The 57,671-nt window shown below is 71.9% G+C and carries 52 protein-coding genes and 1 riboswitch (2 of these 53 running past the window's edge); of the genes, 37 read left to right on the forward strand and 15 right to left on the reverse strand.

Annotated features, from left to right (window positions below; genetic code table 11):
• A protein-coding gene (locus tag J8M51_RS20105; protein WP_267299360.1) for an extensin crosses the window boundary here: on the reverse strand, window positions 1-458 show its 5' portion. 109 nt of this gene lie to the left of the window's left edge; 458 of the gene's 567 nt are visible here — the first part of the coding sequence; its start codon is at window positions 456-458; the stop codon falls past the left edge of the window.
• A gap of 712 nt (window positions 459-1,170) precedes the next feature.
• On the opposite strand from J8M51_RS20105, the gene J8M51_RS20110 reads away from it, so the two are divergent.
• Window positions 1,171-1,362: a hypothetical protein gene (locus J8M51_RS20110; protein WP_267299361.1), complete on the forward strand. Its 192-nt coding sequence runs from the start codon at window positions 1,171-1,173 to the stop codon at window positions 1,360-1,362.
• A gap of 111 nt (window positions 1,363-1,473) precedes the next feature.
• Window positions 1,474-1,755 (forward strand): hypothetical protein, encoded by a 282-nt coding sequence (locus J8M51_RS20115; RefSeq protein ID WP_267299362.1) that lies wholly within the window; start codon window positions 1,474-1,476, stop codon window positions 1,753-1,755.
• 1,782 nt (window positions 1,756-3,537) lie between these two features.
• Here J8M51_RS20115 and J8M51_RS20120 read toward each other — a convergent pair.
• The 4 genes from J8M51_RS20120 to J8M51_RS20135 all read right to left on the reverse strand — a co-directional run bounded on the left by J8M51_RS20120 (window position 3,538) and on the right by J8M51_RS20135 (window position 6,323).
• Window positions 3,538-3,696 carry a DUF6760 family protein gene (locus tag J8M51_RS20120; protein ID WP_086753604.1) on the reverse strand — a complete coding sequence of 53 codons (159 nt, stop codon included), beginning with the start codon at window positions 3,694-3,696 and terminating at the stop codon, window positions 3,538-3,540.
• Window positions 3,693-4,220 (reverse strand): hypothetical protein, encoded by a 528-nt coding sequence (locus tag J8M51_RS20125; RefSeq protein ID WP_086753606.1) that lies wholly within the window; start codon window positions 4,218-4,220, stop codon window positions 3,693-3,695. Before J8M51_RS20125 ends, J8M51_RS20120 begins: the two co-directional genes overlap by 4 nt.
• Window positions 4,220-4,663, reverse strand: a complete 444-nt coding sequence (locus J8M51_RS20130; protein WP_216591806.1) for a phage tail protein — start codon at window positions 4,661-4,663, stop codon at window positions 4,220-4,222. Before J8M51_RS20130 ends, J8M51_RS20125 begins: the two co-directional genes overlap by 1 nt.
• Window positions 4,664-4,745: 82 nt before the next feature.
• Complete coding sequence (locus J8M51_RS20135) at window positions 4,746-6,323, reverse strand: phage tail sheath subtilisin-like domain-containing protein (protein ID WP_216591828.1); 1,578 nt, start codon at window positions 6,321-6,323, stop codon at window positions 4,746-4,748.
• A gap of 195 nt (window positions 6,324-6,518) precedes the next feature.
• Between J8M51_RS20135 and J8M51_RS20140 the strand changes: the two genes are divergently transcribed.
• The 3 genes from J8M51_RS20140 (at window position 6,519) to J8M51_RS20150 (ending at window position 10,925) form a co-directional block, all read left to right on the forward strand.
• The gene (locus J8M51_RS20140) at window positions 6,519-7,979 is read left to right on the forward strand and encodes a hydrolase (RefSeq protein ID WP_267299363.1); all 1,461 of its coding nucleotides are present in this window, start codon (window positions 6,519-6,521) and stop codon (window positions 7,977-7,979) included.
• 96 nt (window positions 7,980-8,075) lie between these two features.
• Window positions 8,076-9,509, forward strand: a complete 1,434-nt coding sequence (locus J8M51_RS20145; RefSeq protein ID WP_267299364.1) for an RICIN domain-containing protein — start codon at window positions 8,076-8,078, stop codon at window positions 9,507-9,509.
• 3 nt (window positions 9,510-9,512) lie between these two features.
• A complete protein-coding gene (locus J8M51_RS20150) occupies window positions 9,513-10,925 on the forward strand; it encodes a ricin-type beta-trefoil lectin domain protein (RefSeq protein WP_086761857.1) in 1,413 nt (470 codons plus the stop codon).
• A 63-nt stretch (window positions 10,926-10,988) separates the two neighbouring features.
• Here the strand turns inward: J8M51_RS20150 and J8M51_RS20155 are convergent, their stop codons facing one another.
• The 3 genes from J8M51_RS20155 to J8M51_RS20165 all read right to left on the reverse strand — a co-directional run bounded on the left by J8M51_RS20155 (window position 10,989) and on the right by J8M51_RS20165 (window position 14,500).
• Window positions 10,989-13,037, reverse strand: a complete 2,049-nt coding sequence (locus J8M51_RS20155) for an ATP-binding protein (RefSeq protein ID WP_267299365.1) — start codon at window positions 13,035-13,037, stop codon at window positions 10,989-10,991.
• Entirely contained in the window at window positions 13,034-13,690 is a 657-nt protein-coding gene (locus tag J8M51_RS20160) for a DUF4255 domain-containing protein (RefSeq protein WP_086755207.1), read from the reverse strand. Before J8M51_RS20160 ends, J8M51_RS20155 begins: the two co-directional genes overlap by 4 nt.
• 132 nt (window positions 13,691-13,822) lie before the next feature.
• Window positions 13,823-14,500 carry a helix-turn-helix transcriptional regulator gene (locus J8M51_RS20165; RefSeq protein WP_086755206.1) on the reverse strand — a complete coding sequence of 226 codons (678 nt, stop codon included), beginning with the start codon at window positions 14,498-14,500 and terminating at the stop codon, window positions 13,823-13,825.
• 347 nt (window positions 14,501-14,847) lie between these two features.
• Here J8M51_RS20165 and J8M51_RS20170 point away from each other — a divergent pair, with 347 nt between their 5' ends.
• The 3 genes from J8M51_RS20170 to J8M51_RS20180 all read left to right on the forward strand — a co-directional run bounded on the left by J8M51_RS20170 (window position 14,848) and on the right by J8M51_RS20180 (window position 19,387).
• Complete coding sequence (locus tag J8M51_RS20170; RefSeq protein WP_086755205.1) at window positions 14,848-17,991, forward strand: helix-turn-helix transcriptional regulator; 3,144 nt, start codon at window positions 14,848-14,850, stop codon at window positions 17,989-17,991.
• Between the two features lie 187 nt (window positions 17,992-18,178).
• A complete protein-coding gene (locus J8M51_RS20175; protein WP_086755204.1) occupies window positions 18,179-18,619 on the forward strand; it encodes a DoxX family protein in 441 nt (146 codons plus the stop codon).
• A 105-nt stretch (window positions 18,620-18,724) separates the two neighbouring features.
• Window positions 18,725-19,387: a hypothetical protein gene (locus J8M51_RS20180; RefSeq protein ID WP_086755203.1), complete on the forward strand. Its 663-nt coding sequence runs from the start codon at window positions 18,725-18,727 to the stop codon at window positions 19,385-19,387.
• On the opposite strand, the gene J8M51_RS20185 is transcribed toward J8M51_RS20180, so the two are convergent.
• The 4 genes from J8M51_RS20185 to gcvT all read right to left on the reverse strand — a co-directional run bounded on the left by J8M51_RS20185 (window position 19,374) and on the right by gcvT (window position 23,775).
• The gene (locus J8M51_RS20185) at window positions 19,374-20,741 is read right to left on the reverse strand and encodes an L-serine ammonia-lyase (protein WP_086755202.1); all 1,368 of its coding nucleotides are present in this window, start codon (window positions 20,739-20,741) and stop codon (window positions 19,374-19,376) included. The two genes, J8M51_RS20180 and J8M51_RS20185, sit on opposite strands and share 14 nt — an antisense overlap.
• Window positions 20,742-20,852: 111 nt before the next feature.
• Window positions 20,853-22,115, reverse strand: coding sequence for a serine hydroxymethyltransferase (gene glyA / locus J8M51_RS20190; protein ID WP_267299366.1), 1,263 nt, complete (start codon window positions 22,113-22,115; stop codon window positions 20,853-20,855).
• A gap of 38 nt (window positions 22,116-22,153) precedes the next feature.
• A complete protein-coding gene (gene gcvH, locus J8M51_RS20195; protein WP_086753220.1) occupies window positions 22,154-22,531 on the reverse strand; it encodes a glycine cleavage system protein GcvH in 378 nt (125 codons plus the stop codon).
• 122 nt (window positions 22,532-22,653) lie between these two features.
• Entirely contained in the window at window positions 22,654-23,775 is a 1,122-nt protein-coding gene (gene gcvT, locus J8M51_RS20200) for a glycine cleavage system aminomethyltransferase GcvT (protein WP_086753218.1), read from the reverse strand.
• Window positions 23,776-23,961: 186 nt separating this feature from the next.
• A riboswitch (glycine riboswitch) is annotated at window positions 23,962-24,060 on the reverse strand.
• Between the two features lie 197 nt (window positions 24,061-24,257).
• On the opposite strand from gcvT, the gene J8M51_RS20205 reads away from it, so the two are divergent.
• From J8M51_RS20205 to J8M51_RS20260, 12 genes are all read left to right on the forward strand, one after another.
• The gene (locus J8M51_RS20205; RefSeq protein WP_267299367.1) at window positions 24,258-24,929 is read left to right on the forward strand and encodes an ATP-binding protein; all 672 of its coding nucleotides are present in this window, start codon (window positions 24,258-24,260) and stop codon (window positions 24,927-24,929) included.
• Window positions 24,930-25,003: 74 nt separating this feature from the next.
• Complete coding sequence (locus tag J8M51_RS20210; protein ID WP_267299368.1) at window positions 25,004-25,780, forward strand: enhanced serine sensitivity protein SseB; 777 nt, start codon at window positions 25,004-25,006, stop codon at window positions 25,778-25,780.
• Window positions 25,781-25,988: 208 nt separating this feature from the next.
• The gene (locus J8M51_RS20215) at window positions 25,989-26,741 is read left to right on the forward strand and encodes an enhanced serine sensitivity protein SseB C-terminal domain-containing protein (RefSeq protein WP_086751155.1); all 753 of its coding nucleotides are present in this window, start codon (window positions 25,989-25,991) and stop codon (window positions 26,739-26,741) included.
• Between the two features lie 336 nt (window positions 26,742-27,077).
• Complete coding sequence (locus tag J8M51_RS20220) at window positions 27,078-28,076, forward strand: ABC transporter permease (protein WP_086751100.1); 999 nt, start codon at window positions 27,078-27,080, stop codon at window positions 28,074-28,076.
• A 57-nt stretch (window positions 28,077-28,133) separates the two neighbouring features.
• A complete protein-coding gene (locus J8M51_RS20225; protein WP_236067605.1) occupies window positions 28,134-29,888 on the forward strand; it encodes an ABC transporter substrate-binding protein in 1,755 nt (584 codons plus the stop codon).
• 70 nt (window positions 29,889-29,958) lie between these two features.
• On the forward strand, window positions 29,959-30,966 hold the full coding sequence (locus tag J8M51_RS20230) for an ABC transporter permease (protein ID WP_086751103.1): 1,008 nt from the start codon (window positions 29,959-29,961) through the stop codon (window positions 30,964-30,966).
• A complete protein-coding gene (locus J8M51_RS20235; protein ID WP_086751105.1) occupies window positions 30,963-32,057 on the forward strand; it encodes an ABC transporter ATP-binding protein in 1,095 nt (364 codons plus the stop codon). Before J8M51_RS20230 ends, J8M51_RS20235 begins: the two co-directional genes overlap by 4 nt.
• Entirely contained in the window at window positions 32,054-33,298 is a 1,245-nt protein-coding gene (locus J8M51_RS20240) for an ABC transporter ATP-binding protein (RefSeq protein WP_398856522.1), read from the forward strand. Before J8M51_RS20235 ends, J8M51_RS20240 begins: the two co-directional genes overlap by 4 nt.
• A gap of 63 nt (window positions 33,299-33,361) precedes the next feature.
• Window positions 33,362-34,000 carry a trimeric intracellular cation channel family protein gene (locus J8M51_RS20245; protein WP_398856524.1) on the forward strand — a complete coding sequence of 213 codons (639 nt, stop codon included), beginning with the start codon at window positions 33,362-33,364 and terminating at the stop codon, window positions 33,998-34,000.
• Between the two features lie 46 nt (window positions 34,001-34,046).
• A complete protein-coding gene (locus J8M51_RS20250; protein WP_086751109.1) occupies window positions 34,047-34,901 on the forward strand; it encodes a thioesterase family protein in 855 nt (284 codons plus the stop codon).
• A gap of 253 nt (window positions 34,902-35,154) precedes the next feature.
• A complete protein-coding gene (locus tag J8M51_RS20255) occupies window positions 35,155-35,292 on the forward strand; it encodes a hypothetical protein (protein WP_179202822.1) in 138 nt (45 codons plus the stop codon).
• Window positions 35,293-35,598: 306 nt separating this feature from the next.
• Window positions 35,599-36,015: a hypothetical protein gene (locus J8M51_RS20260; protein WP_179202823.1), complete on the forward strand. Its 417-nt coding sequence runs from the start codon at window positions 35,599-35,601 to the stop codon at window positions 36,013-36,015.
• Window positions 36,016-36,084: 69 nt separating this feature from the next.
• On the opposite strand, the gene J8M51_RS20265 is transcribed toward J8M51_RS20260, so the two are convergent.
• A complete protein-coding gene (locus J8M51_RS20265; protein ID WP_086751111.1) occupies window positions 36,085-36,711 on the reverse strand; it encodes a TetR family transcriptional regulator in 627 nt (208 codons plus the stop codon).
• A 102-nt stretch (window positions 36,712-36,813) separates the two neighbouring features.
• Between J8M51_RS20265 and J8M51_RS20270 the strand changes: the two genes are divergently transcribed.
• From J8M51_RS20270 to J8M51_RS20280, 3 genes are all read left to right on the forward strand, one after another.
• Window positions 36,814-36,978 carry a hypothetical protein gene (locus J8M51_RS20270; RefSeq protein WP_086751113.1) on the forward strand — a complete coding sequence of 55 codons (165 nt, stop codon included), beginning with the start codon at window positions 36,814-36,816 and terminating at the stop codon, window positions 36,976-36,978.
• 35 nt (window positions 36,979-37,013) lie between these two features.
• Window positions 37,014-37,304, forward strand: coding sequence for a DUF4190 domain-containing protein (locus J8M51_RS20275; protein WP_086751115.1), 291 nt, complete (start codon window positions 37,014-37,016; stop codon window positions 37,302-37,304).
• Between the two features lie 75 nt (window positions 37,305-37,379).
• The gene (locus J8M51_RS20280; RefSeq protein WP_086751117.1) at window positions 37,380-38,549 is read left to right on the forward strand and encodes a cysteine desulfurase family protein; all 1,170 of its coding nucleotides are present in this window, start codon (window positions 37,380-37,382) and stop codon (window positions 38,547-38,549) included.
• A gap of 35 nt (window positions 38,550-38,584) precedes the next feature.
• On the opposite strand, the gene J8M51_RS20285 is transcribed toward J8M51_RS20280, so the two are convergent.
• The gene (locus J8M51_RS20285; RefSeq protein WP_086751119.1) at window positions 38,585-40,096 is read right to left on the reverse strand and encodes a multicopper oxidase family protein; all 1,512 of its coding nucleotides are present in this window, start codon (window positions 40,094-40,096) and stop codon (window positions 38,585-38,587) included.
• 293 nt (window positions 40,097-40,389) lie between these two features.
• A complete protein-coding gene (locus J8M51_RS20290) occupies window positions 40,390-41,115 on the reverse strand; it encodes an N-acetylmuramoyl-L-alanine amidase (protein WP_086751121.1) in 726 nt (241 codons plus the stop codon).
• A gap of 60 nt (window positions 41,116-41,175) precedes the next feature.
• Here J8M51_RS20290 and mnmA point away from each other — a divergent pair, with 60 nt between their 5' ends.
• The 14 genes from mnmA to J8M51_RS20360 form a co-directional block, all read left to right on the forward strand.
• Window positions 41,176-42,306 carry a tRNA 2-thiouridine(34) synthase MnmA gene (mnmA, locus tag J8M51_RS20295; RefSeq protein ID WP_086751122.1) on the forward strand — a complete coding sequence of 377 codons (1,131 nt, stop codon included), beginning with the start codon at window positions 41,176-41,178 and terminating at the stop codon, window positions 42,304-42,306.
• 147 nt (window positions 42,307-42,453) lie between these two features.
• Complete coding sequence (locus J8M51_RS20300; RefSeq protein ID WP_256963983.1) at window positions 42,454-43,320, forward strand: class I SAM-dependent methyltransferase; 867 nt, start codon at window positions 42,454-42,456, stop codon at window positions 43,318-43,320.
• A gap of 9 nt (window positions 43,321-43,329) precedes the next feature.
• On the forward strand, window positions 43,330-43,869 hold the full coding sequence (locus J8M51_RS20305) for an LOG family protein (RefSeq protein ID WP_086751126.1): 540 nt from the start codon (window positions 43,330-43,332) through the stop codon (window positions 43,867-43,869).
• Between the two features lie 47 nt (window positions 43,870-43,916).
• Window positions 43,917-44,606, forward strand: a complete 690-nt coding sequence (locus tag J8M51_RS20310; protein WP_086751128.1) for an SDR family oxidoreductase — start codon at window positions 43,917-43,919, stop codon at window positions 44,604-44,606.
• 182 nt (window positions 44,607-44,788) lie between these two features.
• Window positions 44,789-45,814, forward strand: coding sequence for a methionine synthase (locus J8M51_RS20315; RefSeq protein WP_086751130.1), 1,026 nt, complete (start codon window positions 44,789-44,791; stop codon window positions 45,812-45,814).
• Between the two features lie 15 nt (window positions 45,815-45,829).
• Complete coding sequence (gene ligA / locus J8M51_RS20320; RefSeq protein ID WP_398856530.1) at window positions 45,830-48,067, forward strand: NAD-dependent DNA ligase LigA; 2,238 nt, start codon at window positions 45,830-45,832, stop codon at window positions 48,065-48,067.
• 228 nt (window positions 48,068-48,295) lie between these two features.
• Complete coding sequence (locus tag J8M51_RS20325; protein WP_086751132.1) at window positions 48,296-50,680, forward strand: putative bifunctional diguanylate cyclase/phosphodiesterase; 2,385 nt, start codon at window positions 48,296-48,298, stop codon at window positions 50,678-50,680.
• Window positions 50,681-50,992: 312 nt separating this feature from the next.
• A complete protein-coding gene (gene gatC / locus J8M51_RS20330; protein ID WP_005480000.1) occupies window positions 50,993-51,289 on the forward strand; it encodes an Asp-tRNA(Asn)/Glu-tRNA(Gln) amidotransferase subunit GatC in 297 nt (98 codons plus the stop codon).
• A gap of 7 nt (window positions 51,290-51,296) precedes the next feature.
• A complete protein-coding gene (gene gatA / locus J8M51_RS20335) occupies window positions 51,297-52,793 on the forward strand; it encodes an Asp-tRNA(Asn)/Glu-tRNA(Gln) amidotransferase subunit GatA (RefSeq protein ID WP_086751134.1) in 1,497 nt (498 codons plus the stop codon).
• Window positions 52,790-53,032: a hypothetical protein gene (locus J8M51_RS20340; protein WP_086751135.1), complete on the forward strand. Its 243-nt coding sequence runs from the start codon at window positions 52,790-52,792 to the stop codon at window positions 53,030-53,032. Before gatA ends, J8M51_RS20340 begins: the two co-directional genes overlap by 4 nt.
• A 16-nt stretch (window positions 53,033-53,048) precedes the next feature.
• On the forward strand, window positions 53,049-54,563 hold the full coding sequence (gene gatB / locus J8M51_RS20345; RefSeq protein WP_086751137.1) for an Asp-tRNA(Asn)/Glu-tRNA(Gln) amidotransferase subunit GatB: 1,515 nt from the start codon (window positions 53,049-53,051) through the stop codon (window positions 54,561-54,563).
• A gap of 224 nt (window positions 54,564-54,787) precedes the next feature.
• Complete coding sequence (locus J8M51_RS20350; RefSeq protein WP_086751139.1) at window positions 54,788-57,025, forward strand: MMPL family transporter; 2,238 nt, start codon at window positions 54,788-54,790, stop codon at window positions 57,023-57,025.
• Window positions 57,003-57,578, forward strand: a complete 576-nt coding sequence (locus J8M51_RS20355) for a GNAT family N-acetyltransferase (RefSeq protein WP_086751141.1) — start codon at window positions 57,003-57,005, stop codon at window positions 57,576-57,578. The genes J8M51_RS20350 and J8M51_RS20355 overlap by 23 nt, the downstream gene beginning before the upstream one ends.
• A 35-nt stretch (window positions 57,579-57,613) precedes the next feature.
• Window positions 57,614-57,671, forward strand: partial view of a hypothetical protein gene (locus J8M51_RS20360; RefSeq protein WP_086751143.1) — the start only. 581 nt of this gene lie beyond the right edge of the window; 58 of the gene's 639 nt are visible here — the first part of the coding sequence; its start codon is at window positions 57,614-57,616; the stop codon falls past the right edge of the window.

Genomic DNA, 57,671 nt, shown 5'->3' on the forward strand with positions numbered 1-57,671 from the left:
TGGAAGTCGGTGAGGGCGCGGGGGTCGAGCTGGGCGCCGGGGGCGGCGTTCTCGTCCACGGCCGAGTAGGCGGGCGGGGCGGCGGCCGAGGCGGTGCGCTGCGGTGTGGCGGCCGGGGCGACCGCGGTGGCGGTGACGGGGGTGACGGCGGTCGTCGTGGTGGCGGGGGTGGGGCGGAGCGGGTTCTCCGGGGCTCGCTGGACGGGCACGGGCGCGGGCGAGGGGGCCGGTGCGGGTGCCGGTGCGGGAGTCCGGGGGGCGGTGAGTGCTCTGGCGGGGAGTGGGCTGAGGCGCTGGGGTGCCTGCGGGGGTGTCGTGGGGGCGACGGCGGGCGGGAGCGCGGTGCGCGACGGGGCGGTGGGCCGCCGGTCCGTCGTGAGGCGCTGTACCGCGGAGCCGGTGCCCGCTGATGCGGGACGGCGCAGGGGTACGGCGGCGGGGGCGGTCCGGCGTTGCACGGCCGGGGGCGCGGTGGGGGTGGGCAGGGCCGAGGTGAGGGCGCGTGTGGGGGTGAGGGGGCGGGCGGGGAGAGGGGATCGCGGAAGGGGGCGGGGGGTTGGGGTGGTGGTGGGCGGCTGCGGGTCCGTTGTGGCTGGTCGCGCAGTTCCCCGCGCCCCTTCCTGGGGCTGGGCGGGAGCCTTGGGGGTCGGCGGGGTGGGGGTGCGGGGTGCCGTGGCCGCTCGCTGTACGGGGCTTGTGCCGCCGCCGGGGGCCTTGGGCCCGGAGAGGGGCTTCGTGTCCTGGGGCGGGGTGGCGAGGGGGGCGCCGAGCAGGGGGCGTTGGCGGGGGGCGGGAGCAGGGGTGGAAGTGGGGGTGGAGGTGGTGACGGTGCGTTGGATCAGGTGGCCCGGCGGGGTGGTGGGTGTGGCGGGGCGGGCCTGGGATGCCGGGACGGGGCCGGGGGTGGGGGCGCCGAGGCCCATGCGCCTTGGCCGGGCGGGGGTGCTCCGCTGGACCGGGGCGCTGGCGGGGGAGGGGGTCGCTCCCCGGGCGCCGCTCGGGCCGGCTGCCGTGCCAGTCTTGCCAACCGTCTCGCCGCCGGGGCTGGTTGGCGTCGGCGACGCGCCGGCCGGGGCTCCGGCGGGCGGGGTCGTCGCACGGCTGGGGGTGGTTGCCGCCCGTTGGACGTCGACGGGGCCACCGGGAGGGATGGTCGGGGTGCGGCGGGGGGTGCTTGCCTTCGCGGCGGAGGCGGAGGCGGAGGCGGAGGCAGAGGCAGAGGCGGTGGTGGGTGTGGTGATCGGGGGGTCGCTCGGTGTGGCGCCGGGGGTGATCGGGGCGCGCTGGATGTCCGCCACCGGGGCGCCGGGGGCGGGCGTCCGTGTGGCGGGGGTGGCGGGGGTGGTGGGCGTGCGGCCGTGACCGGTCGTCGTAACGGGCGACCGGTCCGCCGTGTCACCAGGGCTCACGGGGGCACTGGGGCCGCCTGCGGTGCTACGAGGGCGGACCGGGGCGTCGGCGGAGCCGGTGGTCGTGGTCCTGGCGTCGGCCGCAGTACCGGTGGACCCCGTGACCGCCCGCTGGACGGCGACCTCGGCGGACCCGGAGGCGACCGGCGTACGGGCGGGACCGTGGCCCGTGTCGCCGGGGCCGACTGCCCCGCCGCTGGGGCGGGTTGCCGAACCGGTGAGGTTCCCGCCGGAGCCGACCGCGCTGCCAGGGGAGGCGCTCGCCGCACTCGTCGGACCGGCGGGGCTGGCGGTCGTGCCGCCGGAGGGGGCCGCGCCCCCGCCCGGGTTCGCTGTCGGGCTGTGAGGACCGCTCGCCCTCGCGCCGGAGCCGGCCGCCGAGGGGCCGGGGCCCGTCGCAGGGCCGCCCAGGGCGGTCGCCCTTCCGCCGGGGCCCGTGGTCGTCCCGGTGGGACCCGCTGCCGTACGGCCGGAACTCGGCGCCGCACCGGCGGAGTTGGTCGCCGCCCGCTGGACCGTGGGCCCTGCGGGGCGGGGGTCGGCCGACGGGTTGCCGGACGCACGCTGTGCGGTGTCACCACCGACGGGCGCCGTCGCCCCGCGCGGGCCGGCGGCCGGAGCGACCGGACGCGTACCCGAACCGTCCGAACCCGACGCACCGCGCACGGACGAGGCCCGCCCCGCCGGGGCGGCACCGCCCTGTGCCGTGGCACCACCGGAAGCCCCGCGCCCCGCCCCCGCGTCGCCCGCCACCGAACGCTGCACCGAGGGACCACCCGGCCCCGTACGGCGCGACAGGGCACCACCGGAAGCCGAGGGAGCCGACGAGCCCTGGCCCGGTGAAGTGAGGTTCGACGAGGGGCCGCCGGGTGCCGTGGACGCGGACGGGGTACCGCCCGGTGTCGTACGGCTGGACGGGTCGCCGCCGGAAGTCACGCGCCCCGGTGTCGTGTCGCCCCGCACCGACCGCTGCGACGCGGGGCCGCCGGGTGCCGCAGGCCCTGATGCGGTGCCGCCCGGTGCCGTACGGCCGGACGGGTCGCCGCCGGAAGCCACAGGACCCGATGCCGGCTCGCCCAGCACCGAACGCTGCACCGCCGCACCGCCCGTGGTTGCCTGCCGCGACGGGGTTCCACCGGAAGGTGCGGCCCCGCACGAGGGACCCTTCGACGCCGTACGCCCGCCACCCGGCGCCGCAATCCCGGACGGCGAACCGCCCGAAGACGAACTGGCCGCAGGCGAATCACCCGAAGGCGAGCCGCCCGCAGCCGACCCGCCCACAGGCGAACCGCCCACAGCCGAACCACCCACAGGCGAACCGCCCACAGCCGAACCACCCACAGGCGAATCACCAGTCGCCACGTGCCCGGACAAAGAGCCGCCCGACAACGTGGCCCCGGTCGAGGCACCCTCCGAAGCCACGCTCCCGGCGACCTCCGAGGTCCCCGTGACCTGGGCGGCCCCCGCGACCCGCGCGGCCCCCGTACCCCCGGCGGCCCCCGTGCTCCGGGGCCGCGAAGCCGGCAGCGTCCGGCGCTGGACGGCGGGTGACGCGGTGGGTGCCTTGGTCAGAGGGGTCGGGCGGTGGGGGGAGCGGGGTGGCACGGGAGTCACCCGGGGACCGGTCGGACGGGACGGCGTGACCTGGTGGGGCGCGCGCTGAACCGGCCGGGCGTCGCCGGGGACGTCGGCGCGCGGCTCCGGCTCGTCGCTCGCCACCGGCAGCGTGCGCGACGGCAGTTCGAGTCCGGCGACGGGCACCGCCGATGTGGTGAGGACGTCCCTGACCAGCCCGCCCGGCGCTCCGGGCAGGACGGCGTGGGACAGCGTCCCGGCGAAGGACGGGTTCTGCCAGGTGGTCAACCGCCCGCTGAACCCGGCGTCCGCGACAGCGGCCCGCCCGTCGGTGGCCCGCTGGATCGGGGCGAGCCCCTCCCACCCACGGACCTCGGCGGACGAAGCCGGACCCGTCGCAGGCGAACTGCCGCCCGAGCCCGCACCCGAACCGGCGGACGCACCCGAACCCGATCCGGCCCCGGCATCCGACCCGGCGGACGCCCCGGCACCCCCGTCCCGACGTCCCGTCGACCCGGACGCGCCGCGGAAGCGATCCAAGAACCCCACGTGTTCAGCCCTCCGACCCGCCCCGTGTCACGAGGGACGCGATCTGTTCGGTGTAGCGGCGGCGGTCGTGGTGTTCGAGGTCGAGGATCTCCTCGAAGCCCCAGTGGAAGTGGAAGGCGACGTACGCGATCTCCTCGTGCAGCCGGTCGGTCGCGTACGTCACGATTCCCCCAGGCGGCTCCCGCCGAGTTCGACCTCGAAGGGCTCGGAGCAGTGCGGGCACTCCACGGCCGCGCGGGTGTGGCCCTCCGCGTTGACCTGCCGGTAGAAGTCCTGGAGGAAGGCGAGGTCGGACGCGAACATGTTCTCCACGATCCCGTCGTGGACCATCGGCAGATTGCCCAGCCGGGTGATGACCCGGCCGAGCAGCACGACCGACAGATACGCCGGGTTCTCCTGCACACGGACGTCCCGGAGCGGGATCAGCTCGTCCCGGGCGGTGGCGAGACGCATCACGCCCTCCCGGTGGAGGTTGCCCGCCTCGTCGACGTAACCGCGCGGCAGTTCGAACGGGAACTCCGTCCGCAGCCGCTGCGCCACCGGCGCGACGGCCGGAGCCGGTGCCGCGGCCGGTGCCTGCGCGGCGGCGGGAGGCGCGGCGGTGGTGGGGAAGGCGGACACGGCCGCGGCCGCCTCCTCCTGCCCCGCACCCATGCCCGCGCCCGCCCTGGCAGCCGTGCGCCGCATTACTCGATGACCAGTTCTTCGAAGACGATGGTCACGGTCTCGGTGAGCGCGGACGCCTCGCCGGCCTTGAGGGTGCTCGCGTCGATCTTGCTGCACCAGGCGTTGCGCATGTTGTACCGCTTCACGGGGGTGTTCTGGTAATCCATCATGATGATCGACGCGTTCTTCCGCGCCGAGCCCATCTGACCGTTGATCGAGTCGTTGATCCAGGTGTTGAACGCGGCCGACTGGGTCATACCGCGGACCACCGTGCACTGCCCGTTCTTCTGCACACCCGGCAGAAGGTTGACCTCGGGCCGGCCCTGGGCCGAGTTCTGCTGGTACGTGATGACGTCCTGTTCGAGGGTGAGGCCGCTGACCTCCGCGAGGTACTCGACCATCACCCCGTCGATCTGCAGGCCGAAATTGTGTGAAGTAAGGGCGTCACCCGGCGCGAGACTCATCTGTTCTTCGTCCTTCTAAGGGGGCAGGGGCAAGGGGCTTGAGCGGGGAGGGGAGGGCGGAGGGGCGCGGGCCGGTGACGGCCTACTCCTCCAGCTCCCCGCTGCCGCTGGAGAACTGGGCCAGCCGGAAGATCACGAACTCGGCGGGCTTGACCGGGGCGATACCGATCTCGCAGATGACCCGGCCGAGGTCGACCGACTCCGGCGGGTTGGTCTCCTCGTCGCACTTGACGTAGTACGCGTCCTCGGGCCGCTGGCCGAACAGGGCGCCCTGGCGCCACTCGTTGACCAGGAACGCGGAGACGTTGCGCCGGATCCGGGCCCACAGCGCGTGGTCGTTCGGCTCGAACACCACCCACTGGGTGCCGATCAGGATCGACTCCTCCAGGTAGTTGAAGTACCGGCGGATGTTCAGGTAGCGCCAGGCCGGGTCGGAGGACATGGTGCGGGCGCCCCAGACGCGGATGCCGCGGCCCGGGAAGGCACGGATGCAGTTCACGCCGATGGGGTTGAGCAGGTCCTGCTCGCCCCGGGTGATCTGGAGTTCGAGGTCCACCGCGCCGCGTACGACCTCGTTGGCGGGTGCCTTGTGCACCCCGCGCTCGAAGTCGTTGCGGGCCCAGACACCGGCGACATGGCCGCTCGGCGGGATGACGCGGGACTGGCCGCTGGCCGGGTCGAAGACCTTGATCCACGGGTAGTAGAGGGCCGCGTACTTGGAGTCGTAGCCCGCGGTCTCCTGGCGCCAGACGCGGATCTGCCGGGCGTTGAGGCCGGGCGGCGGGTCGATGACGGCGACACGGTCGCCCATCAGCTCGCAGTGCGCGATCAGGCCGAGCTGGACGGCCTTCACGGCCTCCAGGTCGATCGCGCCGCGCTGGTAGGCGGCCATCAGGTCGGGCACCGCGACCATGGAGATCTCGTCCACGGCCTCCAGGCCGCCGAAGCCGGTGCGGTCGGCGGAGTCGCCGAGGTACTGGGCCGGGCCGGGGTGGGAGTCGTCCGCGGCCACGGGGGCGACGGGAGCCGGGGCGGCGGGGGCGGCCAGGGCCACGGTCTGGTTCTCGGGGCGCGCGAGCTGCGCGGCCGGGGCCGTCTCCTGGACCGTGATGAGCTTGGAGCGCTCCTTGACCTGGGTGACGACGTAGTTGCGGCCGCCCTTCTTGGCCGTCACGTCGAACGTCTCGACGGCCTTGTCGCCGTCCTTGACGATCAGCTTGAAGCGCTCGGCCGGACCCTCGCCCTCGGGGTCGGCGACCTCGACGCTGAGCGAACCGCCCGCGACGGCGGTCACGCTGAACGTGCCCAGCTGCTTCGGCTCGCCCGGCGGGAGCGCGGCCGGCGCGGCGGACCCCGTCACGGCGGCCGGACCGCCGTTCGTGGCGACGCCCTGGTCGGTGCCGCCCACCCGGACGACGTACGCGGCGCTGCCGCCGTTGTTGAAGAACCCGTACACCGAGTGCGCGAGGTAGTAGCCGTCGGTGAACTCGCCGAAGGCGGCGACGTACTGGGACCAGTTGGTCACCAGCGTCGGCTCGTTCAGCGGACCGGTCGGGGCCAGACCGACGAAGGCGGCGACGGAGGTGCCCACACCCTCGATGGGACGCGAGCCGCTGGCCACCTCCTCGACGTAGACGCCCGGCGACAGGTAGGACGGCATGCTCTGCTCTCCTTGGGGTACGAGACAGGTCGCCTCTCACCCTCACGCGCGAAGCGCGTCCCGGGAAACGTCCTCGGGTGCCAGATCGGGGGCATGACCCTTGCCCCGAGGGGCAGTCCGGCGCGGCGTCAGGGCACCGCGACCCTGCACCTTCTCCTCGTGACCGGGGCTTCGCCCGCCCGGTAGCGTCCCGGCGTGAGCCTTTGGACTTCCCTCGAACCCGCCTCCACGACCGTGGACCCGGGCGGCACCGCGACCGTACGGCTGCGGCTGCGCAACACCGGTGACGTGGTCGACGAGTACCGCTTCGAGCCGGTCGGCGACATCGCGCCCTGGACCACCGTGGAGCCGCCCACGCTCCGGCTGTACCCCGGGACGACCGGCTCGGTGGAGCTGACGTTCGCGCCGCCCCGGACGCCCGACGCGACGGCGGGGCCGAACGCCTACGCGTTGCGGATCATCCCCACGGAACACCCGGAGGCGACGACCGTCCCCGAGGGGAATCTGACGATCACGCCGTTCACGGAGGTGCGGGCGGAGCTGGTCCCGCCGACCGTGAAGGGGCGGCTGCGCGGACGGCCCAAGCTCGCGGTGGACAACCTGGGCAACACCAAGGTCACCGCGTCGGTCAGCGGGAGCGACAACGGCGACCAGCTGAGTTACGACATCCACCCCAGCAACGTGCAGATCGAGCCCGGCCGTGCCGCGTTCGTGAAGGCCACGCTGAAGCCGCGGCAGATCATCTGGTTCGGGTCCAAGGAGGAGCGGCCGTACACCTTCGCGGTGAAGCGGTCCGGGGTGACGCCGCTGGACGTCGAGGGCACCTATGTCCAGCGGAGCTTCCTGCCGGGCTGGCTCGCCACCTGCCTCGGGATCTTCCTGGCGCTGGGCATCACGTTCCTGACGATGTGGCTGGCGTTCCGGCCCACCGTGACCAGCGCCGCGGGCGAGTTCCAGGAGACCTCCGTCAGCACCCTGCCGCCGCCCACCCCTTCGGCACCGGCGGCCCCGACCCCGTCGCCGCCCACCCCCTCCGAGGCCGCGCCCTCCTCCGAGCCCCCGAAGGCCGTGGAGACGGAGAGCGCGGGCGGTGGCGGTGGCGACGACGGCGGCGGTGGCGGCTCCGGCGGTGGCTCCGAGGAGAAGAAGAAGGCCGCGCCCACGGCCGCGACCGCCGTACGGCAGCTGGCCGCGGCGGATCCGAACGGCCGGCACATCTGCTACCGCGCCTTCGTGACGGGCAAGGGCTGGACGGCCCCGGAGTGCGACGGCGACACGGCGGGCACGGTGGGCCAGAGCCGCTCGCTGAAGGCCCTCAACATCGCGGTGTCCGGTGTCAACGGCACGGCCGGCGTCGCGTTCGTCCACGACCCCGACTCGACCAACGGCCAGGGCACGTACGGCGGGAAGCCCTGGACGGGCGCGAAGGACGGCTTCGACAACTACATCGGCAGCTCCAAGGCGGGCGCCCCGGACATGCTGGGCTTCACCATCAACGTCGACGAAGGCGGCAGGGCCGTCTGCCAGTCGGTGCACCAGAAGGACCGGGGCTGGCAGAACCTGGCCTGCGACAAACCCGGCGAGGGAGAGCACTACATCTTCGGCGGCACCCTGGACAACGGCATCTGGCTCGAAGCCGTCAAGTTCACCGTCTGACAAGGCCGTTGGGGCGCGTGGTCGATGGCCGCCGGGGCAGCAGGACCTGCCCCGGCGGCTCCTGACCGCACGGTGACCGCCGCGTAGCGTCCCTCTGTGAGCCTTTGGACTTCCCTCGAACCCGCGTCGACCACGGTGGACCCCGGGGGTACCGCGACCGTACGGCTGCGGCTGCGCAACACCGGTGACGTGGTCGACGAGTACCGCTTCGAGCCGGTCGGCGACCTCGCGCCCTGGACGAACGTGGAGCCGCAGACGCTCCGGCTGTACCCGGGGACGACGGGGACGGTGGAGCTGACGTTCGCGCCACCGCGCACCCCGGACGCGACGGCGGGCCCGAACCCGTACGCCGTCCGTATCGTCCCGACCGAGCACCCGGAGGCCGTGACCGTCCCCGAGGGGAATCTGACGATCACGCCGTTCACCGAGGTGCGGGCGGAACTCGTCCCGCCGACCGTGAAGGGGCGGCTGCGGGGACGGCCGAGACTCGCCATCGACAACCTCGGCAACACCAAGGTCACCGCGTCGGTCAGCGGCAGCGACAACGGCGACCAGCTGTCGTACGACATCCACCCCGGCAGTGTGCAGATCGAACCGGGGCGCGCGGCGTTCGTGAAGGCCACGCTGAAGCCGCGGCAGATCATCTGGTTCGGGTCGAAGCAGGAGCGGCCGTACGCGTTCGCGGTGAAGCGGTCGGGGGTGACGCCGCTGGACGTCGAGGGCCTGTACGTCCAGCGGAGCTTTCTGCCGGGCTGGCTCGCCACCTGCCTCGGGATCCTCCTGGCGCTGGGCATCACGTTCCTGACGATGTGGCTGGCGTTCCGGCCCACCGTGACCAGCGCCGCGGGCGAGTTCCAGGAGGCGGGCGTCAGCACGTTGCCGCCCTCGGTCTCACCGCAGCCGCTGGAGTCCGCGAAGCCGGAGCCCGAACCGGAACCGGAGAAGGAGAAGGAGGCGGCGCCCTCCGAGGAGGCCGACGACGGGGGCGGCGGGGGCGGCGGGCCCGCGGCCTCGCCCGAGCCCGCCGAGGAGAAGGAGGCGGGTGTGCTGCCCGCGCGCGACGTCCTCCTGCGCAACCTCGCCACCAAGCTGTGCGCCGACGTCCCCGGCGAGGGAAACGGGCGCAGGGACGGCCGGGTCCAGCAGTTCACCTGCGACGACAGCACGGCGGACAACCAGCTCTGGAACCTGGAGGTCAAGGCCGCGAAGCAGGCGCCCGACGGCAGCGACCTCTTCCAGATCCGCAACGCCAAGGACCAGCTCTGCATGGATCTGCCGAACTACGGGGCGAACCCGATCCATACGAAGATCACGGAGTTCACCTGTGACGGCACGACCAGCGACAACCAGCTGTGGTGGCTCGACGAGCAGCAGAGCGGCGGCTACTGGATCCGCAACTACGCGAGCGACAACAAGTGCCTCGAGATCGCGGGCAACGAGGACACCCGCGACGAGGTGACCCTGATGCTCTTCCACTGCACCGTCACCGACGACCAGGAATGGCAGATCGTTCCTGCCGAGGGGGCCTGACCCGTGAGCCTGTGGACTTCGCTCGAACCCGCTTCCACGACCGTGGACCCGGGCGGCACCGCGACCGTACGGCTGCGGCTGCGCAACACCGGTGACGTGGTCGACGAGTACCGCTTCGAGCCGGTCGGCGACATCGCGCCCTGGACCAGAGTGGAGCCGCAGACCCTGCGGCTCTACCCGGGGACCACGGGGACGGTCGAGCTGACGTTCGCCCCGCCCCGCACCCCGGACGCGACGGCGGGCCCGAACGCGTACGCCGTGCGGATCACCCCGACCCAGCACCCCGAGGCGACGACGGTCCCCGAGGGGAATCTGACGATCACGCCGTTCACGGAGGTGCGGGCGGAACTCGTCCCGCCCACCGTGAAGGGGCGGCTGCGGGGGCGGCCGAAACTCGCCATCGACAACCTCGGCAACACCAAGGTCACCGCCGCCGTCAGCGGCAGCGACCACGGCGACCAGCTGAGCTACGAGATCCTGCCGGGCAATGTGCAGATCGAGCCCGGCCGTGCCGCGTTCGTGAAGGCCACACTGAAGCCGAGACAGATCATCTGGTTCGGCTCCAAGCAGGAGAGACCGTACGCGCTCGCCGTGCAACGGGCGGGCGTGGCACCGCAGTCCGTGGACGGCACCTATGTCCAGCGGGGGTTCCTGCCCGGCTGGCTGGCCACCTGCGCGGGGATCCTCCTGGCGCTGGCGATCACCTTCGCGACGCTGTGGTTCGCCTACCAGCCCAAGGTCGTCAGCGCCGCGGGCGAGCTGCAGGAGGCCGGTACGACGTCCCTGCCGAGCGCCAGCCCGTCCGCGATGGCGCCGGCGCCGAGCATCTCCGCCGCGCCGCTGCCCTCCGAGACGCCCGAGGCACCCGAGGACGAGGAGGAGCCGGAGAACCCGGGGCCGGGATCGGGATCGGATTCGGACTCCGGCTCGGGCTCCGGGGGCGGGTCCGGGTCCGGTGGCTCGGGGTCCGGGTCGCAGAAGGAGCCGGACGTGAAGGCCACGACGAAGAAACCGGCCACCGTCAAGGGCTTCAGGATCATCGGCCAGGGCTCGAACCGCTGTGTCGACATCACGGACGCGCAGAACGGCAAGGGCAAGGACGGCACCCCGCTGCAGATCTGGGACTGCGCGGGCACCGCCAACCAGAAGTGGGACTTCCGGGGCGACGGCACCGTGCGCTCCCTCGGGCTGTGCATGGACGTCGCCTGGGGTTCCCGCGACGACGGCGCCGTCATCCAGGTCGCCCGGTGCAGCGGCAACCCCGCCCAGCAGTTCGTGCTCAGCACCCAGGGCGACCTGGTCAACCCGCAGGCCGACAAGTGCGTCGACGTCAAGGACAACGGCACCGGCAAGGGCGCGAGGCTCCAGCTGTGGACGTGCGCGGGGACGCCCAACCAGAAGTGGGTGGTGAAGTAGGTCGGGCAGGCGGCCGGTTCCGTCCGGTGGGAACCCCCACCGGACGGAACCGGCCGTGTCCCGCTACCAGTTGCCCTCGCCCGGCACCAGCCGCCCGGCCTTGCGGTACTCGCGCTCCGCGCCCTCCCGCAGGTCGGCCGTGGTGACCGGCCCGCCGCGCCCGGCGGCGGCGTACGCGGCGGTGACGACCGCGCTGCGGATGGAACCGCCGGCCAGCTCGAAGTCCCGGGCCACCGCCGCCGCGTCGATGTCGTCCGCGCGCGGTACGGCCGCGAGGCTGTGCCGCCACAGGGCCAGCCGCTGGGCGGTGTCCGGGAACGGGAAGTCGACGACCAGATCCAGCCGCCGGGTGAACGCCTCGTCGATGTTGGCCCGCAGATTGGTCGTCAGCAGGGCGATCCCGTCGAAGGACTCCAGGCGCTGGAGCAGATAGGCGCTCTCCATGTTGGCGTACTTGTCGTGCGAGTCCTTGACCTCGGAGCGCTTGCCGAACACGGCGTCCGCCTCGTCGAAGAGCAGCACGGCGTCGGTCCGGTCGGCCTCGGTGAAGATCCGTTCGAGGTTCTTCTCGGTCTCGCCCACGTACTTGTCGACGATCGAGGAGAGCTGCACCACATAGAGGTCCAGGCCGAGTTCGGCGGCCACCACCTCCGCCGACAGCGTCTTGCCGGTGCCCGACTCGCCCGCGAACAGCCCGAGGACACCGCGCCCCCGGCCGCCCCCGGCGCTCAGCCGCCAGTCGCCGAGCACCCGGTCGCGATGCCGGGCGCGCAGCGCGAGTTCCCGCAGCTCGGCGAGGGGCTTGTCCGGCAGCACCAGATCGTCCCAGCCGACGTCGGGGCGGATCCGGCGGGCGTGCCGCTCCAGCCCGGACGCGGACTGCAGCCGCGCCGCCAGCCGCAGATGCGCGGCGGTCACCTCGGTGCCGTCGAACGCCGCGAGGTCCACGGCGGCGCGGGCCGCCCGCTCGATCCGGTCACCGCCGAGCCGGTACGGGGCGACCGTGGCCGCCAGGTCGAACCCGGGCCCGTCCGCCCCCGCGCCGAGCGCCGCCGCCCAGGCGTCCACCGCGCCCGCGGGCGGCCGGGGCACGTCGAGGACCAGCGGATCACGGTCGGACCACTGCGGGTCGTACGGCTGCGGGCCCACGAACAGCACGGACACATCGGCCGCCGTCAGCGCCCGGACCAGCGGCCCCGGCTTCTCCGGCAGCGGTGACACCACGACCGCGCAGTCGCGCAGCCGGGCCTCGCGCAGCAGCCGGGGGAGGAGCGCGGACAGATCCTCCTCGGCCGCCGGGGGCGTGAAGTGCAGGGCCTCGATCCCGGCCGTGCGCAGGGCGGCGGCGGCCCGCACCAGTCCGTCGCCCTCGCGGTACTCCCGCAGATGCACGGTGACGGGGGCGGCGGCCAGCCGCGCGGCCAGCCTGGCCGTGAAACCGCCGTCCTCCGGGGACACGGCGGAGGACCCGGGCCGCGCGTCCGACGCGGACCGCGCGTCCGGTGACGGCGGTGACCCCAGCGGACGGACCCGGCCCATGAGCCCCGAGTCCAGGCTGTCGTCGCCGAGCAGATGCGCGATCAGCCGGTCCGGCACCCGCAACGCCCGCCCGAGGAAGGGCCGTTCGGGGTCCTCGACCGTCAGCAGCCCGAGCGCGCTCAGCGGCGCCGAGGGCGCGAACCGGGCCCGCACCCGTGCGAGATGCACCGGCAGCCCGCACAGATCGAGCGCGAGCCCGACCGTGGCCCGCCGTCTGCTCACATCGTCGTTCAGATACCCGTACAACTGCTCGTAGGAGCGGTCGAGGTCGGGCGCGAGGGCGATCAGCAGGATGCGGGTGTCCAGCTCGGTGAGCCCGAGCCGCCCCGCGAGCAGCTCCAGCGGCCCGTACGGGGCGCTCTCCGCGTCCGGGAAGACCGGCGACGGGTACGGCCCCGCCGACGGCTCCAGCAGATGCCGTACGCCCTCCTCGGACAGGTACAGCCCGCGCAGCGGATCACCCGCCGTCGGATCGGTGGCGCCGCGTTCGGCCACCAGCTCGGCCACCCGCTCGCGCAGCCGGGCGAGCCGCGGCAGCAGGGCGTCGGTGTCGGGGGCGGTGCGCACGGTCACCGTCGCTCCTCCCCGGTGACCGGCGCGGACGCCAACTGCCCCGGCCGGTGGGCGCGTTGCTCCGAGCCCTCGATGGAGCCGTCGATGCCGCGCACCCGGATCGCCGCGCCCTCGGTGACCGGCGGACCGGCGTCGTACTCGGGAAAGGCCGGGAAGGGGACCGTGACCACGAGGTCGAGGGACGGCTTCAGCTCGCCGCCGAGCGCCGACCAGATCTCCGCCAGCGAACGGGACTCGGTGTGCAGCCCGGCCACCGACAGCGGCAGGGTCAGGCCCAGCGCGCCGAGCGAGCCCGGGAGTTCGTCCGGGGGCAGCAGCTCGCGCCGCAGCAGGTTGGCCAGCACCGCGGAGAGCAGCCGGTGTTCGTCCTGGGGCTGCTTGGTCCACGCGGTGACCAGGTACGACAGCCGGAACCAGCGGGGCGGCTGCCGGCGGCGGACCACGATGTCCCGCTCGTCACGGACCGGCATATGGCCGCGCTGGCGGCGGGAGACGTCCTCACGGATGTCGTACAGATAGGTGTTGACGGCGGGCCCGTTGCGCCGGGCCGCCCAGTCGCGGGTCGGGGCCTCGAAGGAGACGTCGATGCCGGAGCCGGCCAGGGCACCACCGCCGATCAGTCCCTTGAGGACCTCGTCCACCTCGTGGATCACGGTCGTGCTCCTGCGTGTCGTGTGCCTGTCCGCCGATCCTGCCCCGCGCGGGGGCCGTGTCCGTAGACGCGCCGGGGACGTCGGGCGGGCAGAGTGCGGTGCCCAAGTGGCCCGTTGGGAATGCCCGTTCGATCAGATGTAGCCTTCCCGGAGGGCATAGGCCACCGCGTGCGCCCGGTTGCGCAGATGCAGCCGGGTGGTGAGCCCGTGCATCACGTTCTTGACGGTGCGTTCGGAGTAGGAGAGCTTGCTCGCGATCTCGCCGGTGTCCATCCCCTCGGCGACGAGCCGGAGGACGTCGATCTCACGCGGCACCAGCCCGGACAGCGGCGCCCCGCTGCGTCCGGCCACCGACCGCTGCAACGTCCCCACCTGGTTGATCAGCCGGCCGAGCAGATCGGCGGGCAGGTCGCCGTCCCCGCGCGAGGCCGCGAGCACGGCCTGCGCCAGCCGGTGCGCGGTGGCCTCCTGGCGCCACACGATCGCGCCGACCCCGCACTCGATGACATCGAGCAGTTCGGTCTCCCGGATCAGGCCGACCACCAGCACGGCGCGCGCGCCCTCGCTGCGCACCATCCGGCGCAGCGTGGACAGCAGCGGCTCGTCCGGTGTGTCACCGACCAGCACCGCGACGGTGCCCGGCCGGGCCTCGGTGTCGTCCACCAGGTCGATCACCGGGTGCCCGCGCAGCTGGGCCAGCACGCCGGCGCGGGAGAGCGGGTCGAGGGTGTGGACCACGACCGGGATACGGCGCCGGGTCTCCGGGCGCTCCGCCGTCGTCGTCTCGGTGGTCCGGACTGTGCTGGGCAACCGTTTCTCCCGAATGCGCGAAATCGCCGCTCCTGTGAGGGGAGTGGCCGATGGGCTCGATCCACACTTCTGTGTGCGGTGTGCGCCGCGCAATCGTGGAGGACCACGAGACACACCACGAGATTCACCACGGGACCGGGTACGGCACCGGCCGCGGCACCGGCTGCGACGCTTTCCCGCCGATCCTCCGCGAGAGGTGCACCCCGAACGCCCGTCCCCCGTCTACGGAAGCGGACACGACGGCGGAACACGACGCTCCACGACCCGGCCCGCCGCCCAGTCCACGACACAGTCCACGACACAGTCCACGACACAGTCCACGACACAGACCACGACAGGAGACAGCGATGTGCGCGCCGGAACCGCTTCTCGAACGCCGTGAGCCCCTGGAGCTGCTGGCCACCGAGGCCGAACGCGCCCGCTCCGGCGCCGGCCGTCTGGTGCTGCTGCGGGGCGCCACCGGCACCGGCCGCACCGCGCTCCTGGAGGCCGCCGCCGCGCACGCCGCCGACAACGGCATGCGCGTGTTACGGGCCCGCTGCTCGCCCGAGCACCGCTCCGTACCCTTCGACACGGTCTTCCAACTCCTGGCCCACGGACCCGAGTTCGACCAGGCCGCGGGCGAGGCGCCGGACCCGCCGGACACCCAGCCGCACCGGGGCAGGCCCGCCCGGCTGTGGCGGCTGCTGCGCTCCTACGCCGCCGAGTCCCCGCTGCTGGTCGCCGTGGACGACGCGCACCTCGCCGACACCCCGTCCCGCCGCTGGCTCACCGAGATGGTCCGCCGCATCGACCGGCTGCCCGTGCTGGTGGTGGTCACCGAGCGCGGCCAGTACGACATCGACCCCCCGGCGGACGGTCTCGCGCACGCCCTCTCCCCGGCCCTCGTGCACACCCGCACCCTCGCCCCGCTGAGCCCGGACGCCGGGGCCCGCCTGGTCCGCGACGTCCACGGCGACGCCCCGCCGGAATGGGTCGACGCCTGCTTACGCGCGGCCGCGGGCAACCCGCTGTTGCTGCGCGCCCTGCTGTCCGACCTCCGCACCACCTACCCCGCGGCCTTCCCGGCTGCCCTTCCGGACACCTGCGCGGCGCTCTACGCGGGCAGCTACGCCGCCGCGGTGTCCTGGTGGCTGGACAGCGCCGGACCCGCCACCACCGAGGTCGCCCGCGCGCTCGCCGCCCTGGACGACACGGACACCCCCGTGGCCGCCGACGCCGGCCTGCTCGCCCGCACGGCCGGCACCGACCCCGCCCGGGTGTCCGGCTGGCTCACCGCGACGACCGGCCTCGGCCTGCTGCGCCCCGACGCCGAGGGCCGGCCCCGCTACGCCCACCCGCTGCTGCGGGACGCCGTCCTCGGCGGCTGGGCCGGTCCCGACCGGCAGGCCGCCCACCGCCGGGCCGCCGAGGCGATGCTGCACCGCGGCGACAGCGCCGAGGCCGTCGCCGGACACCTGCTGCGCTGCGGCCCGGTCGGCGAGGCCTGGGCGACCGGCGCGCTGCTCGACGCCGCCGACCTCGCCGTCCGGGACGACCGCAGCGAGGACGCCCTCGCCCACCTCCGCCGCGCCCTCGACGAACCGATGCCGGCCGCCCGCCGTACCGTCGTCCTCACCGAACTGGGCTCCCTGGAGTACGCCACGGTGCGGTCGGCGCGGTCCACCGCGGGCATCCCCCGGCTCGCCGAGGCGATGCGGCTGCCCGGCCCGCCCGTCGAACGCGTCCACGCCGCCGTCGCCCTGGGCACCGCCCTCGCCCGGCGCGGCGAGGCCCGCGCCGCCGTCGACGTGCTGCGCGGCCTGCGCGACGAGCACCTGACGGGCCGTCCGGACCTGGTCCGCACCGTCCAGACCGCCTCCGCGCTGCTCTCCGACCACGACCAGGGCGTACGGCAGGAGGTCTACCGCTGGCTGCGCGAGACCGCCGAACGCTCGCCCCACCAGGTCGGCACGGCGGGACAGGCCCTCCTCGTCCGCTACGAGGCCACCGCCGGGCTGACCTCGGCGGCCTCGGCCATGCACCGCGTCCAGGCCCTGCTCGCCCAGCCGGCCGATCCGCTCGCCGAGGTGTTCCTGCTGGGCACCGCCGCCGCCGTCGCCCAGTGGGCCGACCGGCTCGACGAGGCCGAACGCCTGGTCCACCGCGCCCTCGGCGGCCAGCGCACCTCGCTGCTCCACCCCATGCACCTCGCCCTCCTCAACGTCCGGATCGACATCGCGGCCGCGCGCGGCGCCCACGAGGAGGTCCTCGCCGATCCCGAGGTGGCGCGCGCGGTCGCCGGCCGCGCCGAGTCGGCGAACGCCCTGGCCCACGGGATCGTCGCCCTGCTGGAGAGCGGCCGGGCGGACGAGGCCGTACGTCTCGCCGACGCCCACGAGGTCCGGGGCACCCCTGACTCCTGGGAGCTGAACCGCTTCCTCCACGCCCGGGGTCTGCTGCGCGCCGCCACCGGCCGACCGGCCGCCGCGCTCGACGACTTCCTGGAGTGCGGCCGCCGCCAGTCCGCCCGCGACGTGGTGAGCCCCGTCGTCACCCCCTGGCGCACCGCCGCCGCCGAGTGCCACCTCGTGCTCGGCCGCCCCGACGAGGCCCTCGCCCTCGCCGAGGAGGAACTCCGCCTCGCCACCGTCTGGCACACCCCCCGGGTCCTCGCCCGCGCCCTCACCACCCTGGCCACGGCGACGGGCGGCCGCCGCGGCCAGGACCTCGCCCACCGCGCGGTCCACCTCCTGCGCCACGGCACCGACCCCGGACACCCCGAACACCCCGAACAGCCCGGACAGTTCGAGCAGCAGACCCCGACCGGAGCACCGGTCGTGGCGCTGGACGGAGGGCCCTTCGCCAGGGTGACGCCGATGCGGGGATGGACGCTGGGCGGCGGGGGCACCGCACGGGCCGTGGGCGGCGGGTCCGCCGTGCCGTCCACGGTGTCGTCGATCACCGGCTGGACCGTGCCGCCGGGCGGTGCCCGGGCCATGTCGTCGAGGGGCGGCCCGGCGACGCCGCCCGCCGGTGTCCGGGCCCTGTCGCCGCACGGCGACCGGCCCCCGTCGGCGGATGACGCTCGACCCGTGGCACCCCATGGCGCGCCGGTCGAGGCGGAGTTGATCGCGGCGCTCGTGGCGCAGGGACGGGGGCTGGCCGCGTCCGGGGAGCGGGCGCGGGCCCGGGACGCGTTCCGGGAGGCCGCCGAGCGGGCCGAGCGCCTGGGCGCGCCGCGCCAGCGCGCCCTCGCGGAGGCGGCCCTGCGCGAGGGCGGCGCCCGCCGCACGGCGACGGCGCTGACCGGCCCCTCCGCCCTCACCGCCGGCGAGCGCCGCATCGCCGAACTCGCCGCGCAGAACCGGACGAACGCTGAGATAGGCACACTCCTCCACCTGGCCCGCCGCACCGTCGAGACCCACCTCACCAGCACCTACCGCAAGCTCGGCATCCGCCGCAGATCGGAACTCGTCGCGGCCCTCGCGAAGGCGGAGGAGACGGCCTGACGGGACCTCACCCGCCCCCGCACACCCACGCCCCGGCTCGTCCACTTAGGCCTGCCTAACTCGCCTGGCGTGTCAGGGCTGTACGCTGCCCCGAAGTCGGCGGCGGATTCCTTGAACCGGAGTCCGGGCGGATGCGTAGGAGCAACCGGGACCACCCGCGCGCAGCCGACAGATCCGAGGAGAACCCATGAGCAGCAGCAACCCACCCCTGAACGACTGGCTGACGACACGCCAACCCCTGGTCCTGGGCCTGTTCCGCATCGTCCTGGGCCTGCTGTTCGCCAGCGAGGGCGCCGCCACGGTCTTCGGCGTCCTGGACCGCAAGGCGAGCCCGGTCGGCGACTGGCCCTTCTGGTACGCCGGTGTCATCGAACTGGTCTGCGGTGTCCTCATCCTCCTCGGAGTCGCGACCCGCGGCGCCGCGTTCCTCAGCTCGGGCATCATGGCCTTCGCCTACTTCACGGAACACCAGAAGGACGGCCTCTTCCCCCTCCAGAACGGCGGTCTCGCCCCCGTCCTGTTCTGCTGGGGCTTCCTCCTCCTGGTGTTCGCGGGCCCCGGCGCCCTGTCCCTGGCGGGCCTCACCCGCCGCGAGGCCGGCACCCGCCCCGTACGTGGAACCACGTAACCCGTCACGCACCTTCGCCGCACCGGCGCGCGGGCCTCAACCGGGGCCCGCGAGCGGGGCTATCGTGCGGGGCACCGCAGCCGCCGTCGCCCCGAGGAGGCCCCGATGGGCGCCCGTTCGTTCATGCTCGCCACCCGGATACCGATGTCGCGCGACGGCTTCGACGCATGGCTGCGTACCCCGCTGCCGGACCTCGGCGTCATCGAGAACCCGTCGGAGATGTACACGGGCTGGGCCCTCGACGGCACTGACCCGGACTGGCATCTGACGGGGCTCGCCGCCGGCTACCCGCAGGCGGTGGCCGCCGTCCGCGCCGACCGGACCCGGACCCCCCTGGATCTGCTCGCCCCCCGCGCCGCCGAGGGCTACCACCTGATCCGCCACCGGGACGAGGCCTTGGAGGTGTATCTGTACGACTACCACGGCGAGGCGACCACCACCCGGACCGCCCTGCTGATGCTGGCCGGCGCGGGCCGCTTCGCCCACCCCGGCGCCGAGGCACCGGTGCTGTACTGGGGCGGTCACGCCTATCCCGGCCTGCCCATGAACATCGACGAGCCCCTCGCGGTCCTGCTCGTCGGCACCGCCCGGTCCCGTTTCGTCGCCACCCACCCGTTCGACACCCTGATCGCGGACCTGACGCCCGTCGAGACCGACTTCCTCGACGCCACCGCCGAGGAGACGCCCACCGAGGCCACGCTCAGCCTGCTGTTCGACCCGGCCCTACGCGACCACCGGCCGGGAACGGACCCGCTCAGCACTCGATGATGTTCACCGCCAGCCCGCCCCGCGCCGTCTCCTTGTACTTGACGCTCATGTCGGCGCCCGTCTCCTTCATCGTCTTGATGACCTTGTCGAGGGACACCTTGTGGGTGCCGTCGCCGCGCATCGCCATCCTCGCCGCCGTGACGGCCTTCACCGCCGCCATGCCGTTGCGCTCGATGCAGGGGATCTGGACGAGGCCGCCCACGGGGTCGCAGGTGAGGCCGAGATTGTGCTCCATGCCGATCTCGGCGGCGTTCTCGACCTGTTCGGGGCTGCCGCCCAGCACCTCCGCCAGCGCGCCCGCCGCCATGGAGCAGGCGGAGCCGACCTCGCCCTGGCAGCCGACCTCGGCGCCGGAGATGGAGGCGTTCTCCTTGAAGAGCATGCCGATGGCGCCGGCGGCGAGGAGGAAGCGGACGACCCCGTCCTCGTCCGCGCCGGGCACGAAGTTGATGTAGTAGTGCAGGACGGCGGGGATGATCCCGGCCGCGCCGTTCGTGGGAGCGGTCACCACCCGGCCGCCGGCGGCGTTCTCCTCGTTCACGGCCATCGCGTAGAGGGTGATCCACTCCATGGAGCGGGCCAGCGGGTCGCCCTCGGCGCGCAGCTGACGAGCGGAGACGGCCGCGCGCCGGCGCACCCGCAGACCGCCGGGGAGGATGCCCTCACGGCTCATACCGCGCGAGACGCAGGCCTGCATCACCCGCCAGATGTCCAGCAGCCCGGAGCGGATCTCGTCCTCGGAGCGCCAGGCCCGTTCGTTCTCCAGCATCAGCGCGGAGATCGACAGACCGGTCTCCTTCGTCAGCCGGAGCAGCTCGTCACCGGTGCGGAAGGGGTACTTGAGCGGGGTGTCGTCGAGCTTGATGCGGTCCGCGCCGACCGCGTCCTCGTCCACGACGAAGCCGCCGCCCACCGAGTAGTAGGTCTTCGACAGCAGCTCCGCGCCCGCCGCGTCGTACGCCCGGACCGTCATGCCGTTGGCGTGGTAGGGCAGGGTCTCGCGGCGGTGCAGGATCAGGTCCCGGTCGAAGTCGAAGGGGACCTCGTGGTCGTCGAGCAGCCGCAGCCGGCCCGATTCCCTGATCGCCGCCACCCGGTCGTCGGCCGACTCGACGTCCACCGTGCGCGGCGAGGCGCCCTCCAGGCCCAGGAGTACGGCCTTGGGTGTGCCGTGGCCGTGGCCGGTCGCGCCCAGCGAGCCGTACAGCTCGGCGCGTACCGCGGCGACGCCGGTGAGCAGTTCCTCGCTCCGCAGCCGGCGCGCGAACATCCGGGCGGCCCGCATCGGGCCGACCGTGTGGGAGCTGGACGGGCCGATACCGACCGAGAACAGGTCGAAGACGGAGATGGCCACGGTGACTCCTCAGAACGGGGGAGGGGTTGTGCAGGGGATGGGGCACCGCGCTCACTCCCCAGTGTGCGCGGTGCCCCGGAAAAGCGGGACTACGGACCGGTGAAGCCGGGGTTACTTCCCCAGCCCCGGGTACAGCGGGTGTTTGTCGGCGAGGGCCTTGACGCGGGTCTTCAGTGCTTCCGTGTCGTAGGACGGCTTGAGTGCCTCGGCGATGACGTCGGCGACCTCGGTGAAGTCCTCGGCGGTGAAGCCGCGGGTGGCCAGGGCGGGGGTGCCGATGCGCAGTCCGGAGGTCACCATCGGCGGGCGGGGGTCGTCGGGGACGGCGTTGCGGTTGACGGTGATGCCGACCTCGTGGAGGCGGTCCTCGGCCTGCCGGCCGTCCAGGTCGGAGTTGCGCAGGTCGACCAGGATCAGGTGCACGTCGGTGCCGCCGGAGAGCACGTCGACCCCGGCCTCGCGGGCGTCGGGGGCGGTCAGCCGCTCGGCGAGGATGCGGGCGCCGTCGACCGTGCGCCGCTGGCGCTCCCTGAACTCCTCGCTCGCCGCGACCTTGAAGGACACCGCCTTCGCCGCGATGACATGCTCCAGCGGGCCGCCCTGGAAGCCGGGGAACACGGAGGAGTTGAGCTTCTTCGCGAAGTCCTTCTTCGCGAGGATGATGCCGCCGCGCGGTCCGCCGAGCGTCTTGTGGGTGGTGGAGGTGACCACGTCGGCGTACGGCACCGGGTTGGGGTGCAGGCCGGCCGCGACCAGGCCGGCGAAGTGCGCCATGTCCACCCACAGATACGCGCCGGCCTCGTCGGCGATCCGCCGGAACTCCGCGAAGTCCAGCTGCCGCGGGTACGCCGACCAGCCCGCGATGATCACCTTCGGCCGGTGCTCCCGGGCCAGGCGCTCGACCTCGGCCATGTCGACGAGTCCGGCGTCGTCCACGTGATACGGGACGACGTGGAACTGCTTGCCGGAGAAGTTCAGCCGCATCCCGTGGGTGAGGTGACCGCCGTGGGCGAGGTCCAGCCCGAGGATGGTGTCGCCGGGCTGGGCCAGCGCGAACAGGGCCGCCTGGTTGGCGGAGGCGCCCGAGTGCGGCTGGACGTTGGCGTACTCGGCGCCGAACAGCTCCTTCACCCGGTCGATGGCGATCTGCTCGGTGACGTCGACGTGCTCGCAGCCACCGTAGTAGCGGCGGCCCGGGTAGCCCTCGGCGTACTTGTTGGTCAGGACCGAACCCTGTGCCTCCATCACCCCGACCGGGGCGAAGTTCTCGGAGGCGATCATCTCCAGGGTCGACTGCTGACGGTCCAGCTCGGCGTCGAGGGCCGCGGCGACCTCCGGGTCGAGCTCGTGCAGGGGCGTGTTCAGAAGCGACATGCGTACGACCTCAGTGCTCTCAAGACTCACAAGTCTTCTCAGCCGGCGGTGTGGGCGGTGTACTCGTCGGCGGAGAGCAGCTCGTCCGGCTCGCCCGCGACACGTACCTTGAACAGCCAGCCGCCCTCGAACGGGGCGGTGTTCACCAGCGACGGGTCGTTGACGACGTCCTCGTTGATCTCGGTGATCTCACCGGAGACCGGGGAGTACAGGTCGCTGACCGACTTCGTGGACTCCAGTTCGCCACAGGTCTCGCCCGCGGTCACCGTGGAGCCCACCTCGGGAAGCTGGGCGTAGACGACATCGCCGAGCGCGTTCGCCGCGAACTCCGTGATGCCGACCGTCGAGACGCCGTCCTCGGCGCCCGACAGCCACTCGTGCTCCTTGCTGTAGCGCAGCTGCTGGGGGTTGCTCATGGCCTGAATTCTCCTGTACGCGGGGGAGTGGTGATGAATGGGGGACTGCTGAAACCGCTGCTGAGCAGCGGAAATGTGGGCGGGGTCACGTCCGGGACGGACGACGATCCCGCGCCCAGTGTCTACTTCTGGCGCTTGTAGAACGGCAGCGCCACGACCTCGTACGGCTCGTGGCTGCCCCGGATGTCCACGCAGACCCCGGGGGTGCCCGGCGCCGCGTACAAGGCGTCGACGTACGCCATCGCGATCGGCCTGCCCAGTGTGGGGGAGGGGGCGCCGGAGGTGACCTCGCCGACCACCTTGCCCTCGGCGACCACGGGGTACCCGGCGCGGGGGACCCGGCGGCCCTCGGCGATCAGGCCGACGAGGACGGGCGGCTCGTGGTGGGCGTTCTCGGCGGCCTCGCGCAGGGCCCCGCGGCCCACGAAGTCGCCCTTGTCGTACTTCACGACCCGGCCGAGGCCCGCGTCGTAGGGGGTCAGGGAGGTCGACAGCTCATGCCCGTACAGCGGCATGCCCGCCTCCAGGCGCAGGGTGTCCCGGCAGGACAGCCCGCAGGGGACCAGACCGACGCCCTCGCCGGCCCCGGTCAGGGCCTGCCACAGCTCGACCGCGTGCTCGGGCTTCACGAACAGCTCGAAGCCGTCCTCGCCGGTGTACCCGGTGCGCGCGATCAGCGCGGGCACCCCGGCGACCGTGCCGGGCAGCCCCGCGTAGTACTTCAGGCCGTCGAGATCGGCGTCGGTGAGGGACTTCAGGATGCCGGGGGACTGCGGACCCTGGACGGCGATCAGCGCGTACGCGTCCCGGTCGTCGCGCACCTCGGCGTCGAACCCGGCGGAACGCTCCACGAGCGCGTCCAGCACCACCTGGGCGTTGGAGGCGTTCGCGACGACCAGGTACTCGGTCTCGGCCAGCCGGTAGACGATCAGGTCGTCGAGGATGCCGCCGTCCTCGCGGCAGATCATGGTGTAGCGGGCCCGGCCCACGCCGACGGTGCCGATGTTGCCCACGAGGGCGTGGTCCAGGAGGGCCGCGGCCCCCGGTCCGGTCACCGTGATCTCGCCCATGTGCGAGAGATCGAAGAGCCCGGCCGCGGTACGGACGGCGAGGTGCTCGTCGCGCTCGGAGCCGTAGCGCAGGGGCATGTCCCAGCCCGCGAAGTCGGTCATCGTCGCACCCAGCGAACGATGCAGGGCGTCGAGCGCGGTACGGCGCGGTGCGGTGGTGGGGCTGCTGCTCATCGGTGTGACGCTCCCAGGGCAAGACGGACGACGCATGACAGGTGAGGAAAGTCCTCCCCATCTGTCATCGGAACCTGAGAGGTTCACCACGACCGTACGTACCGGTGTACGTACCGATGGTCGTGACTTGCACCGTGGGTGGGGCCGCCTCCCACGGGGGAGGGACGGCCCGCTTTTCAGATCTGCCTCGCCCGCGCGGTATCGGGGCCTGAGAGATTCAAGGGAGGGACTTGCTCCTTCGGCGCCCCGGCGATGTGCTGCCGGGGACTCTCCCGCGCGGGTTCAAGCGGCCGGTATGCAGTTGGCGCGGACATCATCGCACGCATCGACGCGGCGCGGCAGGGGGAGGTTTCCAGGCAGACACAGCGGTCCGTAGCACTCTTGTGGCAATACGAGGACTGAACCAGGAGGGATCGGGCATTACCTTCTCTTTACAGTCTGTGGGGATGGGACCTCTCATACCCCTGGGGAGGACGGTCACGGTGAACAGGACCACGGCGTACGCGACGACGTCGGGCATCGCGATGCCCAAGCAGCCCGTCGCACCGGTCGGTGAGGCGTGCGGCCCGTTCCCGAGGGCGATCGTCCGTGACCTCAGAGAGCGCGCGGGCCGGAGCCCGCACGGCCTGTCGTTCGGGCCGGACGACCTGGTGGTGGTCACCGGGCTCCCCGGCAGCGGCAAGTCGACCCTGATGCGCCGGGCCGTGCCCGGCGTCCGCATCGACTCCCAGGACACCCGCGACCGCTTCGACGCGCGTCTCGCCCGGCATCTGCCGTACGCGGTCTACCGGCCCCTGGTGCGCCTCGCGCACTACGCGGGGCTGCGGCGCGCCCTCCGCTCGGGGGAGGGCGTCGTCGTCCACGACTGCGGGGCGCAGGCCTGGGTCCGCAGCTGGCTCGCGCGCGAGGCCCGCCGCCGCGGCGGCACCCTGCATCTGCTGCTGCTCGACGTCACACCCGGTGAGGCGCGGGACGGACAGCGGGAGCGGGGGCGGGGGGTGTCGCGCTACGCGTTCGCCCGGCACCGGGGTGCGATGACCCGGCTGCTGCGGGCGGTGGAGAAGGGGAGGCTGCCCCAGGGCTGCGGAGCGGCGGTGATCATCGACCGCGCCGCGGCGGATGTCCTCACACGGATCGACTTCCCGCGCCCCTGAGGGGAGCGCCGCCGGGCCGGAAGCAATTAAGGTGCAGCTACAACAGCATCACGGAGCAAAGCGGTAGGCAGCAGATGGACTTCCCGGCGGACTTTCCGGCACAGGCGTATCCCCAAGGGCACGGCGGGTGGCCCGGCAACGAGCTGGAGGAGGTGCTGTCCGCCTCGCTCGGGGTGCCCCAGGCCGGGGCGCGGATCGTGGAGGTGCTGGCCCGCAGCTTCGTCTGGGTGCCGCTGCCGGAGGGCGGCGGCCCGCGCAGCGGTCAGCTGGACCTGCCGACCATGGAGTTCGACGGACAGGCGTACGTCCCGGTCTTCAGCTCCGAGGAGCAGTTCCGCCAGGTCGTCGGCAACCACATGTCGTACACGATCGCCCCGGCCGTCGAGTTCGCGCGCGGGCTGCCCCCGCAGATCGGCCTCGCCCTCAACCCGGACGGTGTCGTGGGCATCCCGCTGCCGCCGCCCGCCGTGGCCGAACTGTGCCGGGCCGGGCGGACCCCGCTGGACGGCTCGGCGAACGGCGCCCGGGTCCGGCTCCACGAACCGGACTGGCAGGACGACCCGGTCGACTTCCTCGCCGCCGCCTCCGCCGAGTTCGCCGCGACCGGGGTCGTCCTCTCCGCCCGCCGCTGCCTCGCCACCATCGAGACCGCCGACCCGGTCATGTTCATCGGCGTCGACCTGGCGTCCTGGGAGGCCGACCGCGCCCTCCCCCTCGCCGCCCTCGGCCGCGCCCTCGCCAAGACCCCCGTCCCCTGGCCCGTCAACCTGGTCTTCCTGGACGTGGCCCAGGACCCGGTGGGCGACTGGCTCCGCGAGAAGGTACGGCCCTTCTACCAACAGGGCTACTGACCGGTGCGCCCCCGAAGAGGTGCCGGGCCGCGTCCGTCCGCGACTCCGCCGCGCGGGCGCGACCAGCCACGACGCACCCGCACCCGGCGACGTACGACAACCCCCGAGCCCTGATCGGCTCCACCTGTCCACCACCTAAGCTGTTCCCAAAACCAAGGTCCAACACCGAAGGGCGGCCAACGTGAGCGGCAGCGGCGACGTCGAGCACATGCTGCGCCAGGTGACCCCCGGGCGTTACGACGCCTACGAGGCGCTGCTGCGTGCCCTCGCCACCCCCTCCTCCGGCCAGATCTGGATGCTGCTCTGGCACGGCCAGGCCGGCTCCCCGGACGCCCAGTACGGGAACATGGAGGTCGACGGGTTCAACTACGCCCCCTGCGTCACCTCCGCCCAGGAGCTCTCCGCCAGTGGCTGGAACCGCAGTTACGAGGTGGTCGACGGCCTCGACGTGGCCCGCACCCTCTACCCCGACCACTACGGCCTCTGGCTCAACCCGCACGCCCCGGGCGGCGGCGTCGGCATCCCCTGGCTCGATCTGCGCCGTATCGCCACCGGCCTGGAGCGGCAGCCCGCGGGCCCGCTGCGGCTCTCCGACCCGGCCATCGAGATCCCGCAGTTCTACGCCCTGCTCACGCAGAACGCCCACCGCACCCCCGCCGTGCGCTCCCTGCGCCGCGCCTGGGTGCAGCCCGCGCTCGGCGCGCCGTACCTGGCCATCGGCCTCGACGTGTACGACACCTCACCGCCCGCCGTCGACTCGGTGCGCGCGATGATGCAGCAGTCCATCGGCGCGGTCCCGGACGGTCTGCCCGTCTCCACGGTCGCCATGTCCGACGAGTACGACCCCGTCGCCATGTGGCTGCGCACCGGCGCCCGCCCCTTCTACGACCGCGAGGCCCACGCCACCGCCCCCGTCCAGGCCCCGGCGGCGGGCGGGTACGGCTACCCCGGCGGCTACTGAGCCGGAGCCCCGGCGGCCGGCGCCGTACGAGACGGTCTCCACCGCTCAACAGAGCGTCACGTCCGCATAGCGGAACCCTGCTGGCCACATCACGGTTGCGCATACATTCGCCGTCAAGTCTGGTGCCTGATCGCGCCACCGTTGAAGACTCCCCCAGAGCGATGGGGGGATCCGGCGAACACGCTGTTCATGCGGTGAAGTTCGGTGCCGTACCTCTCCTCGTACCCATCAGTAGTCACAGAGCAAGAGAGCAGCAGTGGTGACGGACCGCACCGCAGACCCGGGCGGCCGCCAGGCACAGTCGGCAACCACCGGCACGGGCAAGCACGAGGGACGATGACCGCACCCATTGAGACGACCGGATCGCAGGCCGAGGCACAGCCCGAGGCCGTGCTGGAGGGCGTCGAGGCGAAGAAGATCGAGGGCCGTTCGCTCGGCCAGATCGCCTGGACCCGCTTCAAGCGCGACAAGGTGGCGGTGGCCGGCGGAGTCGTCGTCGTCCTGCTGATCCTGATCGCGGCGCTCTCCCGGCCGCTGCAGTCGATGCTGGGGCTCGACCCCAACGCGTTCAACCAGGATCTGATCGACCCCAACACCTCCCTGCCCAAGGGTGACTTCGGTGGGATGAGCTGGGACCACCCGCTCGGTGTCGAGCCGAAGTTCGGCCGCGACATCCTCGCCCGCATCCTGGAGGGCTCCTGGGTCTCCCTGGTGGTGGCCTTCGGCGCGACGATCCTGTCCAACGCCATCGGTGTGGTGCTCGGTCTGATCGCCGGCTACTACGGCGGCCGGGTGGACACGATCGTCAGCCGGCTGATGGACACCTTCCTGGCGTTCCCGCTGCTGCTGTTCGCGATCGCCATCTCCGCGACGCTGCAGGGCGGAGTCTTCGGTCTCGAAGGACTGCCGCTGCACATCACGATCCTGATCTTCGTGATCGGCTTCTTCAACTGGCCGTACATGGGACGCATCGTGCGCGGTCAGACCCTGGCCCTGCGCGAGCGCGAGTTCATCGACGCCTCGCGCGGGATGGGGGCGGGCGGTCCGTACGTCCTGTTCAAGGAGCTGCTGCCCAACCTGGTCGCGCCGATCATCGTCTACTCGACGCTGCTCATCCCGACCAACATCATCTTCGAGGCGTCGCTCAGCTTCCTCGGCGTCGGCATCCAGCCGCCGCAGGCTTCCTGGGGCGGCATGCTCGACTCGGCGAAGGACTTCTTCGAAGTCGACCCGCAATACATGATCGTTCCCGGCCTCGCGATCTTCATCACGGTGCTGGCCTTCAACCTTCTCGGTGACGGCCTCCGGGACGCCCTCGACCCCCGCAGCCGCTGACGTCTGCGGTCTGTCGTCCCACACAACTGTCCAACTACGAAGGGGAAACCGACCATCATGCGAAGGTCAGCAATGGCCGCGGTCGCGGTTGCGAGCGCCGCCGGACTGCTTCTGTCCGCGTGCAGCAAGGCGGATGACGGCACGGACGACGCCCCCAAGGGCGCCGGCGCCAACGCCGCGACCAAGGGTGTCGTGAACGAGTCGACGGAGAAGGGCGGCACGGTCACGTACGCCAGCTCCGACGCCCCCGAGTCCCTCGACCCGGGCAACATGTACTACGCGTACGGCTTCAACTTCAGCCGCCTCTACGCGCGTCCGCTCATGACCTTCAAGCCCGGCGCGGGCGAGGCGGGCAACGAGCTGGTCCCGGACCTCGCCGAGAGCGCGGGCACGCCCAGCGACGGCGGCAAGACGTGGACGTACAAGATCCGCAAGGGCGTCAAGTTCGAGGACGGCACCGAGGTCACCTCCAAGGACGTCAAGTACGCCGTGGAGCGCTCGAACTTCGCGCGTGACGTGCTCTCCCTCGGTCCGAACTACTTCCAGCAGATGCTGAACGACCCGGACAAGTACAAGGGCCCCTACGCCGACAAGAGCGACAAGGGCATCTCGTCCATCGAGACGCCGGACGACCAGACCATCGTCTTCAAGCTGAACAAGGCGTTCTCCGAGTTCGACTACCTGGCGAGCATGCCGCAGACGGCTCCGGTGCCGAAGGCCAAGGACACCGGCGTCGACTACACCAAGAAGGTCGTCTCCTCCGGCTCGTACAAGTTCGACAAGTACGAGGAGGGCAAGCAGATCGTCCTGGTGCGCAACGACCAGTGGGACGCCAAGACGGACCCGCTGCGCAAGCAGTACCCGGACAAGATCGTGGTGAACCTGAAGGTCAACAAGGCCACCATCGACAAGGACGTGATGGCCGGCGACACCATGATCGACATCCAGGGCACCGGTGTCGACGCCCAGACGCAGGCCCAGGTCTTCAAGGACAAGGACCAGCTGGCCAACACCGACAACGCGCTCGGCGGCCGGCTCGTCTACACGGCGATCAACACCAAGGTCGCGCCGTTCGACAACGTCGAGTGCCGCAAGGCCGTCGAGTACGCGATCGACAAGGTCGCCGTGCAGACCGCGATGGGCGGCCCGGTCCGCGGTGACATCGCCTCCACCGTCCTTCCCACCGATGTCTCGGGCTACGCGAAGGACGACCTGTACGCCACCCCGGACAGCAAGGGTGACGTCACCAAGGCCAAGGAGCACCTGAAGGCCTGTGGCAAGGAGGGCGGCTTCAAGACCTCCATCTCCGCCCGTACCGACCGGCAGGGCGAGGTCGACGCGGCCACCGCGGTCGTCGAGGCGCTGAAGAAGGTCGGCATCGAGGCCGACATCAAGCAGTACCCCTCGGGCAAGTACTTCTCGGACTACGCGGGTGTGCCCGCGTTCAACAAGAAGAACAACATCGGTCTGATCATGATGCAGTGGGGCTCCGACTGGCCCACCGGCTACGGCTTCCTGCAGCAGATCGTGCACGGCAAGGCCATCGGCCAGTCCGGTAACACCAACCTGTCCGAGCTGAACGACCCGGCGATCAACAAGCTGCTGGACGAGGCGATCGGCAACACCGACGAGGCCGCCCGCACCGCCGCGTACACCGAGGTCGACAAGAAGGTCATGGAGCAGGCCGCCATCGTGCCGCTGACCTACTTCAAGGTCCTGCTGTACCGCTCGCCGTACGCCACCAACCTGGTGTCGAGCTCGGCCTTCAGCGGTCAGTACGACTACCTCAACGTCGGTACCACGAAAAAGTAGTAGCCCGGAAGGCAGGTGAAGGCATTGGCGCCCGCGGGAGCAGTCCCCGCGGGCGCCGGCGCCGGTCCTCGTGATCTCGTACATCATCCGCCGGACGATCGCGGCGGTGATCCTGCTGCTCGTCGTCACCGCGGTCACCTTCGGCATCTTCTTCATCCTGCCGAAACTCGCCGGGCAGACCGTCGACCAGCTGGCACAGCAGTACATCGGCAAGAACCCCTCGCCCGAGGACATCGCGGCGGTCAAGCGGAACCTCGGCCTGGACCAGCCGGTCTACGAGCAGTACTGGAACTTCCTCAAGGGGATCGTCTCCGGTGCCACGTACGACCTCGGTCCCACCACGGTCCGCTGTGACGCGCCCTGCTTCGGCTACTCCTTCAAGGACCATCTGGAGGTCTGGCCGCAGCTGACCGGCCGGCTCCCCGTGACGATCTCGCTCGCGTCCGGCGCCGCCGTGCTGTGGCTGCTGGGCGGTATCACGGCCGGTGTCATCTCGGCCCTGAAGCCCGGCTCGTTCTTCGACCGGTCCGCCATGGGCGTCGCCCTCGCGGGCGTCTCCCTGCCCATGTTCTTCACCGGACAGCTGGCCCTGCTGCTGTTCAGCTACAAGCTGGAGATCTTCGGCAGGACGTACGTCCCCTTCACCGAGAACCCCTCGCAGTGGGCGAACACCCTGTTCCTGCCCTGGTGCTCGCTGGCGCTCCTCTATTCGGCCATCTACGCCCGGCTCACCCGCTCGGGCATGCTGGAGACGATGAACGAGGACTTCATCCGCACCGCGCGGGCCAAGGGCCTGCGGGAGGGCAAGGTGGTCGTCCGGCACGGTCTGCGGGCCGCGCTGACCCCGCTGGTGACCGTCTTCGGCATGGACGTCGGCCTGCTCCTCGGCGGTGCCCTCATCACCGAGACCGTGTTCTCCCTGCACGGCATCGGCGAGTACGCGGTCCAGGCGATCACCACGAACGACCTTCCGCCGATCCTCGGGGTGACACTGCTCGCGGCGTTCTTCGTCGTCTTCATGAACCTTGTGGTGGACCTGCTGTACGCCACGATCGACCCGCGGGTGAGGCTCTCGTGACCGAACTGTCCAAGACCGGGGCCGCCGTCGGCGAGCCCGCACGCGCCGGGGACGCCCCCGAGGCGTTCCTCGAAGTGCGTGACCTCAAGGTGCACTTCCCGACCGACGACGGCCTGGTCAAGTCCGTCGACGGCCTCTCCTTCCAGCTGGAGAAGGGCAAGACCCTCGGCATCGTCGGCGAGTCCGGCTCCGGCAAGTCGGTGACCTCACTGGCGATCATGGGCCTGCACCGGCTCGGGGCGCGTGGCAAGAACGTGCGGATGTCCGGCGAGATCTGGCTGGACGGCAAGGAACTCGTCGGGGCCGACCCGGACGAGGTGCGCCGGCTGCGCGGCCGTGAGATGGCGATGATCTTCCAGGACCCGCTGTCCGCGATGCACCCGTACTACAAGGTCGGCAGCCAGATCGTGGAGGCGTACCGCGTCCACCACGACGTCAGCAAGAAGGTCGCCCGCAAGCGCGCCGTCGAACTCCTCGACCGCGTCGGCATCCCGGAGCCCGACAAGCGGGTGGACAGCTACCCGCACGAGTTCTCCGGCGGTATGCGCCAGCGCGCGATGATCGCGATGGCCCTGGTCAACAACCCCGAACTGCTGATCGCCGACGAGCCGACCACCGCGCTCGACGTGACCGTGCAGGCGCAGATCCTCGACCTGATCCGGGACCTCCAGAAGGAGTTCGGCTCCGCGGTCGTCATCATCACGCACGACCTCGGCGTGGTCGCCGAGATCGCCGACGACATCCTCGTGATGTACGGCGGGCGCTGTGTGGAGCGCGGCCCGGTCGACGACATCTTCTACCAGCCGCAGCACCCCTACACCTGGGGTCTGCTCGGCTCGATGCCGCGGATCGACCGCGCCCAGACCGACCGGCTCATCCCGGTCAAGGGCCAGCCGCCGAGCCTCATCCACGTCCCCTCGGGCTGCGCCTTCAACCCGCGCTGCCCCTACGCGGACGTCCCCAAGGACAATGTCACCCGCACCGAGCGCCCCGAGCTGCGTGAGGTCGGCGGCCGGCACTTCACCGCCTGCCACCTGTCGCAGGAGGACCGCACGCGGATCTGGACCGAAGAGATTGCGCCGAAGCTGTGAGTGAGACTGAGACCGGTACCGGTATCGGGGCCAAGACCGCGAGCGGGGCCGCCGTGCCGGGCCCGCGCGCCGAGGCCGACGAGAAACCGCTGCTCAGGGTCGAGGGCCTGGTCAAGCACTTTCCCATCAAGAAGGGCCTGCTCCAGCGGCAGGTCGGGGCGGTCAAGGCCGTCGACGGCATCGACTTCGAGGTGCGCCGGGGCGAGACCCTCGGTGTCGTCGGGGAGTCCGGCTGCGGCAAGTCGACCATGGGCCGGCTCATCACCCGCCTGCTGGAGCCGTCCGGCGGCAAGGTCGAGTTCGACGGCACGGACATCACGCACCTCAACACCGCGGGCATGCGTCCGCTGCGCCGCGACGTCCAGATGATCTTCCAGGACCCGTACGGCTCGCTGAACCCCCGGCACACCATCGGCACCATCGTCTCGGCGCCGTTCAAGCTCCAGGGCGTGGAGCCCGAGGGCGGGGTGAAGAAGGAGGTCCAGCGTCTCCTGGAGCTGGTGGGCCTCAGCCCCGAGCACTACAACCGCTACCCGCACGAATTCTCCGGCGGCCAGCGCCAGCGCATCGGCATCGCCCGCGCGCTCGCCCTGAAGCCCCGGATGGTCGTCGCGGACGAGCCGGTCTCCGCGCTCGACGTGTCCATCCAGGCCCAGGTCGTCAACCTGATGGACGACCTCCAGGACGAGCTCGGCCTGACGTACGTGATCATCGCGCACGACCTCTCCGTGGTCCGCCATGTCTCCGACCGCATCGCCGTGATGTACCTCGGCAAGATCGTGGAGCTGGCCGACCGGGACTCCCTGTACTCGGCGCCGATGCACCCGTACACCAAGGCGCTGCTGTCGGCCGTGCCGATCCCGGACCCGGGGCGCCGGAGCGCCAAGAGCGAGCGCATCCTGCTCAAGGGTGACGTGCCCTCGCCGATCGCGCCGCCGAGCGGCTGCCGCTTCCACACCCGGTGCTGGAAGGCGACCCAGGTCTGCACGACCACCGAGCCGCCGCTGGCCGAGCTGAAGCCGGGGCAGCGGGTCGCCTGTCACCACCCGGAGAACTTCGAGGACCAGCAGCCCCAGGACGTCGTCCTGCTGACGGCCGCGAAGGAGGCGGCGGAACTGGTTCCGGACTCGGTCAAGAAGACCGAGCCGACCGAGCCGACTGCGGAGGCCGACGCCGAGGCCGACGTCCAGGCCGAGGCCGAGGTCACCAAGGAAGTCGTCGAAGAAACCGACGACAAGTAAGCCAGAACGAGCCCCCGCCTTGCAATGTAAGGCGGGGGCTTGTTTCTGCGTCACAATATGCAGGTGTCTCAGTACCCGCTCGACCTGATCGGCATCTTCGTCTTCGCCATCTCCGGCGCGCTCCTGGCCGTCCGCAAGAACTTCGACGTCTTCGGTATCGCCGTCCTCGCCGAGGTCACCGCGCTCGGCGGCGGGCTCTTCCGTGACCTGGTCATCGGCGCCGTCCCCCCGGCCGCCTTCACCGATCTCGGCTACTTCCTCACCCCGCTGCTCGCCGCCCTGCTCGTCTTCTTCCTGCACCCGCACGTGGAGCGCATCCAGACCGGCGTGAACGTCTTCGACGCGGCCGGCCTCGGCCTCTTCTGCGTCGCCGGCACGACGAAGGCGTACGACTACGGCCTCGGCCTGACCGCCTCCGCCGCCCTCGGCCTCGCCACGGCGGTCGGCGGCGGTGTGCTGCGGGACGTCCTCGCCAACGAGGTGCCCTCGCTGCTGCGCTGGGACCGCGACCTGTACGCCGTACCGGCGATGGTCGGCGCGGGACTGGTCGTCCTCTGCATCCAGCTCGACACCCTGACCCCGCTCACCTCCGGCCTAGCCGCGCTCACCGCCTTCGTGCTGCGGCTGCTGGCGATGCGGTACCACTGGCGGGCGCCCCGGGCGTGGAACCGGCGGTCGTCGGCGGTGGAGGACGGCGTGTAGGAGCATAAAGCTACCGCTTAGTAATCACTTGTTGTACGGTTCAGCCATGCCCGAAGCAGCTTCCGTACAGGCCACCGTCGGCGACAGCGAGTTCGACCGGGACACCGCGGTCACCCGGCGGGGGCCCGGCGTCTACGACATCGACCTCTCCGCCGGCTGGACGATCATCGGCGCCGTCAACGGCGGCTACCTCCTGGCCGTCCTCGGCCGCGCCCTCGCCGACGCGCTGCCGCACGACGACCCGTTCACGATCTCCGCGCACTATCTGACCGCGTCCCAGCCCGGCCCCGCGGTCGTCCGCACCGACGTCGTCCGCACCGGACGGACCCTGTCGACCGGGCAGGCCTCCCTCTTCCAGTACGACGACGAGGGCCGCGAGATCGAGCGGATACGCGTCCTCGCCTCCTACGGCGACCTCGACTCCCTCCCGGACGACGTCCGGACGACGGCGAAGCCGCCCGCGATCCCGCCGGTCGAGCAGTGCTTCGGCCCGCAGGACGCCCCCGGGCCGGTCCCCGGCGGCTCCGCGATCGCCGACCGGCTGTTCCTGAAGCTCGACCCCGCCACCCTCGGCTGGGCGCTCGGCGCGCCCTCCGGCAAGGGTGAGATGCGCTCCTGGTTCGGACTGGCCGACGGTCGCGACGCCGACCCGTTCGCGCTGCTCCTCGCGGTGGACGCGCTGCCGCCGACCGCCTTCGAGATGGGCATCCAGGGCTGGGTCCCGACGGTCGAGCTGACCGTCCACGTCCGGTGCCGCCCGGCGCCGGGACCGCTCCGCGTCTCCATCACCACCCGCAACCTCGCCGGCGGCTTCCTGGAGGAGGACGCCGAGGTCTGGGACAGCGCGGACCGACTGGTCGCCCAGTCCCGCCAACTGGCCCGCGCCAGGCTGTCGGACTGAGCCGTCAGGGGGTGCGGGTGAGCCGTCAGGCGGTCCGAGCGGGTCGTCAGGCGGTCCGGGGGAGGGGCCGGCGGCCGAGCCAGGCCGCCATCCGGCCGTAGGCGTCGGCTCCCCCGGGGGCGGCCACCGCCGGTGCGAAGCGGCGCCCCTCGCGCGGCCCGTCCGGGAGGGCGGCCCACGCCGCCGTCGCGAGTACTCGGCCGGCTCCGGGTCGAGCGCGAGCGGCCGCCCCAGGCCCTCGGAGAGATCCCAGGTGTGCGCCACGATCTCCATCACGTACGCCGACAGCGCGTCCCGCCCGGGGACCTCGCCCCACGGCACCCGCACCGGCCCCGCCATCCGCTCATCGCTCTTCCAGGCCCTGAGCGCCCGGTTCCGCATCTCCCCGTAGGCGGCCGGCTTCTCGCTGGAGCCGGTGGTGCGCGGGTGTCTCCCGGAGGCTTCCCGCGGTGCCCGGCGCCGACCGCCCGTCCCGGCCGGGACGACCCGCACGGCGGACGCCTCTGTCACGAGCCCGTACCAGAGCCGGGTTGCGGAGAAGGAGCGAAAGTCCAGGTCGGGAGGGGGGTGTTGGTGATCGCTTTGCCGTTCGCACAGGTTTGGCACAGCGCGAACCCAAGAGAGCCCCAAGCTGCGTTGATTCGATGCCGCCCACGAACTCCCCCATCGTTCTTCATCGTTCCTGGAGTTGTTTCTCATGCAGCGTGCACGTCTCGTCCCCGCCGTCGCCCTGCTGGCGGCCGCACCCCTCTTCCTGGTGGCGTGCGGCTCCGGCGACTCGTCCTCCTCCACCTCGGACAACGGCAACTCCGGTCAGCAGACCTGCCAGGCGCCCTCGGGCGCGCCGTCCGGTGCCCCCTCGGGCGCCCCCTCCGGCCGGCCCTCCGCGAACGGCCAGGCCCCCTCCGGTGCTCCCTCCGGAGCGCCCTCGGGTCAGCCGTCCGGTGCGCCGAGCGGTGCTCCGGGCGGTGGTGGCCAGAACGGCGGTCCCGGTGGCGGTGGTGGCTGTGGTGGCCCCGGTGGCGGCGGACAGCCGGGGCAGGGCGGCCAGGCGCCGAGCGGGGCGCCGAGCCAGGAGGCCTCGGCGTCGGCGTCGGCGTCCAAGGAAAGCTGACGGTACGTACACGGCAGGGAGGGCGCATCCGGTGACCGGGTGCGCCCTCCCTGCCGTCTGTGCGCCGGTTCAGTCCAGCCAGTGCCGACAGCCGATGCTGATGAGCCGCATCCGGCGGCTCGCCAGCCGGGTCACCCGGAGGCGCTCCTCCGCCGGCCGCTCCCGCGCCTCCAGGAACAGCGAGGCGGTCACCAGCATCTGATCGACGTACAGGCCCGCGAGCATCAGCCGGTCGTCGTCGGTCCACCCCTCGGTCTCCGGCCGCCGCGCCAGCTCACCGCACACCTCCTCGGCGAACCGCACCAACTGCCCCTGGATCGCGTCCCGCACCGGCTGGACCCCGCTGTGCCGTTCGCGCGCGATGAACCGGACGTGCGCGGGGTACGCGTCGACATGGCGGGCGATCAGATCGACGGCGCGCTCGATGAGTTCGTCGCTGTCGCCCACGGCCGCCATCAGATCCCCGAGCACGGGGTGCAGGCTCCCGAGCACCTCCTCGACCAGCGCCACCCCGAGGTCCGCGGTCGACCGGAAGTGCCGGTAGAACGCGGTGGGGGCGACGCCCACGGCCCGGGTGACCTCGCGAAGTCCCAGGCTGCTGAGGCTCTGCTCCTCCAGCAGACCCAACGCGGCGTCCATGAGCGCCTGCCGGGTCTTCCGCTTCTGGACCTGCCGGACGCCGAGAGTGTGACTCATGCCATGCAGTTAACAACTGTTCTCCGTAATTGCAAAGCCGGGCGGCGCGCTAGACTTGGCAGTCAGTGAACAGTTGTAACCACAACGAGAGGCGAACCCGTCATGCTGTTCCTCGTCGCCGCGCTCCTGCTGCTGGGTGTCGTCCTGGGCACCGTCGCCCATGTGCCCGTGGCCGTCTCGTCCGCCCTCGCGGCCGGTATCGCCCTCTGGCTCGCGGTCTTCGCGTACCGCGAGCGTCACGCCCGACGCACCCGCGCCACCGACTGACCGTCCCCTCCACCCACTTCGGGAGCAGACCGACCATGCAGCTCACCGCCGCACGTCAGCAGACCGCAGCGACCACCACCGGCAGCCGCACCCGGGGCCGCGACACCGACGGGATGGCCGTCGCCTCCTTCGTCCTCGGTCTCCTGGGCCTCCTCGTGCTCAACCTCTTCCTCGGCCCCATCGCCATCGTCCTGGCGGCGGTCGCCCTCAAGCGCGGTACGGCCCGACGGGGCCGCGCCCTCCTCGGCCTCGGCCTGGGCGTCGCCGACCTCGTGGTGCTCGCCACCCTGATGCAGACCACGAACACGGTGTCCTGGAGCTTCTGAGCGCCGGACGGCTTACGGCCAACTCCAGGAGCACCCGAAGCCGCTCGACCACAGCCCCGTAGAATCGGGCTCACCATGGCTTACCTCGACCACGCGGCGACCACCCCGATGCTCCCCGAGGCGGCAGAGGCCCTGACCGCCCAGCTGAGCGTCACCGGCAACGCCTCCTCGCTGCACGCCTCCGGCCGCCGAGCGCGGCGCACCGTCGAGGAGGCCCGTGAAACCCTCGCCGAGTCCCTCGGGGCCCGCCCCAGCGAGGTGGTGTTCACCTCCGGTGGCACCGAGGCCGACAACCTCGCCGTGAAGGGCCTGTACTGGTCCCGCCGCGACGCGGACCCGGCCCGCACCCGGGTCCTCGCCAGCCCCGTCGAGCACCACGCGGTCCTCGACGCCGTCCACTGGCTCGGGGAACACGAGGGCGCCACCGTCGAGTACCTCCCGGTCGACCCGTACGGCCGAGTCCACCCCGAAGCGCTCCGCGAGGCCGTCGCCCGCAACCCCGACGATGTCGCCCTGGCCACCGTGATGTGGGCCAACAACGAGATCGGCACGATCATGCCGGTCCGCGAACTCGCCGACGTGACGGGGGAGTTCGGCGTCCCGCTGCACGCCGACGCGGTGCAGGCCTTCGGTCAGGTTCCGGTCGACTTCGGCGCCTCGGGCCTCGCCGCGATGACCGTCTCCGGCCACAAGGTCGGCGGCCCGTACGGCATCGGCGCGCTGCTGCTGGGCCGCGAGTACAGCCCCGTGCCCGTGCTGCACGGCGGCGGCCAGGAGCGCCATGTCCGCTCCGGCACCCTCGACGTCCCGGCCGTCGCCTCCTTCGCGGTCGCCGGCCGGCTCGCCGCCGAGCAGCACGCGTGGTTCGCCCGGGAGATCGGCGCCCTGCGCGACGCGCTCGTCGAGGCGGTCCGCGCGGCCGTACCGGACGCCGTCCTGGGCGGTGACCCGTCCCCGGGGGGACGCCTCCCGGCCAACGCGCACTTCACCTTCCCCGGCTGCGAGGGCGACTCCCTGCTGCTCCTGCTCGACGCCCAGGGCATCGAGTGCTCCACGGGCTCCGCCTGCACGGCCGGCGTCGCCCAGCCCAGCCATGTCCTCCTGGCCACGGGCACCGACCCCGACCTGGCCCGCGGCACCCTCCGCTTCTCCCTCGGCCACACCTCCACGGAGGCGGACGTCGAGGCGGTCGCCAAGGCGATCGGCCCGGTGGTGGAGCGCGCCCGCAGCGCGGGCCTGAGCTGAGCGGCCGCACCCGGTCCCCGGCCTGGGTCGTGCCCCTAACTCTCCATCACCATCAGGCTGGCCATCATGCCCTCGTCCTCGTGCTGGAGGAGGTGGCAGTGGAGCATGTACATGTAGGTGTCGTCGGCGAAGTCGGTGAACTCCATGGCGATCTTGATGGAGCCGCCGCCGACCACCTCGTAGGTGTCGAACCAGCCGAGATCGACGCCGGTCGGCTCCTCGCCGTTGATCTCGATCAGCTGGAACGGCACGTCGTGCAGATGGAACGAGTGCTCCAGCATCGTGTTGTTGGTGATCGTCCAGATCTCCTTAGAGCCGAGCGTCGTCATGATCGTCGCCATGGAGTCCATGGTGGTGCCGACCGCCCCGTTGATCGCCATCTCCAGGCCGTCCTGGTCGAGCGTGATCTCCCGGGCGGTGAAGCCCGAGGTGTCGTACCGCTCGATGGTGTTGAGGGAGGACGGCAGGTCGTCGGGGGTGTCCGAGGCGTCGGGGGTGACGGTGAGGAAGTCGTACGTTCCGCTGCCGCCCCGGACCCATCCGGTCGTGATGACGGCCTGGAGCGTCACCGCGTCGCTGAGGTCCATCACGAACTCGGCGCGCCCGCCCGCGACCAGCCGGATGCTCTTCACCTCGGTGGCCTCGGTGAGATAGCCCTGCTCGGTGGCGACCTGGGTGAGCATGCCGCCGTCGCCGCGCTGGACGGTGATGATGTCGGAGGGGGAGGCGTTCAGGACCCGGAACCGGGTGCGGGTCCTGGTGGCGGTGAAGGTGAGCGTGGTGTCGTCCACGTTGGTGCCGTTGCAGAGCACCGGGTAGCTGAGCGTGTTCTGGAGATAGCCGGTCAGGTTGTACTTGATGTCGCCCGCGCTGTCCGTCGCCAGACACTGCAGGACGAGCGGGATGTCGTCCACGCCGTACTCGCTCGGCAGCGCCGCGGACGCGTCGGTCTCGTCCTCCACGATGATCAGTCCGGCCAGCCCGTGCACGACCTGCTCGGCCGTGGTCCCGAGCGCGTGCGGGTGGTACCAGAGCGTCTTGGCCTCGTCGAGGATCTCGAAGGTCGGGGACCAGGTCTCCCCGGCGGCGAAGGCGTTCTGCGGGCCGCCGTCCATGTCGGGCGGGATGTGCGCGCCGTGGAAGTGGACGCTGGTGTCGGCGTCGAGGTCGTTGGTGATGTTCAGCAGGACCGTGGAGCCGGTGGTCCACTTCATGGTGGGGCCGAGGTACGACCCGTTGTAGCCGGCGGTGTCGCTGGTGGCGCCGCCGAGCACCTCGTGTGTACCGGTCCGCGCGGTCAGCGTGAACGTGGTGGTGCCGTCGGAGGTGGTGCCCTCCAGCAGGTCCGGGACGTTCAGCGTGGCGGTGTTGGTCGCGGCGCCCGCCTTGTTGCCCTTCGCGTCGGTCAGCAGCGAGAACGTCGTCCCGGCCACCGCGACCGCCGCCAGTCCGGCCCCCGCCATCCCGCCGAGGAACGTGCGGCGGTGCAGTCCCCTGCCCCTGCTCTTGCCCCGGTGGTTGGCCTTGCGCTCCGTGTTGTTCGTCATGAGCCGGGATGCTCGACCTGAGGGCTGTGTGGGCACTGAGGTGAAATTAGGAGAGGACCGAGGGGGCTGTGAGACCGCCCTGAGCTTGCGAATCCCTCAACTCGCCTTGTGGAAGGGAGAGTTGAGGCTGCCGCAGGTCGGGTCCGGGGTGCGGGACGTATCGGACGGCCGGCCGGCGGGAGACGTCCGTCAGCCCGTGCGGGTGTGATGCGTGCCACATCGCGGCGGGTCTGTGCCGCCGCTGTTCCGACCCCCTCGCACCTCTGTGACCTGGCTGTCCGTGCCCGTCGGGATCAGGCGGGGGTCGACTTCTGCGCGGCCGCCGCCTCGCGCACCAGCTTCATGTACCGGTCCCAGTCCCAGCCCTCGCCGGGGTCCGTGTGGTCCGTGCCCGGGACCTCGACATGGCCGAGGATGTGCTCGCGGTCGAGCGGGATGTCGTAGCGCGCGCAGATCCGGGCCGTCAGCCGCGCCGAGGCCTCGTACATCTCGTCCGTGAAGTCCTCGGGCTTCTCCACGAAGCCCTCGTGCTCGATGCCGACACTGCGCTCGTTGTAGTCGCGGTTGCCCGCGTGGTACGCCACGTCCAACTCGCGGATCATCTGCGTGACATGGCCGTCCTTGCGGACGATGTAGTGCGCCGCCGCGCCGTGCTGCGGGTCCTGGAAGACCTTCACCGCGCTGGCGAAGCTGCCCTGGGTGACATGGATGATCACCATGTCTATGCCGAAGTCGTCCGGCCGGTCCGCCAGCCGCCAGTTCGCGTCCGACGCGGCGACCCACTTCGCGCCCGTGTAGTCGACCTCGCCCTCCTTGCGCGGCTTCGACACCCCCGGCACCCGCCACCACGCGCGCGTCAGCTCGTCCCGGGCGACCACGGCCGTACCGACGGCCGCCACCGCCGTGCCGATGAGCAGCGCCCGGCGGCCCACGCGCCGGCCCGCGTCCTGGCCGCCGGAGGCGCTCGCGCCACCCCCGGAGCCGGTCGACCCGTTCTTCGAAGCCCGTCTCGTTCCCACGAGATCGTCAACGGATACTCGCGGGCTCCGGTTCCCGGCGCCCCTTACCCTTGAAGGGTTATGACTGAGATCCCGCAGCGCTCCCGCCCCCTCCGTGTCCTCGCCGCCATGTCCGGCGGGGTCGACTCCGCCGTGGCCGCCGCCCGCGCGGCGGAAGCCGGGCACGACGTGACGGGCGTCCATCTGGCGCTCTCCGCGAACCCGCAGTCGTTCCGGACCGGCGCGCGCGGCTGCTGCACGATCGAGGATTCCCGGGACGCCCGCCGCGCCGCGGACGTCATCGGCATCCCCTTCTACGTGTGGGACCTCGCCGAGCGCTTCCGCGAGGACGTCGTCGAGGACTTCGTCGCCGAGTACGAGGCCGGACGCACCCCGAACCCCTGCCTGCGCTGCAACGAGAAGATCAAGTTCGCGGCCCTGCTCGACAAGGCCCTCGCCCTGGGCTTCGACGCGGTCTGCACGGGCCACTACGCCCAGGTGATCGTGAACCCGGACGGCACACGTGAGCTGCACCGCGCCTCCGACATGGCCAAGGACCAGTCGTACGTCCTGGGCGTCCTGGACGACCGGCAGCTCGCCCACGCCCTGTTCCCGCTCGGCGACACGGTGACGACGAAGGACGAGATCCGCGCGGAGGCCGAGCACAGGGGGCTGGCCGTTGCCAAGAAGCCCGACTCCCACGACATCTGCTTCATCGCCGACGGCGACACCCAGGGCTTCCTCGCCCACCGCCTCGGCCGCGCCGAGGGCGACATCCTCGACGAGTCCGGCAACGTCCTGGGCACCCACGAGGGCGCCTACGGCTACACCATCGGCCAGCGCAAGGGCCTGCGCATCGGCACCCCGGCCCCCGACGGCAAGCCGCGCTACGTCCTCGACATCTCCCCGGTCGACAACACGGTCACGGTCGGCCCCGCCGCCTCCCTCGACGTGGACGCCCTCACCGCGATCCGCCCCCGCTGGTGCGGCGCCGCCCCCACCGGCCCCGGCACCTACACCGCCCAGCTCCGCGCCCACGGCGGCGAGACCGAGGTCCGCGCGGAACTCGTCGACGACACCCTCCAGGTCACCTTCACCGAGCCCGTCCGCGGCGTCGCCCCCGGCCAGGCGATCGTCCTGTACGACGGCACGCGCGTCGTCGGCTCGGCGACGATCGCGTCGACCACGCGCGCGCGTGCGGGTGCCGTCTAGCCCCAGGCCCAGGCCCGGGCTCGGGTCCGCGGCCACGATCGCCCTCCCCGGGTAGCCGTCCGCGCGTGCGCGGCGCAGGCTGCTTGGTGAGCTTCGAGCTCTTCCAGGAGGCCCTCGACGGGCCGCAGGGGGACGTAGGAGGTCGCCATGACAGCCACAGATCCGGCAGGACAGGCGGGGAACCCGTCCCGGGGCCCGGCCCCGGACCCGTCGAGGGACCGTCGGAGTCTCAGTCACCGGATGCGGTACGCGCTGCGCCATCCCCGGCGCGTGCCCGCGCACGCCCACCGCGTGGCCCGGGACACCTGGCTGCGGCTGCGGCACCGGGATCACATCGCGTACTACCGGGCCGTGATGGCCGCCGACACCGCGCGCAGCCCGGAGGCCGCCGTCGGGCACAACCCGTCGGTGGAGAAGTGGGAACGCATCGGGCGGATGCAGTTCGACTACCTGCTGCGGCACGGTCTGGAGCCGCGGCACCGGATGCTGGAGATCGGCTGCGGGAACCTGCGGGCCGGGCGCCTGTTCATCGACCACCTGGACGCCGGGAACTACTACGGCGTCGACATCTCACCGGCCATTCTCATGGAGGCCCAGCGCACCCTCGCGCGAGAGGGTCTGCAATCCAAACTCCCTCACCTCGCGCTCGTCGCCGACCTCACGTTCTCCTTCCTGCCCGCCGGGCACTTCGACGTCGTCCACGCGCACAGCGTGTTCTCCCACTCGCCGCCGCACGTCATCGAGCAGTGCCTCGCGCACGTCGGCCGGGTCCTCGCCCCCGGCGGCTTCTTCGACTTCACCTTCGGCCGTACCGAGGGCCCCGAACACCAGGTGCTGCACGAGGACTTCTACTACCGGACCGAGACCCTGGTCTCCCTGGCCCGTGAACACGGCCTGTCCGCCCGTCTCATGGAGGACTGGGAGGAACTGCCGCACCGCCAGTCCAAGATCCGGGTGACCGTGGCGCAGGACGCCGCCGGCGGGCAGGGGTCCGATGTCGGTGGGGCCCCTTAACGTGGGCGTATGAACATCTGCGTCTTCCTCTCCGCCGCCGACCTCGACGACCGCTACACACGCCCCGCCAAGGAGTTCGCCGAGCTGATCGGCAAGGGCGGGCACACCCTGGTGTGGGGCGGTTCGGACGTCGGGCTGATGAAGGTGGTCGCCGACGGGGTGCAGGAGGCGGGCGGCAGACTGCTGGGTGTCTCCGTCGAGTTCCTGTCGGCGAAGGCGCGGCCCGGCACCGACGAGATGGTGGTCGCCCGGGACCTCGCCGAGCGCAAGCGACTGCTCCTGGAGAAGGCGGACGCGGTCGTCGTCATGGTCGGCGGGACCGGCACGCTCGACGAGGCCACCGAGATCCTGGAGCTGAAGAAGCACGGCCACACCGAGATGCCGGTGGTGCTGCTGAACACCGCCGGTTTCTACGACGGCCTGAAGGAGCAGTTCCGGCGCATGGAGGACGAGGGGTTCCTGCCCCGCCCCCTCACCGACCTGGTCTTCTTCGCGGAGGAGCCGGTGGGCGCGCTGGCGTACCTGGAGGAGAGCCGGGGCATCGCCTGAGACCGACGCGGGTGAGGGCCCGGCCCGGATGATGCGAGCATGACGGCATGGCTACTCATCTGATCACCGGGGCGGGTTCCGGCATCGGCGCGGCTGTCGCCCGGCGGCTGCACGAGCGCGGGGACGACCTCGTCCTGCACGCGCGCGACGCGGGGCGGGCGAAGGAACTGGCGGCGGAGTTCCCGGGGGCGCGGACGCTGGTCGGTGACCTGGCGGACCCGGACAAGCTGTCCTGGGCCTTCTCCCACCAGACGCTCCCGGACCGCGTCGACTCCCTGCTGCACATCGCGGGCGTCGTCGACCTCGGGGCCGTGGGCGACCTGACGCCGAAGGCCTGGCGGCACCAGCTCAACGTCAACCTCGTCGCCCCCGCCGAGCTGACCCGGCACTTCCTGCCCCAACTCCGCGCCGCGCGCGGGCATGTGGTGTTCGTCAACTCCGGCGCGGGGCTCAACGCCCACGCGGACTGGTCCGCCTACGCGGCGTCGAAGCACGGGCTGAAGGCGCTGGCGGACTCGCTGCGGTGGGAGGAGCACGGGAACGGGGTGCGGGTGACCACGGTCTATCCCGGGCGGACGGCCAGCCCCATGCAGGCGAAGGTCCACCAGCAGGAGGGCAAGGAGTACGACCCCTCCCGGTGGATCGCGCCCGAGTCGGTCGCCACGACGATCCTGATGGCGCTGGACCTGCCCCGCGACGCGGAGGTGAACGACCTGACGGTCCGCCCGGGCGCGTGAGGGCCCTGCCGGACGGGGACGCGTCGTCGGCTGCGGGTCCGGTCGTGGGCCTGAGAAGCAGGGGGCGCAGCCCCTGCTTCTCAGGGGCGCGGGGAACTGCGCGAGAAGCCCCACCGGGCCCGCACCCGACAACGCACCCACCCCGGCCAAGCCCCCCGCCAGGGAACCGTAGGCTTCGGGTCGTGAGCGAAGACTTCAGTTTCGGCCCCGCCACCGGCGTGGGGTCCATGCCGGGCGGGGACGCCCGAGAAGCCGCCAAGACCGTCACCGGCACCTTCGAGTGGCCGGAGACGGGCATGGCGTACCTCCCCGAACTCCCCGCCAGAGGCCCCGGCGCCGACATGATCGGCAGAACCGCGGGCCTGCTGGTCGAGCTGTACGCGCGCGTGGAGCCCAGCGGCTGGCGCATCGGCGACCACCCCGGACGCGACACCAAGCGGGCCAGGTCGTGGCTGGGCGAGGACCTGGACGCCCTGGAGGAGTTCACCCAGGACTACGCGGGCCCGCTGAAGGTGCAGGCCGTGGGACCGTGGACCCTCGCCACCGCCCTGGAGCTGAGGAACGGCGAGTCCGCCCTCTCCGACCCCGGCGCCTGCCGCGACCTCGCCGGGTCCCTCGCCGAGGGCCTGCGCCAGCACCTCGCCGAGCTCCGCCGCCGCGCCCCGCGGGCCCAACTCGTCCTGCAGCTCGACGAACCCTCCCTCATCGCCGTCCTGCGGGGCCAGGTGAAGAGCGCGAGCGGCTACCGCACCCACCGTGCCGTCGACCGCCAACTCGTCGAGGCCACCCTCCGCGACGTCATCGGCGTCCACACGCACGAAGGCGCTCAAGGGGCGGTCGTCGTGCACTCCTGCGCCCCCGACGTACCCTTCGCGCTCCTGCGTCGAGCCGGTGCCACCGCGATCTCCTTCGACTTCACCTTGCTCACTGAGCGTGACGATGACACGATCGGGGAAGCGGTGGAGGGGGGCACCAAGCTGCTGGCCGGTGTCGTGCCGACCACGGAGGGGGCATTGTCGGACCCTGCCGGTAGCGTCATGGGTGTCAGGACGCTGTGGCGCAGGCTGGGGCTGCATCCGGGGCTTCTCGCGGACGCGGTCACGGTCACTCCGACGTGTGGGCTCGCGGGGGTCTCCCCGGCGTACGCACGCCGGGCGCTCGCCCACTGCGTCAAGGCGGCGAGATCCCTCGCGGACAACCCAGAGTAACGGGAGGACAACACGGTGGCCGGCGACAAGGACGCACAGCCCACATCGGTACCCACCGAGGCGACGGTGCCCGCGGAGGGGACGGCGCCCGCCGAGGCACGCGAGAAGCACGCGCGGCTCGCCGAGGAGATCGAGGAGCACCGCTTCCGGTACTACGTGAAGGACGACCCGGTCGTCAGCGACGCCGAGTTCGACGAACTCATGCGCGCCCTGGAGGCGTTGGAGGACGAGTACGGTGAGCTGCGCACCCCGGACTCACCGACGCAGAAGGTCGCCGTCGAGTACGAGACCGGTCTCGCCGAGGTCGAGCACCGCGAACGCATGCTCTCCCTCGACAACGTCTTCGACGACGAGGGCCTCGCCGCCTGGGCCGAGCGCGTCGCCAAGGACGTCGGCACCACCGACTACCACCTGCTGTGCGAGCTGAAGATCGACGGCCTCGCGGTGAACCTGACGTACGAGGACGGCAGACTGACCCGGGCGGCCACCCGGGGCACCGGCCAGGTCGGCGAGGACATCACACCCAACGTCATGACGATCGCCGAGATCCCGCACCGGCTGAAGGGCGACCGCGTCCCCGGGCTCGTCGAGATCCGCGGCGAGGTCTACTTCCCGATGGAGGCCTTCCAGGGCCTCAACGAACGCCGCGTGGCGGCCGGCGAGAAGCCGTACGCCAACCCCCGCAACTCCGCGTCGGGTTCACTGCGCCAGAAGGACCCCAAGGTCACGGCCACCCTGCCGCTGCACATGGTGGTCCACGGCATCGGCGCCCTGGAGGGCTTCGACGGCGGCTTCGCCCGCCTCTCCCAGGCCTACGACCTCCTGAAGTCCTGGGGCCTGCCCACCGCCGAGCACAACAGGGTGGTCGACGACCTCGACGGCGTACGGGAGTTCATCGCCCACTACGGCGAGCACCGCCACTCCGTGGCGCACGAGATCGACGGCGCGGTCGTCAAGCTCGACGAGATCCGGCTGCAGGGCCGCCTCGGCTCCACGGCCCGCGCACCCCGCTGGGCCATCGCGTACAAGTACGCGCCGGAGGAGGTCAACACCAAGCTCATCGACATCAAGGTGGGTGTCGGCCGCACCGGCCGGGTCACTCCGTACGCCCAGGTCGAGCCGGTCACGGTGGCGGGCTCGGAGGTCGAGTTCGCCACCCTGCACAACCAGGAGGTCGTCAAGGCCAAGAACGTCCTCATCGGGGACACCGTCGTGATCCGCAAGGCCGGCGACGTCATCCCCGAGATCCTCGGCCCCGTCGTGACCCTGCGCGACGACAACGAGGTGCGCCCCTTCGTGATGCCGACCGAGTGCCCCGAGTGCGGGACACCGCTGCGCGCGATGAAGGAGGGCGACATCGATCTGAGGTGCCCCAACGCCCGTAGCTGCCCTGCCCAGTTGCGAGAGCGCGTCGCCTATCTGGCGGGCCGGGAGTGCCTGGACATCGAGCACTTCGGCGGGGTCGCCGCCGCGGCCCTCACCCGGCCCCTGGAACCGGCCGACCCGCCACTCGTCGACGAGGGCGACCTCTTCGACCTCACGGTGGAGAAGCTCCTGCCCATCAAGGCATACGTCCTCGACATGGACAGCGGTCTGCCCAAGCACGACCCCAGGACGGGCGAGCCGAAGGTCGTCACGGTCTTCGCCAACCAGAAGGGCGAGCCCAAGAAGAACACGCTCGCGCTGCTCCAGAAGATCGAGGAGGCCAAGAGCCGTCCGCTCGCCCGCTTCCTCAACGGCCTCTCCATCCGCCATGTCGGCCCGGTCGCCGCCCAGGCCCTGGCCCGTGAGTTCCGTTCGATCGAGCGGATCGAGCAGGCCACGGAGGAGGAGCTGACGGCGGTCGACGGCGTGGGCGCCATCGTCGCGACGGCGCTCAAGGAGTGGTTCGCCGAGGAGTGGCACCGCGAGATCATCCGTAAGTGGAAGGCCGCGGGTGTCCCCCTGGAGGACGTGGGCGCCGGCGAGGACGACGGCCCCAGGCCCCTCGAAGGACTGACGGTCGTCGTCACCGGCACACTCGAACACCACACCCGCGACGGAGCCAAGGAGGCCCTGCAGAGCCGGGGTGCCAAGGTGACCGGGTCGGTGTCCAAGAAGACCTCGTTCGTCGTAGTGGGCGAGAACCCGGGCTCCAAGTACGACAAGGCGATGCAGCTCAAGGTGCCCGTGCTGGACGAGGACGGCTTCGCCGTACTGCTCGAACAGGGGCCGGACGCGGCGGCGGAGGCCGCGCTGCCGGCCGAGGAGTAGGGGTTGAAGGTCACCCGTTCGGCGCATACCAGATGCATACGGGTGGCTGGTCGCATTCGGGCAACCGCCGTCGACCGCTGCCCGTGGAAGCCCTGTGCGGCCTACTGTTGAGGTTGTGCGCCTGCCGTGCCCGGACGCGTGGTGGGTTCTCGGACGCGGTGCCGTTGAGGGTTGTCGGGAGCAACGGGCCGCGTGGCGTGGGCACCGCCGGCTGTGAGAGGGACGGGAATGGAACCGACCGAGAGCGTCGCCCCGGACTCACGGCTGCGCCTGCGCCGGGTCGCCGGGGCCTGGCGCTGGGGACGCTCCCTGCTCATGGGAGGACGCCCGTTCGAGGGAAGCCCGGAGCAGACCGGCCGGGAGGGCGGTCCCGGGCGGACGACGGAGGCGGAGTCCAGGATCGGGGCGGCCCGGCCGCCGGGCCGTGCCGGCGCGCACGGCGCCCATGTACCCGGCCCGGCACAGCTCACCGCCGGCACCGCGACCGGCACCGGCGGGGCTCCCTCCCTCACCGGCGCGCTCGGCGCGAGCCGCGGTCATGAACTGCCCGGCCACGACGGAGACCGGCAGATGTCCTGGCCGGCACTGCCCGCCGTGATCGTGGGCCTTGCCGGCGCCATCCTCGGCGCCGGCTTCTACCGGGGCTTCACCGGACAGCACGCGCTCTTCCCGGCCGGCGCGGTCGGCTGGTCCCTCGCCCTGCTCACCGGCATCATCGTCGGCCATCTCGTCGCCATGGGCCGCGCCCGCTGGTGGGGCGGCACCGGCTCCGGCGCCGCCCTGACCCTCGCCGTCCTGCTGCTGTACGGCTGGGTCGCCGCCGGGATGGTCAGCCTCACCGTCGTCGTCCTCGTCGGCGTCGCCCGCCGGGGCCGCTGGCGGCAGGGCGTGCTGCACGGCGCGGTCGACATCCTCGGCATCGGCGCCGCCGCGCTCGTCCTCAGGGTGTTCGGCCGCGTCCCCTCGGTGGAGCGGCCCTGGGACCCCGACAGCTGGACCTTCTACTCGGCGCCCCAGGTGGCCCTGGTCGCCATCGCCTACCTCGTGGTCAGCCGCGTCCTGCTGTGGTACCTGGCGGCGCCGCGCGGCGGACTGCCCACGGTCGCGCGCACCGCCCTGGTCAGACAGGGCCTCGTCGCCGTCGCGCTGCTGGGCATCGCCCCGCTCGTCTGCGTCGTCGCCCTCGCCCAGCCACTGCTGCTGCCGCTCTTCGCCATCCCCCTCATCGCGCTCGACTCCACCCTGTGGATAGCCCGCGCCCGTGCCGAGGAGCAGCTGCGCGACCCGCTCACCGGACTGCCGAACCGTCAGTGGCTGCTGGAACGCACCTGGACCGCCCTGGACGACGCCGAACGCATCGGAGCGAGGTCGGCACTGATGCTGATCGACCTCGACCGTTTCCGGTCCGTCAATGACACGCTGGGGCATCTCGCGGGCGACCGGCTGCTGTTGCAGATAGCCGATCGCCTGCGGGTCGCCCTGCCGCGCGGAGCGGAGGCCGCGCGGCTCGGCGGTGACGAGTTCGCCGTCCTGCTGCCCGTCGCCGACTCCACCACGTCCGCGTCCCGGGTCGCCCGCAACCTCGTCGCCGCCCTCGGCTCACCGCTCGACCTCGACGGACTCACCCTCGTCCTGGAGGCCAGCGCCGGGCTCGCCGTCTTCCCCGACCACGCGCTCGACGCGGAGGGGCTGCTGCGACGGGCGGACGTGGCGATGTACCAGGCCAAGCGCGACCGCACGGGCGTCGAGGTCTACGAGTCCAAGCGGGACTCCAACACCCCCGACCGGCTCGGACTGCTGGGCGATCTGCGGCGCGCGCTCGACGCGCACGAGGTCGAGCTGCACTACCAGCCGAAGGTCCGCTTCGACGGCCAGGTCGCCGGTCTGGAGGCGCTGGTGCGCTGGGTGCACCCCGAGCGGGGGAAGGTGCCGCCGGACGAGTTCATAGCGATCGCCGAGTCCTCCGGGCTGATGCCGCATCTCACGGAGTACGTCCTGGAGACCGCGCTCGGACAGGTGGCGCGCTGGCGGGCACAGGGGCTGCACGTCCCGGTCGCCGTCAATGTCTCCCCGCGCGATGTCCACACCCCCGGCTTCGCCGGCGCGGTGGCCGCGCGGCTCGCCCGGCACGGGGTCCCGGCGGGGGCGCTCCAGCTGGAGATAACGGAACACGTGCTCCTGGAGGACCCCCAGCGGGCCGCGGACACGCTCGCCGGACTGACCGGGCACGGCGTGAAGATGTCCCTCGACGACTTCGGGACCGGTTACTCCTCGCTGGTCCACCTGCGGCGACTGCCGGTCAGCGAGCTGAAGATCGACCGGTCCTTCGTGGCCCGGCTCGCCATCGACAACGAGGACGCGGAGATCGTGCGCTGCACGGTCGATCTCGCGCACTCGCTCGGGCTGCTCGTCGTCGCGGAGGGCGTCGAGGACGACGAGACCTGGGAGCGGCTGCGGGACCTCGGGTGCGACGCCGTCCAGGGCTGGCTCGTCGCCGCGGCGATGCCTCCCGAGGAGGCGACCGCCTGGCTGCGGGCTCGGGGGTCACGGGGGTGGCAGCGGCCCACCGCCGCGCTGCCGCCCGCCGCCGCGGATGTGCAGCCGGGCGCCTAGTGGTTCGGGGGGTGCGGGTTCGCTTGCGGGTGCGGGTCCGGTGGGGGCTTCTCGCGCAGTTCCCCGCGCCCCTGGAAGCACCAGGGCCCCGCGGCCCTGAAAGGCGACCGGTGGCGCGGGCCTGAGAAGCACGGGGCGCAGCCTCTGCTTTTCAGGGGCGCGGGGAACTGCGCGAGAAGCCCCATGCACCCGCACCCGCCCGACTACAGTGCACCCCGAGCCATCAGGCGCCCGGCCCAGCGGCGCGGCCGACGCCGCGCGCCCCATAGGATTGGCGCCAAACCACACACACTCACCCCAGAGGATCGCTGCATGCCTGGCATTACGCGCGAGGAGGTCGCCCACCTCGCCCGGCTGGCGCGTCTGGAGCTGAAGCCCGAAGAGCTAGAGCACTTCGCGGGCCAGCTGGACGACATCATCGGCGCGGTCGCCCGCGTCAGCGAGGTCGCCGACCAAGATGTACCGCCGACCTCGCACCCGCTGCCGCTGACCAACGTCATGCGCGCGGACGAGGTCCGTCCCTCGCTCACCCCCGAGCAGGCGCTTTCCGCCGCCCCGGCCCAGGAGCAGCAGCGTTTCAAGGTGCCGCAGATCCTGGGGGAGGACTGATCACGTCATGACCGACAGCATCATCAAGCTCACCGCGGCCGAGATCGCCGCGAAGATCGCCGCCGGCGAACTCACCGCCGTCCAGGTCACCGAGGCCCACCTGGCCCGGATCGAGGCCGTCGACGAGAAGGTGCACGCCTTCCTGCACGTCGACCGCGAGGGCGCCCTCGCCCAGGCCCGTGCCGTCGACGAGAAGAAGGCCAGGGGCGAGAAGCTCGGCCCGCTCGCCGGTGTCCCGCTCGCGCTCAAGGACATCTTCACCACGGTCGGCATTCCGACCACCGTGGGCTCGAAGATCCTGGAGGGCTGGATCCCGCCGTACGACGCCACCCTCACCAAGCGGCTGAAGGACGCGGACGTCGTCATCCTCGGCAAGACCAACATGGACGAGTTCGCCATGGGGTCGTCGACGGAGAACAGCGCGTACGGCCCGACCGGCAACCCGTGGGACCTCACCCGTATCCCCGGCGGCTCCGGCGGCGGTTCCTCCGCCTCGCTCGCCTCCTACCAGGCGCCGCTGGCCATCGGCACCGACACCGGCGGCTCCATCCGCCAGCCGGCCGCCGTCACCGGCACGGTCGGCGTCAAGCCGACGTACGGCGCGGTCTCCCGCTACGGCATGGTCGCCTTCTCCTCCTCCCTCGACCAGGGCGGGCCCTGCGCCCGTACGGTCCTGGACGCGGCGCTGCTGCACGAGGTGATCGCCGGGCACGACCCGCTCGACTCCACCTCCATCGACGCGCCGGTCCCGCCGGTCGTCGAGGCCGCGCGCAACGGCAGCGTCGCCGGGATGCGCGTCGGTGTGGTCAAGCAGTTCCGCGGCGAGGGCTACCAGGCCGGTGTCGTCCAGCGGTTCGACGAGTCCGTGGCCCTCCTCAAGGAACTGGGCGCCGAGATCGTCGAGCTGGACTGCCCGTCGTTCGACCTGGCGCTGGCCGCGTACTACCTGATCGCGCCGAGCGAGTGTTCGAGCAACCTCGCCCGCTTCGACGGACTGCGCTACGGCCTGCGGACCGGCGACGACGGCACCAACTCCGCCGAGGCCGTCACCTCCCTCACCCGTGAGGAGGGCTTCGGCCCCGAGGTCAAGCGCCGCATCATGCTCGGCACGTACGCGCTCAGCTCCGGCTACTACGACGCGTACTACGGCAGCGCCCAGAAGGTCCGGACGCTCATCACCCGGGACTTCGAGAAGTCGTTCGAGCAGGTCGACGTCATCGTGTCGCCGACCACGCCCACCACCGCCTTCCCGATCGGCGAGCGCGCCGACGACCCGATGGCGATGTACCTGGCGGACCTCTGCACCATCCCGACCAACCTCGCGGGCAACGCCGCGATGTCCCTGCCCTGCGGCCTCGCGCCGGAGGACGGGCTGCCCGTCGGACTGCAGATCATCGCCCCGGCGCTCAAGGACGACCGTCTTTACAAGGTCGGCGCCGCCGTCGAGGCCGCCTTCGTGGAAAAGTGGGGCCACCCGCTTCTCGAGGAGGCTCCGTCGCTGTGAGCAACGCGCTGTCCAAGGCCAAGGACTTCCAGAAGTCCAAGTCCGGTACGTACGTGTCCATCGCCTCCACCGCCTTCGGCGCGTGGGGCATCGCCAAGCGGATCAAGAAGGCCCGCGCCGAACAGGACACGCTCCGGCTGATCGACGCGTCCGTGGCCGCCGTCGGCATCGTCACCGGTCTCGCCATCCTGTACCGCGAACTGAAGCGGCTGGGCGACGACGACGTCCTGCTGGGCTGAGAGGGAAGTTTCCACCGTGACCACCACGACCGACCTGGTGTCGTACGAGGACGCGCTGGCGTCGTACGACCCCGTCATGGGCCTCGAGGTCCATGTCGAACTCGGCACCAGGACCAAGATGTTCTGCGGCTGCTCGACCGAACTCGGTCAGGGCGCCAACACGCAGACCTGCCCCACCTGCCTCGGCCTGCCCGGCGCGCTCCCGGTCGTCAACGCGATCGGCGTCGAGTCGGCGATCAAGATCGGTCTCGCGCTCAACTGCGAGATCGCCGAGTGGTGCCGCTTCGCCCGGAAGAACTACTTCTATCCGGACATGCCGAAGAACTTCCAGACCTCCCAGTACGACGAGCCGATCGCCTTCAACGGCTACCTCGACGTCCAACTGGAGGACGGCGAGATCTTCCGTGTGGAGATCGAGCGCGCCCACATGGAGGAGGACACCGGCAAGTCGACGCACGTCGGCGGTGCGACGGGCCGAATCCACGGTGCCTCGCACTCGCTGCTCGACTACAACCGCGCGGGCATCCCCCTCATCGAGATCGTCACCAAGCCGATCGAGGGCGCGGGCGAGCGCGCTCCCGAGGTCGCCAAGGCGTACGTCCGTGAGCTGCGCGAGGTCATCAAGGCGCTCGGCGTCTCGGAGGCCCGCATGGAGATGGGCCAGATGCGCTGCGACGTGAACCTGTCGCTGCGCCCGCACGGCCGTGAGAAGTTCGGCACGCGCTCCGAGACCAAGAACGTGAACTCGCTGCGCAGCGTCGAGCGCGCCGCCCGCTTCGAGATCCAGCGGCACGCGGCCGTTCTCGACGGCGGCGGGACGATCATCCAGGAGACCCGGCACTTCCACGAGGACACGGGGTCCACGACCTCGGGCCGCGTGAAGGAGGAGGCCGAGGACTACCGGTACTTCCCCGAGCCGGACCTCGTGCCGGTGGCCCCCTCCCGCGAGTGGGTCGAGGAACTGCGGGCAGGGCTTCCGGAGCTGCCGCGGGTCCGCCGCAACCGGCTGCTCGACGAGTGGGGCATCGGCGCCACCGACATGCAGTCGATCACCAACGCCGGCGCGCTGGACCTCATCGTCGCCACCATCGAGGCCGGGGCGGACGCCGCCTCCGCCCGCAAGTGGTGGATGGGCGAGCTGGCCCGCAGCGCCAACGAGTCGGGCAAGGCGCTCGACGAGCTGGCGATCACGCCGGAGCAGGTCGCCCGGGTCACCGCGCTGGTGACGAACGGCGATCTGAACGACAAGCTGGCCCGTCAGGTCATCGAGGGCGTCCTCGCGGGCGAGGGCACCCCGGACGAGGTCGTCGACAAGCGCGGTCTGAAGGTCGTCTCCGACGAGGGCGCCCTGACCACGGCCGTCGAGGAGGCGATCGCCGGCAACCCGGGCATCGCCGACAAGATCCGCGGCGGCAAGGTCGCCGCGGCCGGTGCCCTGGTCGGCGCGGTCATGAAGGCCACGCGCGGTCAGGCGGACGCGGCCCGCGTCAAGGAGCTGATCCTGGAGAAGCTGGGCGTCGGCGAGGGCTGAACGCGACAGCGGCTTCCCGCGTACCCCTGAGGGCGGCACATCCCCGCGATGAGCCGCCCTCAGGCGTGTCACCGCGGTGACACGGGGCGACAGAGTGCCGCCGTTTGTCCTGTGAGGTGCCTCCCATCCCATGTGAGGAGACCCTCAAAGGGGCCAAACGATCACATTGTGGTGCAACAGTTGCCGGGAATTGTTCATGTCTCCCCTCCCCAGGAGCACGATCCGTGGCAGCCCTCGCGCGCTGGTGTGTCCGGCACCGTCTTGTCGCCGTCCTTCTGTGGCTTCTCGCCTTCGCCGGCACGGCTGCCGGCGCGACCGTCGCGGGAGCCGCGTACTCGAACGACTACAAGACCCCCGGAACCGAGTCCAGCCGCGCCACCGACCTCCTGAACGAGGGCTTCCCCGGCGTCGGCGGCGACAGCGCCACCGTCGTCTGGCACACCGACGACGGGTCCGTCCGGGCCGCCGCCGTCGAGCAGACGATGACCCGGACCCTCGACGAGATCGCCGACCTGCCGGGCGTCGCCGCCGTGACCGACCCGTACGACGGCGCCGACGGCGGCCGGATCAGCCAGGACGGCCGTACCGCGTACGCCACCGTCACCTTCGACCGGCCGGCCGAGGACGTCGACAAGGCGCAGGCCGAGGCCGTCGTCGACACCGCGAAGGCCGCCGGGAGCAAGGCGCTCCAGGTGGAGCTGGGCGGCACCTCGATCGGGCTCACCGAGTCCTCCGGCGGGCATCTCGCCGAGATCGTCGGCGTGCTCGTCGCCGCCGTGGTCCTCTTCCTGGCGTTCGGCTCGCTCGCCGCCAGCCTGCTGCCGATCGCGACCGCCCTGGTCAGCGTGGGCACCGCCTACGCGGGGATCACCCTGCTCGGGCACGCCATGACGGTCGCCGACTTCGCGCCGATGCTGGGCACCCTGATCGGTCTCGGTGTCGGCATCGACTACGCGCTGTTCATCGTGACCCGGCACCGGCGCGGTCTGAAACGGGGCCTGTCCGTCGAGGAGGCCGCGCGGGGCGCCGTCGCGACCACCGGACGGGCCGTCGTCTTCGCCGGTGCCACGGTCTGCATAGCCCTGCTCGGCATGCTGATCCTGCGGCTCGGCTTCCTCAACGGCGTCGCGATAGCCGCCTCGCTCACCGTGGTCCTCACCGTCGCCGCGTCCGTGACGCTGCTGCCCGCCCTGCTGTCGTTCATCGGCATGCGCGCGCTGAGCCGCCGCGAACGCCGCCGTCTCGCCGAGCACGGCCCCGAACCCGAGCTGCCCACCGGCTTCGCCGCCCGCTGGTCCGCCTTCGTGGAGCGGCACCCCAAGAAGCTCGGCGCGATCGCCCTCGTCGTCATGACCCTGCTCGCCCTGCCCACCCTCGGACTGCGCCTCGGCACCTCCGACCAGGGCAACGACCCCAGGGCGACGACCACCCGCCAGGCCTACGACCTCCTCGCGGAGGGCTTCGGGCCCGGGGTGAACGGCCCCCTCACCCTCGTCACCAAGGTCGACGGCGCCGCAGACAAGCTCGCCCTCGACAACCTCGACACCACGCTCCGGACCACCGAGGGCGTCTCGACGGTGACCCCGGTGACGTACAACACCGGCGGCGACACCGCCTACCTCACCGTCGTACCCGACTCCTCCCCGCAGTCCGCGAGGACCAGCGAGCTGGTCGAACGGCTGCGCGACGAGGTACTGCCGCGCGCCGAGACGGACACCTCGCTCGATCTGCACGTCGGTGGCGTGACCGCCGGTTACGACGACTTCGCGGACGTCATCGTCGGCAAGCTGCCGCTGTTCGTCGGCGTCGTCATCGGGCTCGGCTGTCTGCTGCTCCTGCTCGCCTTCCGGTCCATCGGGATACCGCTCAAGGCCGCCGCGATGAACGTGGCCGCCGTCGCCGCCGCGTTCGGTGTCGTCGTCGCGATCTTCCAGTGGGGCTGGGGGAGCGAGCTGCTGGGCCTCGGCCGCGCCGGGCCGATCGAACCCTTCCTCCCCGTGATCATGGTCTCGGTCCTCTTCGGCCTCTCCATGGACTACCAGGTCTTCCTGGTCAGCCGGATGTACGAGGAGTGGCTGGAGACCGGCGACAACCGGCGCGCGGTCCGCGTCGGCCTCGCCGAGACCAGCCGGGTGATCAACTCCGCGGCGGTCATCATGATCTCCGTCTTCCTCGCCTTCGTGCTCAGCGGCGACCGGGTGATCGCCATGTTCGGCATCGCGCTGGCCGCCGCCGTCGCCCTGGACGCCTTCGTCCTGCGTACGCTCCTCGTCCCCGCCCTGATGCATCTGCTCGGCGGCGCCAACTGGTGGCTGCCCCGCTGGCTCGACCGCCGGATGCCCCGGATCAGCATCGAACCGCCCGAGTCCCGCGCCGCCCATGAGAGGCTCGCGGACGTCGTGGTGGAAGAGCTGGAACGGGAACAGGAGCGGCCGAAGGATGTACGCGATATCCCTGGGTGACGACGGGGCCGAACTGCGGCCGCTGGAACCCTGGTACGCCGAGGAGTTCCTCGCGCACCTGGAGCGGGGGCGGGACTTCATCAACCAGTACGTCCCCTTCGGCCAGTCCGCCACGGACGCCGACGGGGCCCGCGCGGTCCTCCAGCGGTACGCCGACATGCGCGCCGCCGACACCGGCTCCCTGCACGGCATCTGGCTCGACGGCAAGCTCGTCGGCGGGGTCCTCTTCCTCAACTTCGACGCGGAGAACGCCAACTGCGAGGTCGGCTGCTGGCTGGAGCCCGCCGCCACCGGACGGGGGCTCGTCACCCGCGCGATGCGGATCCTCATCGACTGGGCCGTCGACGTCCGCGCCGTCCACCGCGTCGAGTGGATCGCGGCCTCCGGCAACACACCGAGCCTCGACGTGGCCCGGCGGCTCGGCATGGTCAGGGACGGTGTGCAGCGCGAGAGATATCCCCACCGGGGTGTCCGGCACGACGTGGAGATATGGTCCGTCCTGGCGCCCGAATGGCGTGCGGCACGCGCTCGCGGCGGTCACAGCGAGCGTTAAGAAACCTCTCAGACAACATTCGTACGGTGCGAGGTATGGGAACCAAGACAGCTGACGAGACCGGGGCCGACACGGGCGCCGAGGCCAGGAACG

The sequence above is a fragment of the Streptomyces griseiscabiei genome (genome assembly GCF_020010925.1).
In the GTDB taxonomy this organism is placed as follows: Bacteria; Actinomycetota; Actinomycetes; order Streptomycetales; family Streptomycetaceae; genus Streptomyces; species Streptomyces griseiscabiei.

What these genes read in the sequence shown, in the direction of transcription:
- J8M51_RS20130 (WP_216591806.1), bottom strand. Translation starts at nt 4,663, where the DNA reads ATGAGTCTCGCGCCGGGTGACGCCCTTACTTCACACAATTTCGGCCTG.
- J8M51_RS20170 (WP_086755205.1), top strand. Translation starts at nt 14,848, where the DNA reads ATGTGCGCGCCGGAACCGCTTCTCGAACGCCGTGAGCCCCTGGAGCTG.
- J8M51_RS20300 (WP_256963983.1), top strand. Translation starts at nt 42,454, where the DNA reads ATGACAGCCACAGATCCGGCAGGACAGGCGGGGAACCCGTCCCGGGGC.
- J8M51_RS20250 (WP_086751109.1), top strand. Translation starts at nt 34,047, where the DNA reads ATGCCCGAAGCAGCTTCCGTACAGGCCACCGTCGGCGACAGCGAGTTC.
- J8M51_RS20135 (WP_216591828.1), bottom strand. Translation starts at nt 6,323, where the DNA reads ATGCCGTCCTACCTGTCGCCGGGCGTCTACGTCGAGGAGGTGGCCAGC.
- gcvH (WP_086753220.1), bottom strand. Translation starts at nt 22,531, where the DNA reads ATGAGCAACCCCCAGCAGCTGCGCTACAGCAAGGAGCACGAGTGGCTG.
- J8M51_RS20270 (WP_086751113.1), top strand. Translation starts at nt 36,814, where the DNA reads ATGCTGTTCCTCGTCGCCGCGCTCCTGCTGCTGGGTGTCGTCCTGGGC.
- J8M51_RS20325 (WP_086751132.1), top strand. Translation starts at nt 48,296, where the DNA reads ATGGAACCGACCGAGAGCGTCGCCCCGGACTCACGGCTGCGCCTGCGC.
- J8M51_RS20280 (WP_086751117.1), top strand. Translation starts at nt 37,380, where the DNA reads ATGGCTTACCTCGACCACGCGGCGACCACCCCGATGCTCCCCGAGGCG.
- J8M51_RS20310 (WP_086751128.1), top strand. Translation starts at nt 43,917, where the DNA reads ATGGCTACTCATCTGATCACCGGGGCGGGTTCCGGCATCGGCGCGGCT.
- gcvT (WP_086753218.1), bottom strand. Translation starts at nt 23,775, where the DNA reads ATGAGCAGCAGCCCCACCACCGCACCGCGCCGTACCGCGCTCGACGCC.
- J8M51_RS20285 (WP_086751119.1), bottom strand. Translation starts at nt 40,096, where the DNA reads ATGACGAACAACACGGAGCGCAAGGCCAACCACCGGGGCAAGAGCAGG.
- J8M51_RS20215 (WP_086751155.1), top strand. Translation starts at nt 25,989, where the DNA reads ATGCTGCGCCAGGTGACCCCCGGGCGTTACGACGCCTACGAGGCGCTG.
- J8M51_RS20225 (WP_236067605.1), top strand. Translation starts at nt 28,134, where the DNA reads ATGCGAAGGTCAGCAATGGCCGCGGTCGCGGTTGCGAGCGCCGCCGGA.
- J8M51_RS20275 (WP_086751115.1), top strand. Translation starts at nt 37,014, where the DNA reads ATGCAGCTCACCGCCGCACGTCAGCAGACCGCAGCGACCACCACCGGC.
- J8M51_RS20210 (WP_267299368.1), top strand. Translation starts at nt 25,004, where the DNA reads ATGGACTTCCCGGCGGACTTTCCGGCACAGGCGTATCCCCAAGGGCAC.
- J8M51_RS20125 (WP_086753606.1), bottom strand. Translation starts at nt 4,220, where the DNA reads ATGCGGCGCACGGCTGCCAGGGCGGGCGCGGGCATGGGTGCGGGGCAG.
- J8M51_RS20265 (WP_086751111.1), bottom strand. Translation starts at nt 36,711, where the DNA reads ATGAGTCACACTCTCGGCGTCCGGCAGGTCCAGAAGCGGAAGACCCGG.
- J8M51_RS20305 (WP_086751126.1), top strand. Translation starts at nt 43,330, where the DNA reads ATGAACATCTGCGTCTTCCTCTCCGCCGCCGACCTCGACGACCGCTAC.
- mnmA (WP_086751122.1), top strand. Translation starts at nt 41,176, where the DNA reads ATGACTGAGATCCCGCAGCGCTCCCGCCCCCTCCGTGTCCTCGCCGCC.
- J8M51_RS20175 (WP_086755204.1), top strand. Translation starts at nt 18,179, where the DNA reads ATGAGCAGCAGCAACCCACCCCTGAACGACTGGCTGACGACACGCCAA.
- J8M51_RS20260 (WP_179202823.1), top strand. Translation starts at nt 35,599, where the DNA reads ATGCAGCGTGCACGTCTCGTCCCCGCCGTCGCCCTGCTGGCGGCCGCA.
- gatA (WP_086751134.1), top strand. Translation starts at nt 51,297, where the DNA reads ATGACCGACAGCATCATCAAGCTCACCGCGGCCGAGATCGCCGCGAAG.
- J8M51_RS20355 (WP_086751141.1), top strand. Translation starts at nt 57,003, where the DNA reads ATGTACGCGATATCCCTGGGTGACGACGGGGCCGAACTGCGGCCGCTG.
- J8M51_RS20220 (WP_086751100.1), top strand. Translation starts at nt 27,078, where the DNA reads ATGACCGCACCCATTGAGACGACCGGATCGCAGGCCGAGGCACAGCCC.
- glyA (WP_267299366.1), bottom strand. Translation starts at nt 22,115, where the DNA reads ATGTCGCTTCTGAACACGCCCCTGCACGAGCTCGACCCGGAGGTCGCC.
- gatC (WP_005480000.1), top strand. Translation starts at nt 50,993, where the DNA reads ATGCCTGGCATTACGCGCGAGGAGGTCGCCCACCTCGCCCGGCTGGCG.
- J8M51_RS20180 (WP_086755203.1), top strand. Translation starts at nt 18,725, where the DNA reads ATGGGCGCCCGTTCGTTCATGCTCGCCACCCGGATACCGATGTCGCGC.